Origin of the sequence: Subsaxibacter sp. CAU 1640, assembly GCF_023156585.1 — a bacterium.
In the GTDB taxonomy this organism is placed as follows: domain Bacteria; phylum Bacteroidota; class Bacteroidia; order Flavobacteriales; family Flavobacteriaceae; genus JBPOFM01.
In genome coordinates, this window is sequence record NZ_JALNMI010000003.1 from 230,686 (window position 1) to 288,356 (window position 57,671).

Here is a 57,671-nt window from a genome sequence, read left to right on the forward strand (position 1 = left end):
ATGGGATGTCAGATTTTCTAGTTGTTTCACAGCATCTAATCCATGTTCTGCAGTCTTTAATTGTACCTTTTGGCCGAGATCTTCCAGTACTTCCTCAAATAATACGCGATCATCTTCATCATCATCAACCAAAAGAAGAAATATATGTTGTGTGCTCATTTATTTAAAATTGCGACTCCTTCTTATGTCAAAAACAAAAATAAAATTTTTCGCATTCTCAAACAATAGAAATGTTAACTCAAATGATAATAAAACACCTTGAACATGAAGTTCTATACACGAACACTGCCCACGATATTTCGTCCTTCGCTATTGTTAGCATTTTTCATCAAACCACTTAAAATCACTGTATGCCCAGTCTGCACAATTTCAAACAAAACGTTCTACTCCTCTACCAAACGCATCAATAAACCTTCCGTTTTGTCAAAAGAAGGACGTGGTGCTTCAAGGTCCACAATTTTTCCCTGCGGATCTATCAAAATAAACCTAGGTATAGAGTTAATGGCATAAGCAGTCATAAAATCACTGTCAAAAGAATTGTCGGCAAACAATTGCACGCCGCCCAGTGCTTTATCGGCCACCATTTGTTTCCATTTGCCTTTCACATCTTCCTTATCAACTGAAATACTGACAAAGACAATGTTTTTGCCATGAAATCGTTTCTCCAAAGCTTTGAGATAAGGTACCTGCGAAATACAAGGCGCACACCAAGTTGCCCATACGTCAATATAAACATACTTCCCTTTAAAATCAGAAAGGCTAACGGTTTTACCATCAATACTTTCATAACTAAAGGATGGAGACATATCACCATTTTTGAGTCCTTTGGAACTCATAATTTCCGCATACTGTTTTTCAGCAGCCTCAATAAAAGGTTGGTGTTTGGTCACCCGTTTGATCAAATCGAGATAGTCCTTGGCTCGTTCTTTTTTGGAGGAGATTTTTGAATAAAAACCGTTCACCAAACTGATGGCAACGGGCTGTGAAGGTACTTTTCGCAATTCGGCCAACATGGCATCCACGGTGGGTGCGGCATCAATACGATCACTGTAGATGGAATTTACCAAATAGCGATAATAGGGCTGTTTTTGATAATCTTCAGCATGGTCCAACTTTACTTTTTGGAGGGGTTTATAAAAATCATCAGACGGTTGTACTTCTCCGCCAATATAAAATTTATAGCTATTGCAATAGTTCTGAATCGATAGCAAACGGTCGTACTCCAAAGATTTTTTTTCGGCACTCTCAAAAAAGGCCTCCACCTCATAGGTTGCCAAAGAGGCAAGATGTGTGCTCTTAACATTCTCAAGGTTTTTATGGTACTTGGCTTCATCCACCTTGTAAAAGGCCTGCAAGTCTTCGGTGAGTTTGGCATCTGCTACAGATTTGTTTGCCAAATAGTTATTGCGCTCTGCACCTTTTCCCTCAAATGTTAAGCTGTTCTCAAAATGATTGGCGTCAAAGGTGATGGTCAATTGGTCTTTGGGATAGAGATAGATATGTTGAGAATTTCGGCCATACATCAGTGTATAATAACCATCTTCAATTTTTGCGGACATCTTAAAATGACCATCAGCATCCAGTTCAGCAGAAACCAAGATTTGATTGTCCAAATGCATCACGGAAATTGTGGTGACGTTGGCATTTGTAACAGCGCCAGTAATAGCAACAGTTCCAGTGGAGGCAAATAGTGAACATGTAACAAAGATGCCAAATAAGAGAGTAATAATGTGTTTCATAAAAATTGATATAAACTCAAATATACATATTTAGCATAAATCATGGCTATAACGATGGCATTTGAATAGGTAACACCTCATTTCTCATTTCTCATTTCTCATATCTTCAAACTTCAAACTCCCAACTATTTCACTATCTTTGAATAAGCCCCTACAAAAAAAACAATGAAAAAGAAACTCCTAACATTCGGTATGATGTGCTGGCTATGCCTGGTATGCCAATATACCTATGCGCAGTTAGGCGACTTCAATTTTTCAGTGACCACAACAGATGAGACTTGTGCAGGGAATGGCTCAATCTCCATGACGGTATCAGGCACCACTCCTAATGCGACCATCGTATACCTCCTGTATCGATACCCCGACACAGGAACCCCCATAGCTCAAACTTCAGCGAATAGTTTCAACAATTTGAGTAGTGGTAATTATTTAGTGGTAGCACGACAAACCTTGGGCAACGAACAAAACACACAAAATGCGGATGCCACCATCAATGACCTGACGACCACACTTAATTTCGAAATCGCTCAAGCCTTTGCTGGCAATTGTGATGCAGCCGATTTGGTAGTGAATGTCTTGAATGGGAATGCGGCCTCCTACGAAATATTGTCGGGCCCTGTAACCGCACCAGAACAACCTTCCAATGTGTTTGAAGACATGCCACCCGGCACTTATGTGGTAAGGGTGTACGATGACTGCAATAATGCCTTAACGAAGACTTATACCATTCTATTGGAAAATTTTGAATTCAATCTTGGCATGGTCACACTCCCCTCTGTGTATGATAATTGCACCGAAGCCACCATTAGCAACACGCTCATTCCAGAAGAGGAAGAAGGTGTACTTGCCTATCCTATTAGTGTCGAGTATATCATTACGCCACCGGACGGCTCGCCTGTTATCAACTTGTCACATACCTATAACAGCGGACCAGAATCAGAATTGGTAGTGTCAGAATTGATTCAGTTATATGGGAATCAAGAGTTCTATGTCCAAGTGATAGCACAAGATGTTTGTGGTAATATTGAGTCGGTTGTAAATGAGGTAGACCCAAATCCAAATATCAATGCTTACACCTCTCCGGGAGAGTGTGGTGTTGATCTCAATGTGCAAATTACGCACTTTCTACCACCACTGACCTTTCAATTCACCCAATCACCCAGTGGCTTCGACCCAGAAGCTTACAATGGCAATCATCCTGGTCCATTTCCAGGTCCTGTGGTAGTGTTTCATAATGATACAATGGGAGTACCCTATGGTGAATATACATTGGTAGTAACCGATGCCTGTGGTAGAACGCGAACTCATAGCTTCGAATTGGAAGAAGAACCGATTGAGCCGGAAGTCTCTGCAACCAATGGTGGTTGCGATCCAGAGTTCGGAACACTGACAGCAAGCATCCCAGACCGAGATATCATGATGGCTACCTTCACCTCGGTACCTTCAGATTATCCTGGCACCGCGCCTGTGGATATTTCCGAGCATATAGATAATGGTACATTGATAGTCCAAAACCTACCGCAGGGATCTTATGAATTAGAATTGATAGACAATTGTGGCAATACCTATATAGAACAATTTACAATACCGGCATTTTCCGAACAACCTTTGAGTGTCACAACGACGCCAAATTGTACCACCGAAACAGGCACCTTAAGAATAGGTAGTCCTTATGGCAAATTGGTGTCAGTAATGATAATCACGGCACCTGCGGCTTTTGCGCAATCCTTGCCTTATGATTACAGTGCTAACATATTGCCAATTGGAGTGTTCTATGCGGGTGAGATGCCAGAAGGCACTTATACAATTGAATTGATAGACAATTGTGGAAATGAGTTTGAGATGACAACTACAGTGTCGAGTTATCAAAGCAACCCAACCATCTATGATCTGCAAAGAAACTGCGGGTCCTTTAATATCGGTATTGACGATCCTGACGAATCAGTTTGGGACCAAACCTACTGGTTTCAACGCTTTTTTCCAGATACGAATACTTGGGGACATCCGTATACAGGGGCAGGTTACACAGAGGGCACTATGCCAAACAGCACAAACGCCATTCAAATTCAAGACGAAGAAACCATCTTCAATATTTTTCTGACGGGTCAATTCAGACTTATAAAGGCATTCCAACCGTTCAATAATCCTACCCCAAACCAACGCTGTTATGATGTGTTTGCCGAATTTGAGGTGTCTTCGGAATTGGTCATTAATGATGTGTACAATCTCAACTGCGAAGGCGCAACCGGACCTTCCGATATTTTGGTGGATGTCACTGGTGTAGAACCATACAGCTTCTCCATCGTATCACCTATTACTATTGACAATGGTAATAACAACATATTTACCAATTTAAGCCCAGGCACCTATGAGATTAGGGTTGAGGATGTCTGCGGAAGTATTGCCACCACAATCGTCAACCTGGAAGACTTACTACCTGTTGTAAATATTTTTACACCTTCAGATATGGTCATGTGCAGTGAAGAGGGAAATACTCAAGCTACCTTTGATTTATCAGAACAAAATGAGGATATCCTCAATGGACAAAACCCGAATAATTATACCGTTACATACCACCTTAACCAACAAGATGCCGATACAGGAAACAATCCCCAACCGGAAATCTTTGGCAACAGTGTTAGCCCGCAAACCATTTACGCACGGGTTATTCATAATACACTAAACGTTTGTTATGCTACCACATCATTCCAACTTATTGTGGGGGACTACCCATTGTTAGGCCCGGATGAAACAACGAGTGTGTGCGATGGCACCATAGTAACACTATCCACCACGGCAGGTTATGATAGTTATGTATGGTCTACCGGCGCAACCACTCCATCCATCAATGTGGACACGGCTGGAAATTATACGGTAACCGTCTCAAACAACTACAGCGATTTTTCTTGTGAAGCTACACAAACGTTTACTGTACTGATGTCGGGCATCGCCACTATTGATAATGTGATAGTGGAAGACTTCCTACCTTATGGAAACGCTTTGACTGTACAAGCTTCAGGACCTGGAGATTATGAATATTCGATAGATGGCATCAATTACCAACCCGAAAATTTCTTCACTAATCTATCCGTTGGAGAATATACGGTATATGTAAGAGATAGAAATGAATGTGGTGTGGTAACAGAAACCGTTTACGTTATGGACTACATGAAATTTTTTACACCGAATGGTGATACCTTCAACGAACATTGGCAAGTACTGGGTTCAGAATACGAACCAAACATGGAAATCATCATTTTTGACCGTTACGGCAAACTTCTTACAGCGTTCAAAGGCGAAGATATAGGTTGGGATGGCACCTACAATGGCCACAATATGCCGACCAATGACTATTGGTTCGTCATTACACGTACCGACGGACGCACTTACACTGGTCATTTTACCCTAAAAAGATAGCCCAAACTTAAAAAGAGCTCCTTAAGGTCTCCTTAAGGTCTACCTAAGGTCTAGTTAAGGTCTACTTAAGGTCAGCCCGATTCATGTCTAAAAATTACGAATATTATAAAAAACACCCTTCAAAATTCAGACATATTAAAAAATAAATCATTCCTAAACAATCCATAAAAGCAATCCGAACTTAATTAGTAAATTCACCACCTTTTGCATCAGAAAACTATCGAATGCACGTTAATAAATCTGCTAACAATACCTCATCAACCATGACTAAAGTAGGAATCGACGCCATTAGCTATTATGTACCCGCTCTTTATCTTTCTATTTCAGACCTTGCGGCAGCTCGCAACATTGAATATGCAAAGCTCAACAAAGGCTTGGGGCTACATCGCATGGCAGTACCAGATGCCGATGAAGATGCGGCATCCTTCGCTGCAAACGCGTTGCTTAAACTCATTAATGAAAACAGTTTAGACCCAAAAACCATAGGAAGAATCTACCTCGGTACCGAAAGCGCTTTGGACGCAGCAAAGCCTACCAGCACCTATGCCGTGGAAGCGGTAGAAGCTGAATTAAAAGAAGTGTATGGAGAGCGTTGCTTTAAACATTGTGACATTCTAGATATGACATTTGCTTGCATAGGAGCTGTTGATGCTCTTCACAACTCCCTTGACTGGATTCGTGCTGGAAAAAACCGAAAAGCCATTGTCATTGCTTCAGATTATGCCAAATACGAACTCAACTCTACTGGTGAGTATACGCAAGGTGCAGGAGCCGTAGCTATGCTACTTTCCGAATCTCCATCCTTAATTTCCATTGGAGACACGTGGGGCGTAGCTTCTCAAAGCGTCGGCGATTTCTTTAAACCAAGGCGCCTATTTGACAAAGTAGAAGTATTTAAAAGCACTGCTGCCCTATTGGGCACTACACTTACTGATGATGAAGCTAAAAACCTGATGGAAAAAGACACTTCGTCTTTTTGGTCAGACGGTGAAGCGAAATTCAATATCTTCAAGGAAGAACCTGTCTTTGATGGTCCTTATTCTAATGAGTGCTACCAAGACCGTATCAAAGAGGCCTTTGAGCACTTTAGAACTCAAAAGAAGGTCAATGTGTTAAAAGATTGGCAGCATTTGCTATTTCACCTTCCCTACGCCTATCAAGGACGTAGAATGATTGTCAACAATTGGATATCTTGGCTAAAGGACAATAACTCCATTAATAAGCTCTATGAAATCATTGGACAACCGTCTTCACAAGCAGACAGCGAATGGATACGTAATGCCAGTAAAACAGAACTATATCGTGATTTCACATCACAAAAGATAGAATTAGGTGAGTGCGCTTCATCAGATATCGGAAATATGTACACCGCTTCCATATTTATGTCTCTTTTGAGTCTGTTGAATATGGCGTATGACAAAAACATACATATTGCAGGAAATACAATAGGCTTTTTCAGTTATGGAAGTGGCTCTAAATCAAAAGTGTTTGAAGGAATTGTAGAGGACAATTGGAAATCTGTCATAAAACCTTCAAAATTATTTGAATATCTTCATCAACGTCAATCTATTGATGTATCGACTTATGAAAATCTTCATAAGCGAAAACTAAAAAATTCGGTTTCAAACCAACAATATATATCATTGAGCAATATTGAGACCACACCATTAAAAAATGGCTATCGCTACTATAGTTTTCACAATTAGAGATTCCATTTCAATTCAGTAATACTACTAAATCGAGAGACATAAGTACACCTCTATCCATGATTTTTCGATATTAAGCTGCCTCTCGTTGCATATATCTCATAATTCGTTCCAATCGAAGGAAATAATCTTCAATATCGGTATGGTAATCATTAAGCAATTCGCAAATAGGTCTTCTATTTCTTTTGTGTGAGAAGGTACATATCAAAAATAAGAAAGCCATAAAGGCCAGCATAAAGGCCTGGGCGATAATACTCTTTTTACTTATCTTTCTTTTAGTCATCTTCTTTTTTGGGATATTGACGACATAAGCCTCATAACTATTGTAGCCTAAATAATGGCACAAAGATTCCACCACATAAGGCTTTAAACAGACCTCTTGATTTAAAAAAATTCGTTTGTAGTAATTTCGTAAACTCTTTTCTCCAAAAGGCTCATGGCTATCTTCTAAAATATAGTCAGAAAGATGTCGCGATAAATGTGTAGGCTTATCTGATGAAATGGTTTCTTGTGCTTTTTCAAAAGCTTGTTGTAACAAATTGCTGTGCATAATTATAGGATTTGAGAGATTAATATTTGCTTGCTTTATTGAGGAAAACCGTATGGAATTTAATTTCCACAAAATTTCCACGGTATTTCCCTCGCTTCCCAGTGATCGATACTAAATTTGTCATAAGAGTTTTGGGATAAGCCTTATATCGCGGTAAGGCACGCGAATTCAAAAACTTATAAGGAGTCAAGGTTTAAAGTTGTATAGCCCTGGGAAGTGATTATACTTCTTTAATACCGAGCTCCATACTTCCCAGAGAAGAGGCAACTCTTCATAAATAAGTTGGTTGTTTCTGACGCATCTTTTGGGCGATGGTCTCACCACACTACCAATGTTTAATCTTAATACTTACAAAATGAAAAAAATATCTGCAATAATCTTTACGGTTTTCCTCAATTTGGCATTATTTTCTTGTACCCCAACTGCATTACAAGATGATACCAATGAACCTCAAGCATGCTGTGGTGATGGAACAAATATTCCTCCACCTCCGCCATCAACTGGTGTTGGTGGATAAATTGAAAATACTTAGTACATTAGAGGAATGAAATTTAAAAACACTTCATTCCTCTATATTTTTTTCCTCCTAGTCTTAATTCTATTAGGTCAAAACATTGTTTTTGCTCAAAATCAAAATGAAAAAGATACGTTACTCTATTACTATAATTTGGCCGTTAAACCTAAAGAGGCAAATCACTTATCTAAAGCTTATAAGTTTTACAATAAAAAAGTCAAACGAGATTTAGAAGCCAAAGATACCCTAAGTGCCATTAGCGACTTAAGAATGATAGCAATCATTCAAAGTAGCTTAGGTTCCTATTACGAAAGTGAAAAATCGGTGATGAAAGCTATTAGGCTTATAAATTCACAAAAAAATAATGTTGATACAACAAACGCGATGACTGGCCTATATAATCAATTAGGATTGATTCATCGTTCTCTCTATAATTATGATCAAGCAATAAAATATTATCAAACTGCAATTGCCAAAAATCAAGTTCCTTCAACTAATTATGTAATTTTAAATAACATCGCAAATATATATATTGATAAGGAGGACTATGATTTAGCAGTAATAGAACTTCAAGATGTTTATTCAAATAGCATTAAGAATAGTGATACATTAAGAGAAGCCATTTCTCTAAACAATCTTGGGTATGCAAAAACAAAACTTAATAACCCTGAAGGATTAATAGACATTCGAAATGCCTTGAAAATGAGACAGAAAATGAATGAAATAACCGGTCTATATTCAAGTTACAAAACGCTAACCCAATATTTTCAAAGTGCGAATCAGAAAGATAGTGCATTGTTTTATGCCCGTAAAGCTTACAAAACAGCGAAAGCCATAAACAGTGCAAGTTTTCTAGAGGATGCGCTTTCTAACCTTATCAATGTTGAAGGAAATAATTTGGCAATCGAGTATAAAAATATTACAGACAGTATCGCCAAGGCAAAGCAATTACAAGAGAATAAGTTTGCTGAAATACAATATAGCTATTCTGAATATGAGAGAAAAGCCCAAGAAAGTCAACTCGCAGCATCAGAGCAACGAACCAAAACCCTTGTTTATCAATTCGCAGGACTTACAATATTGCTTATGAGTATTTTTCTTTATATCATATTAAGAAATCGACATAAAAAAGAAAAACTGATAAAGGTCTACGAAACTGAAACAAGAATATCCAAAAAGGTTCATGACGAAGTGGCAAACGATATTTTTAGAATCATGTCAAAACTTCAAACTTCAAAATCAAATGATGGTCACTTTCTTGATGAATTGGAAGATGTTTATGTTAAGACAAGAGACATTTCCAAAGAGAATAGTGACATATTACATTCGGATTTTAAATCGCAACTTGAAGATTTGTTGAACAGTTACCACGATGAGAATGTAAATATCATTACAAAAGGACTTAAAGATGTAGATTGGAAGTTGCTTTCAAATCAAAAAAAGGTTGCCATTTATAGAGTCCTCCAAGAATTGATGACCAATATGAAGAAACACAGTAAAGCCACTTTAGTTGTATTAAAATTTGAGCAAACCAAAAAACTTACTATCGCGTACAAGGATAATGGTATTGGCACCACCCTTCATAAAGGTAGTGGTTGTACAAATATGGAAAACCGTATTGCATCTGTTGACGGAATTATTAACTTTGAATCAGAGCCTGGAGCAGGCTTTAAAGCAACACTAACTGTCTAGATTCTATGTTCAAAAAAGTATTATTGTCTGATGATTTGGGTGGCATCAATGAAGGTGTATTTGCAACCTTGACCCAACTCGGCATTAAGGACATTCAGAAAGTACAATATTGTGACGATGCCTACATCAGAATCAAGAAAGCGGCTTTGGATGGCGTACCCTACGATCTTTTGATTACAGACCTTTCATTTGAACGCGATTACAGAGAGCAGAGTTTTAAGTCTGGTGATGAATTGATCGAAATCTTGAAAAAAGAATTTCCGAAACTTAAGATCATTGCTTTTTCAGTGGATGATCGGCTCCAGAAAATCAAAACTATCTTATACACTTACAAGGCCGATGGATATGTTGGCAAAGGGAGGAAAGGGCTGCAAGAACTGCTGGAAGCCATTGAGGCCATTGTTGCTGGCAAGACATACTTATCGCCACATTTGGAAAATGCACTAAACGCAAAAAATGACTTGGAGATTGATGATTATGAATTGGAAATTCTCAATCTGCTCTCACAAGGCAAATCACAAGAAGAAATCAGTCGATCTCTTAAGCAATTGAACATCACACCAAATAGCGTTAGTTCGATTGAAAAGAAAATCAATAAACTTCGTGTCCAATTTAAATCAAATAATGCCATACATCTCGTATCGACTGTCAAGGATTTGGGACTAATTTAACCACATATAAAACCACAATTAGAAAATATGAATTAATTTTTAAGGAATTTATATTTCATATTTCACTGTTAATCAATTGTTTATATTTTAAAGATGGTTTTTTTTTGGCAAATTGAGGATTTCCGTAAGGAAAAATACTTTGCTTATTCTAATATTGTAATTAATAAGCTGGTTAGCTTTGTTACGGGAGATTATATGAAAGGTGTATCGTTTTTGATACACCTTTCTCTTTTAACAAAAAACCTAAATAATTCTATAATGAATTATCTATAATATTCTGAACCACTTCTGGGTTCAAAAGAGTAGAAATGTCTCCAAGATTTGAAGTATCCTTCTCCGCAATCTTTCGCAAGATTCGTCTCATTATTTTTCCTGAACGTGTTTTTGGAAGTCCCTCTGTAAATTGAATTTTATCAAGTTTAGCAATAGCTCCTATACGGTCTGATATCAATTGGTTGATTTCCTTCTTTAAATTATCTTGATTTCTAGTTTCACCTGTATCTTTTAATGTCACATAACCATACAAGGCACTGCCTTTAATATCGTGTGGAAAACCTACAATCGCAGATTCTGCTACTGCAGGATGTTCATTAATGGCATCCTCAATAGGCGCAGTGCCCAAATTATGACCTGACACAATGATTACATCATCAACTCTTCCTGTTATTCTATAATAACCAACCTCGTCACGCAACGCTCCATCACCAGTAAAATACTTGTTTTCAAACGTTGAAAAATAAGTGTCCTTGTAACGCTGATGATTTCCCCAAATCGTTCTTGCCATACTAGGCCAAGGATATTTAATGCACAGACGCCCCTCTTTTTGGTTTCCTTTCAATTCTTCACCTGTTTCATCCATCAATGCGGGCTGTATTCCTATAAAAGGTAAAGTTGCGTATGTAGGCTTTGTGGGCGTTACAAATGGGATTGGAGAAATCATAATACCACCTGTTTCCGTCTGCCACCAAGTATCTACAATCGGACTACGTTTTTTTCCAACTGTTTCATTGTACCAGTGCCAAGCTTCTTCATTGATTGGCTCACCAACGGTACCCAAAACTTTCAGTGAAGACAAATCATACTTTTCAACCCATTCTGATCCTTGTTTTGCTAATGCCCTAATCGCTGTTGGAGCGGTGTAAAACTGGTTGACTTTATGCTTTTCCACAATTTGCCAAAAGCGTCCGTAATCTGGATATTGAGGAACACCTTCGAACATAATGGTTGTTGCACCATTAGAAAGAGGACCGTAAACAATATAGCTATGCCCAGTGATCCAACCAATATCTGCAGTACACCAATAGACATCATTTTCTCTATATTGAAAGATATTTTTAAATGTGTAGGCAGTATATACCATATACCCAGCAGTGCTGTGCACCATACCTTTAGGTTTTCCTGTGGAACCTGAAGTATATAGAATAAACAAAGTATCTTCAGAGGCCATTATCTCGGCAGGACAATTGGTTGAAGCATTATCTAGCAATGGTTGCAACCAAACATCACGTTCATCTTTCATATTGATGTCGCTATTGATTCGTTTGGCTACCAATACATTCTTTACATCTGGACACGACAACAAAGCTTCGTCAACTATTCCTTTCAAATCAATTGTTTTGGCACCACGATAGGAACCATCCGCCGTAATCACCATTTGACAATCGCAATCATTGATTCTGGTTGCCAATGCTGTCGATGAAAACCCTGCAAACACCACCGAATGAATTGCTCCAATGCGAGCACAAGCCAATACTGAAATTGCCAACTCTGGAATCATTGGAAGATAGATGCAAACCCTATCCCCTTTTTTAACCCCTTGACTCTTTAAAACATTCGCCATTCGACAAACTTGCTCATATAATTGCCGGTATGTGATGTGCTGTGATGCTTCATCAGGATTGTTGGGCTCGAATATGATGGCTGTTTTATCGCCACGAGTTGCCAAATGTCTATCAATGCAATTTTCTGTAATATTAAGCTTGGCTCCTTCAAACCATTTCACTTCAGGTTTGGAAAAATCCCAAGACAATACGTTGTCCCATTTTTTTCGCCATAGAAAATGTTCTTCTGCAATTTCTTCCCAGAAATTTTCCGGTTCGCGTATGGACTTTCGATACACTTGAAAATATTCTTCAAGCGTTTTTATATGATAATTACTCATTTATATAAGATTTATTCTAGCAATTTAAGATTTCTCTTTCGTATTAAGAAATCAATTATTTGTTTAAATTCAGATGGAGGAGTTTACCTTGAAACTCATTTTTCATCGATGAGAAGTACAAGATTTCAATATTTTGTAAATTTCTTTTGAAATAAACATTGAAAGTATATATTAGCGAGCTAAACTATCCCGCTTATGTTTAAAAAGCTGTACTGCCTCGCTCTTGTGATAAGTATTTCTTTGCCTTTATTTTCTCAAAAAAATGTAGAGCCAACAGAAACTGAAAAAACAAACGCCTCAAAACTTAAAGCTTTATATCCTGATGATCACGTTGCCTTGCAAAATTACAGCGACGTCATCACTTTCGATTTGGATAAAAGAGAACAGAAAGTCACGGTTGAACAATTTACCGAACAAGATTACATCAATATGGATTCAAGGGCAGATATCCAGATGTATTCATTTTATGATGGCGAATCGACGATAGGTGTTTTTGACATCAACTATAAAAATGGAAAGCCTACTTCATTTTATCTCAAAGATGAAGCGTATAAAAGCTCTGACCTTTTTCATAATGATGCTCGGGTGAAGTATACGCACGTAGATTTTCCTCTGAAAGGCTATCGCTATCTAACGGAACTGCGAAAGCATTATAAGGACATTAAATATTTTACCAAGTTATATTTCAATAGCGAATATCCAACGGTAAAAAGAACAATATCCATCGAAATACCAGAATGGTTGGATGTTGAGCTCAAAGAGATGAATTTTGAGGGATATTCCATCAAAAAAAATGTCACTACTGATAGTAAAAGCAAAGCCAAGACATTCACTTTTACAATGGAAAATGTACCTGCCATGTTCGACGAAAGCAACGCGCCAGGCCCAACTTACATCTATCCACATATTTTGATTTTGGCTAAATCATACACATACAATGATGCAGTACAGCCTATTTTCAATTCAACTCAAGATTTGTACAATTGGTATAAATCTTTGGTAGACGAATTGGAAAATGACAATTCTGCCTTCAAGGACAAGGTTACAGAATTGACGTCTAGCGCCAAATCGGATGAAGAAAAAATCAAAAACATTTATTACTGGGTTCAAGACAATATTCGATACATCGCTTTTGAAGATGGTATTGCAGGCTTTAAACCTGATGAAGCCTCAAATGTTTACAACAAAAAATATGGCGACTGTAAAGGGATGGCCAATTTAACCAAACAAATGCTAGTCGAAGCTGGTTTTGATGCACGCTTGACTTGGATTGGGACCAAACACATTGCATATGACTACTCCACACCAAACCTTTCGGTTGATAATCATATGATTTGCACGCTGTTTAAAGATGGACAAGCTATCTTTTTGGATGGTACAGAAAAATTCAATGCCTATGGAGAGTATGCCGATCGTATCCAAGGAAAACAAGTGATGATTGAAGATGGTGACAAGTTTATCTTGAAAAATGTACCAACACACGATGCGCAATTCAACAAAGAAAATATCAATTACACTCTAAAATTGAGTGAAGAATCAATTTCAGGAAAGGTTGACAAGACTTATAGAGGTGAAAGCCGTTCGAGTTTATTGTATTATTTCAACACTTTGAAAAATGACAAGAAAGACGAATTTTTGGAGTATTACCTAAATAAAGGCAATAGTAACATAAAAGTTTCTGGCATCAACACTACCGATTTGTTGGATAGAGATGCCAACATCGATATCTCTTATGACATCAACATCAAAAACGCTGTGTCTTCTTTTGATGATTTGATTTATGTAGATTTGGATATTGACAAGGAACTTTCTGGTTACGAACTTGAAAAGCGAAAAACAGATTATATGTTCAGTTCCAAAAAGGATTTAGAGTCAAATCTACGGTTAGAAATTCCTATTGGTTATAAAGTATCTCATTTGCCTGAAAACATTTCAGTAAAAAGTAAAAATTATGATATGTCTGTGGCCTTTTCAAAAGAAGGGAATGCCATTGTGTACAAGAAACGATTCAAGATCAAAAATGCACAGATTGAAACCGCTGATTTTGAAGAATGGAATGGTTTTATCAAAAAACTGAATACACTTTACAACGAACAAATTATCCTCACTAAAGAATAACCAATGAAGATCAAATTACTATTAGTTTTAGCTCTTGCCTATTCAAGCGTAATGATGGCACAGAGCAAGGAAGAACTTGCTGCAAAAGAGTTTTTTTGGGGTGCAAATGATTCCTATAAAGATAAAAATGACATTCCTGACAAGTGGAAAAACGAATCGGCTGTTGTTATTTACAAAAATGAAAATTATGATTTTCATAAGTTTGGAAAGAATGTGACTTACACTTCTTCTGTAAGAAAGCGTATCAAACTACTCGACAAAGCTTCTGTCGAAGAGTTTTCAGAGTTTACATATACCAAACGCTTTCGTTCCAATAAAGGGCGTTATAGCTGGAGAGAGAAAGGAAATAACTTCGTAGGCATCAAAATTGTGAAACCCGATGGCACAGAAACGGAGTTGGACGTAGAAAATGAAGCTGTTGAAGTAGATGGCGAAACGAAGGTGGCCATTTCAAATCTTGAAGTTGGCGATATCATTGATTATTACTTTTACCGATTAGAGCCTTTTAAAAGCACTTATGCTTTTGGTTTTGACCCCGTAGAAGTTAGTTTAGGAGAGGAATATCCGATAATGGATTTTAAATTGTTTTTTGAAACAGAAAATGATTTTTTCATCAACTTTAATTCCTACAATGGGGCTCCAGAATTAAAACAAGTGGAAACCGAAAAAAGAAGTATCAGACGCTATGAGTTGATTGCTTCAGATATTCCAAAGAACGAATATCCTCGATGGTTTTATCCTTTGGTAGAATTGCCTTCTTATAAATTTCAGGTGTATTTTGCACGTTCTGGTACATTTGAGGACAGAGCGATGGCATTTTTACCAGAAAAAGAAGATATTATCAAAAAATCTGTTTCAAAGGAAGAAGTTCTGAATCTTTACGATACTAGGTTTAAACCAGATGGTGATATTGGTGACATCAAAGATTTCTTTAAGGGGAAAGATTACACTTCCAAAGAGAAAAAAGTAGCAGATGCGTATTACTATATGCGCCATTATTATTTAACTCGTTTCATCGAGGCATTTTACGCACAAGAAGCCAAAATCAGTTATAATCCATTTATGTATTATGGTATAAATCCTGTGTTTATTCAAAATCAAAAACAATTCATTCGCCATTTTACAGAATTTTTAAAACGTGAAAAGATCGATTATGAAATTGTCATTGCAAAAAAGCGTTTCGATGGTGGTATTGAAGATTTATTGATTGAGAAAAATATCAATGTCCTTGTAAAAGTATTGACGCCTAATCCAATGTATGCGGCATTTTTTGGTGTTCACACCAGCATCGATGAGTATTCAGCTCAAATTGAAGGAACGGATGCATACTTATTGTCAGCCACCAAAAGTAAAATTGACGTTATTAAAGACGGAAAACTACCTGCCTCCAATCATAACGATAATGAAACCAAAAAGAATATTGAAGTGTCGCTTAATGAAGATTTCAGTAAAATGAACTTCAAAGTCGTGAATAGTTTTAAAGGTTTTGAAAAGGAAGCACAGTTGAGTGAACGTTTGCTTTATAGCGATTATGTTAATGAAGATTATGAAAAATACGAAACAGAATCGCTGTTGGATTTGATCAAAAACAAGAAAGAAAAAGCAAGGTTCAAAAAAGAAATGGATGCGCTAAATGAAAAACTGCACGAGAAACAATTGGAACGTTTCAAGAATAATGCTCAAAGCGAATATAATGTGAAAGAGGCAGAAGATTACAGCTACAGCATCGATGCTACAGGCCGTTATGGATTGGAAACTTATTTCACATTTACTGAAAGCTTTAATGCTCAAAATGATAATTTAGTGAAGAAAGCAGGTCCTAATTACATAGTTGAAATTGGAAAACTAATTGGAGGACAAATAGATTTAACGGAAAAAGAGCGCAAAAGAACAGAGAACATCTATATGGATTATCCGAGAAGCTACAATTATGAGATACGCTTCAGCATCCCAAAAGGATATTCCGTGTCAGGTCTTGATAAATTGAACAAATCGGTAGACAATTCAACTGGTTCATTTAAGAGCACAGCAACTGTTGAAGGTGATGAGTTGGTTATCAACACCTCAAAAAAATACAAACACAACTATGAGCCAAATAAAAATTGGCCGCTGATGATTGCATTTCTAGACGAAGCCAATCAGTTTACCAACGAAAAGATTTTATTGAAGAAAGAATAGTCTATCTTAAACGAGTACAAAAAAAGCCATCTGTTCTTACTGAAAAGATGGCTTTTTTTATGCTTTCAAACGATTAATATATCCTTTGAACTCTGTAATAACTTTTGGCGCTAAAATCAACGTGGCAGTCATCGTGGGAATCGCCATTAATGCAAAAGTGCCATCAATGAGATTAAGCATCATCGGTAAAGGTGTAATGACTGCCATCACAATGCTTGCAATGTATAAATAATTGTAGTAATGCTTATTTTTTGCTCCAAATAGAAATGACATACATTTTGAGCCATAGTAAGAATACGTAAATAAAGAGGAAATACTAAATGTGGCAATACAGATAAGCAACAGATATTTTCCATAGCCTGGCATTGCGTCATTGAATGCTGTGGCTGTTAAACTAACACCATTGACATCCGTTGTTTTCCAAACACCTGTCACCAAAATTGCCAAAGCTGTCAGAGTGCAAACAATCAACGTATCAATGGCAGGACCCAACATTGCAACCAATCCTTCGCGAATCGGTTCATCAGTTTTTGAAGCTCCGTGCGCCATCGGAGCTGTACCAATACCTGCTTCATTGCTAAAGGCTCCTCTTCTTATGCCAAGCAAAATCAAACCGCCTAAGGTTCCCCCTAAAAAGGCATCCCCTTTGAAAAAATTTGCCGAGAAAGCATCCGTAAACATTAATTTCAAATAATATGGAACCTCTTCGATATAAATCCCGAGAATTATCAAGACCAAAATAAAATAAAGGATGACCATTGCAGGCACCAGTTTTTCAGCCGTTTTGCTGATACGATTTAGACCTCCCAAGATAACAATGGACGTGAGAACTATCAATACAATACCAATGGCGAGATTTGTCCAATCATTGACTTCGACACCATTAGGTTCAAGTAAAATGAAATTAATGGCTTGTTTCAATTGATTCACATTAAAAACAGGTAAAGCGCCAATCAAACCAGCAATGCTAAAGAAAATTGCCAACGGTTTCCAATGTTTCCCTAAACCTTCCATAATGAAATACATCGGACCACCTTGAATTTTGCCATCGCTATCTTTTCCTCTATAAAGTACTGCCAAAGTACAGGTGAAAAACTTCGTTGACATTCCAATAATTCCACTCACCCACATCCAAAACATAGCTCCGGGTCCACCAATATGAATTGCGACGGCTACGCCAGCAATATTACCCATCCCGATGGTGGACGACAATGCCGTCATCAGTGCCTGAAAATGACTGATTTCTCCTGGATCGTTAGGATCATTGTACTTTCCTCTTAAAACTTGAATGGCGTGAGCAATGAATCGGAAAGGTAAAAAACGGCTCAATAAAAGTAAATACAAGCCACCTCCAATCAATAAAATCAATAAGGGCAAACCCCAAGCATAATCGGAATAGAGTTTTAGTATGTCATCAAGAGTTTTCAAGAAATTGGTGTTCCAAAGGATTAAAGATATTGTTTTCCATTTATAAACTTTAAGATTGAAACTCAAAAAATAAGTAATGATTGCAAAAGTTATTAATTTTGAATTTTAACATTATATTTACAATTACAACTACTGTCATTGAAACCTAAATCTACAAGATTATACTTTCTGGACGCCGTTAGGGCCTTTGCCATCTTGATGATGTTACAAGGTCATTTTGTAGATACATTGCTTAATCCGCTTTACAGGGACAATTCTTATACTGCATATACAGTTTGGGCTTATTTTAGAGGAATTACTGCTCCCACATTCTTTACCATTTCCGGTTTGGTTGTACTATATCTGATGCTTAAAGCCAATGAAAAAGGTGATGATAGCATACGGGTCAAAAAAGGATTGACGAGAGGTTTGATGTTAATTGGCATTGGTTATTTGTTGCGTATTCCATTCTTTTCGTGGTTTAAAGGTCAATTTGACACTTATTTTTTGGTGATTGATGTGCTTCAATGTATAGGGCTCTCATTATTAATGTTGATAGGGCTATATTTTTTGGCACAAAAAAACAGTAAAGTTTTATCCATTTTACTGCTTGTGACGAGTTTTATTATTTTTCTATGTGAGCCGTTGTATCGAGATTTATCCTTACCGAATGTACCATTAGTTTTTTCCAACTATTTGTCCAAAGCAAATGGTTCTGTATTCACCATTATTCCTTGGTTTGGATATGTGGCTTTTGGTGGATTTCTGGCTACAATGTTTTTTCGATATTCACAAAAAAAGAACTTCCGAAAAATTATGATTGGATTGTTTTTTGGTTTGGGGATTCTGCTTCTCACCTATTCAACTGAAGCTTTACATATAATATATCATATAACTCATATTGAACTATTTGAACGTTCAGCAAACTATAACTATTTATTTTTAAGACTTGGAAATGTATTCTTGTATTTTGGTTTTTTCTATTTGCTGGAAAATTATCTAAAACAATCCATCATTACCAAAATTGGTGAAAAAACACTCAATATATATGTAGTGCATTTTATTATCATCTACGGAAGTTTTACAGGTATTGGCTTGAAGCATTTTTGGTACAAGTCTTTGGAGCCCTGGGAAGCCGTTTTCGGCGCCATTGCATTTATGATCGTTGTCTGCTTGATTGTGTTTTATATGGGAAAAACAAATGCTTTCATATATACGCATTTAAGACGTCTTTTACATTTGGTTATTAAACCCAAGAAATCCGGAACAGATTACGACAATCTTTCAGAAGACGATTTTACCTAATAAGAAGCCAGAAAATGCTCGACATTGCTTTTAATACGTTCTTCTATATTTGAGACATCTGCTTTAACAAACTTCTCTCCCATTATATTCTCATAGAGCTCTATGTAACGCTCGCTAACAGTTTCAATATAATCATCTGACATTTCTGGCACTGTTTGACCTTCCAGACCTTGAAAATTATTGGCTATCAACCATTGACGCACAAATTCTTTTGACAGTTGCTTTTGCGCCTCTCCTTTGTTTTGTCTTTCCTGATATCCTTTTTCATAGAAATATCGTGACGAATCTGGTGTGTGGATTTCATCAATCAAGACAATCTTTCCATCTTTTGTTTTGCCAAATTCATATTTTGTATCGACTAATATAAGTCCTCTGCTAGCTGCAATTTCAGTTCCTCTTTGAAATAACTTATGAGTATAATCTTCCAAAATTTCATAATCCTCTTTGGAAACAATGCCTCTCTTCAGAATATCTTCTTTAGAAATATCCTCATCGTGATCGCCTTTTTCAGCTTTGGTTGCAGGAGTAATTATTGGTGAAGGAAACTTGTCATTTTCCTTCATTCCTTCTGGCATACTGACACCGCACAATGTTCGTTTACCAGCTTTATACTCTCGCGCTGCGTGCCCTGACAAATAACCTCTTATGACCATTTCCACCTTAAAAGGTTCGCACAAATGACCGACCGCCACATTAGGATCTGGAGTGGCTATCAACCAGTTCGGTACCAAATCTTCTGTTTGTGACATAAATTTTGTAGCAATCTGATTAAGAATTTGACCTTTGTACGGAATACCTTTAGGCATCACTACATCAAAAGCACTCAAACGATCCGTAGCAACCATCACCAATAAGTCATCATTGATGTTATAGACTTCCCTCACTTTTCCTTTGTAAAGATGTTTTTGACCTGGAAAATTGAAATTGGTGTCTATGATGGTTTTCATTGTTAAAAAGAATTGAAGTTGTTTTAAGAATACAAAAATAAGGTTAGTTGGCAATAGTTTAAAATAAAAAAGAGCAGTAATTACCGCTCTTTTCGTGTTTTTTAGTTTTTAGAATCTGATGTTATAAGTAACCCCAACACCTAATACTTGGATTGTTATGTCGTTATCTGCAAACGTGTTTTGGTAATACGCATAGAAATTCCAATCATCGTTGTGGTAACCCAGTTGAGGATTCAGATAAAGACCTCCATCAAGATTGTCCACGCCAGTTAAGAAGCCATAACCAAAATCTGCTCCTACAAACAAACCTTTTGGCTGAAAATAGTATCTCGCAAAGGCTGCAGCAGGCACGACACCAAAATCATCCACTCCATCTTTACCAAAGAAATTGCTGTATCCTGTAGTAAGACCAATACCAAAGTTAGGCGTTACAAGGTGCTGCCCTTTCAATTCTAATCCGAAAGAGAATGATGATGCATCATCCACATCTCCCATGGGAACTCCAGCATTCAAGCCGAGTTTCAACCAAGAATTTTCCGAAGTTACGTTATCATTTACTTTAACTTCCTGTGCAAATGTTACACCTGCAACCAGCAAAGCAATCATTAAAACTAGTTTTTTCATTTTTTTTATGTTTAAAATTATTAAGCTGTCAGCTGACAAAATGTATACCAATTGAAACACATTTTTTAAGAATTTGCGAGCTCAATTTTCAACTAGTTGATTTTAAAAATGATAGTTTATAATGTCATACTAGTTCTCAATGTCAGTAAGAATATGACATTATCGACTATTGGCAAAATTATTCTCTATTCTCAATACCTTTATACGCTTCAATGATCTTTCTGACCAATTTATGACGAATGACATCTTTTTCGTCTAACATAATGATGCCTACTCCTTCTACATTCTTCAGAATCAACAAAGCTTCTTTAAGACCCGAAATGGTGCGACGAGGCAAATCTACCTGTCCAGGATCGCCTGTCAGTAAAAACTTGGCATTTCTACCCATACGTGTCAAGAACATTTTCATCTGATTGTGAGTGGTATTCTGACCTTCATCCAAGATCACAAAGGCGTTGTCCAAAGTTCGCCCACGCATAAATGCCAATGGTGCAATCTGAATTGTTCCATTTTCAATAAATGTTGCCAATTTTTCAGCAGGAATCATATCGCGCAGCGCATCATATAGTGGTTGCATATACGGATCTAGTTTTTCCTTTAAATCTCCTGGTAAGAAACCTAAATTTTCTCCGGCTTCAACAGCAGGACGCGTTAAAATGATACGCTTAACTTCTTTGTTTTTCAAGGCCTGTACTGCCAAGGCGACACCTGTATAAGTTTTCCCTGTTCCTGCAGGACCTATGGCAAACACCATATCATTTTTGCGCATACTTTCCACCAATCGTCGTTGATTGAGCGTTTGAGCCTTGATGAGCTTACCACCTACACCGTGCACAATGACTTCTCCACTTTGATCGGACGTTGTATAATCTTCAGTGCTGTCACTTGTAAGGACACGTTCAATCATATTTTCATCAAGTTTGTTGTATTTGCCGTAGTGCGCTGTGAGCATTTCCATACGACGGTCAAATTCTTCGAGAAGATCTTCATCGCCATAAGCTTTAATCTTGTTACCTCTGGCGACAATTTTTAGTTTGGGAAAGTACTTTTTTAGGAGTTCGATATTTGCATTTTGCTCACCGAAAAATTCTTTTGGAGCTATTTCTTCCAGTTCAATTATAAGTTCATTCAAAAGCTGTCCGATTTATTAAATTATCTGTTTTGTTTTATTAGTTTTGTGGTGCTGATTCAGCGACCAACTTTTAACCTGTTTATACAAATCTAACGGAAAAAATCAAACGTCGTTGTCTTCTTTTATTTAAAAATCAAATATTTTTCAACAATAGGAGTTTATAAAATTAACGACCAACAATTCTAAAAAAACCGCATTCATCAATCTATGGCAATCATTACATTAACGACTGATTTTGGTGAAAAAGACCACTATGCTGGCGCCATAAAAGGTGCCATTTATAGTGAATCAGAAGATTTTAAAATTGTTGATATCTCGCACTCCGTTCAGCCATTCAATATTCTTGAAGCGGCTTACATCATACAAAATGCTTACAATAGTTTTCCGAAAGGAACCATTCATATTATTGGTATTGATTCTGAACTCAATCCGGAAAACAAACACATTGCCGTAAAACTTGATGACCATTACTTTATTTGTGCCAATAACGGCATTATGAGTATGATATGTGCCGAAATCGCTGCCGAAAAGATTGTGGAAATCAATATACACGACAAAGTAGCAACGAATTTTCCCGTCTTAGATATTTTTGCGAAAGTGGCCTGTCATATCGCTCGTGGTGGTACTCTCGAAGTGGTTGGCAAAGTGATAGACCACATTAAACCCATAAGGAATATGCATCCTTTTGTGAATGATGAGAAAAATCAAATCATAGGAAATGTGATTTATATTGATAATTATGGTAATGTCATCACCAATATCAGTCGGAAGTTTTTTGAATCGATTCAGAAAGGACGCTCTTATGAAATTTTCGCAAGAAGCTATAAATTTAAGGAGATTTTTAAAAAATATAGTGATATTGTTAATTTTGACACGCCTATTGAAAACCGGAATGACGAAGGCAAGGCATTGGTATTGTTCAATTCCTCTGACTATCTTGAGATTGCCATTTACAAAAGTGATAATTCAACGGTAGGAAGTGCTTCTACGTTGATGGGCTTGCAATTAAGAGATACTGTAACGGTAAATTTCAGCAAATAGGAAGTGCGCAGTAAGCATTTTTTAGACGGAAAAGTAAAAAAAATATGTTAGTAAGAATTGTAAAAATGAGTTTTGAACCTTCTAAAATAGAGAAGTTTCTTGCTAATTTTGACGCCAAGAAAAACCATATCAGAAATTTTGAAGGTTGCGAGTTTTTGGAACTGTATAGAGACCAACAACAAACCAATATCTTTTTTACCTATAGCTATTGGGACGACGCAACTGATTTGGAAAATTATAGGCAATCTGATTTGTTCAAAGATGTTTGGGCAGAGACCAAAATCTTGTTCAATGACAAACCAGAAGCTTGGAGTGTGGATAAGGTGGTCAGTTTAAAGTAAACTGTGGTCAGTGGTCAGTGGTCAGTGGTCAGTGGTCAGTGGTCAGTGGTCAGTGGTCAGTGGTCAGTTAAAAATAAAAAGCATTCGTGTATTTGTGGCAAAATGCACAATCGAAAATCGTAAATAAAGATAAATGCTCGCCATTTTAAAAAAAGAAATCAATACATTTTTCGCCTCACCAATTGGCTATTTGGTGATTGCCGTATTCTTATTGCTGAATGGCTTGTTTCTTTGGATGTTCAAAGGCGAATTCAATATCTTGGACAATGGTTTTGCTGATTTGTCGGCCTTCTTTTTATTATCGCCTTGGATTTTGATTTTCTTGATTCCTGCTGTAACGATGCGCAGTTTTTCCGACGAAAAAAAGCAAGGCACATTGGAACTGTTGCTTACCAAGCCTATTTCAACCTTAAAAATTGTTCTGGGTAAATACTTTGGCGCGTTTATTCTTATCATCATTGCATTGCTTCCTACATTGCTTTATGTTCTTACCATTTCAAAACTGGGAGCTACTGAAGGTAGTTTTGATATAGGAAGCGTGTTGGGCTCCTATTTTGGACTCTTATTTCTGGTGGCAGCCTACACAGCAATTGGAGTTTTCTCATCAACATTGTCCGACAATCAGATTGTGGCATTTATTATTGCTGTGTTCATTTGCTTTTTCTTCTACTTTGGTTTTGAAGGGCTTTCCAATTATAAAATCTTTGGAGATGCTCTATATCTTGAAAAACTAGGTATGGAGTATCATTTCAAAAGTATGAGTAGAGGTGTTTTGGACACGCGCGATTTATTGTATTTCATCAGTATCAGTATATTTTTTATTCTTTTAACCAAACTAAATATCCAAAAGAAGTAAAATGATTCCATCAGTAACGCTTATCGTTTTTTTATTGATTGTTTTTATACTTGTGTTTCTTTTTGTCAACACCATTGACAAACGAAAGTGGCTGACCTTCATCATCAGCGTCATTGCGACTCCTTTTGTTTATTTCTACGGATTTTATCCCATGGTGAACATTTTCAGCAGCTATCACCACGAAAAGTATTTTGATTCCAGCAGCTGGAAAGACAATCCATCTTTGCGTTATGAAATGAGCGATGATTTGGTGGAATCCAAGGAATTGATTGGTCGCTCAAAGGGAGATGTCAAGTTTTTGTTGGGCAATTACGAATGGTTAAGCTGGAATGATTCCATCCACGGAAAAGATGCCAATTATTGGAATTATGGTTTAGGCATTGAGCCAGGAGCTATGAACGACCAGAAGGATAATATGCTTATCGTGTTCAAAAATAATAAAGTTGTGGACGTTGAACTTTACCAAGCGCCAATTTTAGAATTAGAGCCAACTGGTTCTGAACAAAACGAGGATGCTGAAGAATAAATCAAATATAAAGCATATTATTATCCTTCTTATCATTCTCATTGTTGTGAATGTTATCGGAAGTAAGGTTTACAAGCGTTTTGACCTCACACAAGATAAACGGTATACCTTATCAGAATCAGCGCTCAATACGGTTAAAGATGTTGATTCACCATTGATTATTGATGTATTTCTTGAGGGTGAATTTCCTTCGGAATACAGACGTTTGCAGACAGAAACACGTCAATTGCTTGAAGAGTTCTCAATCTATAATCCAGAAGTAATATTCAGTTTTATCGACCCATTGGAAGATGAAAAAACAAGAGATTCCAACATTCAACAATTGATTGAACGTGGTTTGGAACCTTTGCAATTATCCGTCAAGGAAAGTGGCAAATCATCGCAAGCTCTTGTGTTTCCCTGGGCTTTGGCAAGTTACCACGACCAAACCGTTAAAATTCCTTTGATTAAAAATTTGATTGGCGCCACAGCTGATGAAACAGTGACCAATTCCATACAAAATCTGGAATATGCTTTTGCCGAAGGATTCAAGAAATTGGTGACACCAAAAGATAAAAAGATTGCCATTCTTAAAGGAAATGGCGAACTCGGTGATGGTTATATCTATAATTTTGTTACCAGCATTCGCGAGCATTATTATCTGGCACCTTTTACGTTGGATAGCGTTGCGAACAATCCTCAAGCCACTTTAAAGGCGATCAATGATTTTGACCTCATCATTGTAGCAAAACCAACAGTTCCTTTTTCTGAAGAAGAAAAAATGGTATTGGATCAATATACGATGAATGGTGGCAAAAGTTTATGGCTGACAGAATCTGTAATTATAGACAAAGACAGCCTGTATAACGATGCAGGACGTGCCGTGGCTGTGATGAGAGATTTGAATTTGAATGATGTATTCTTCAAATATGGCGTCAGAATCAATCCTGTGATGGTGAATGACCTCTACTCTGCTCCTATTTGGTTGGCAATGGGTGAAGGCAGTCAGGCACAATTTCAACCTTTGCAATGGCAATATTCTCCGTTGGCTTCTGCAAATCCAAACCATCCGGTTACGAACAACATCAATTTAGTAAAATTTGATTTTGCAAGTCAGATAGACACTTTGAAGAATTCTGTCAATAAAACCATTTTACTTCGAAGCTCCGATTTGACCAAACTTGAAGGTGTTCCAAAAGAAATTAGTTTGGATATGGTAACACAAGAACCGAATCCTGAAACATACAACAAAGGTCCGCAACCACTTGCTGTGCTATTGGAAGGTGAATTTACGTCCGCTTATAACAATCGAATTAAGCCTTTTGAACTTAAAGATGTAAAAAACACAAGTGTTCCTACCAAAATGATCGTAATCGCTGATGGTGACGTTATCAAAAATGATTTGGTAAAAGGCGTGCCGCAGGAATTGGGCTTCGACCGTTGGTCTGGTAGGAAGTTTGGCAATAAGGAATTCTTGGAAAATGCCGTCAATTATCTTTTGAACGATGATGGACTTATAAACATTCGAAACAAGGAAGTGGTCATTCCATTTTTGGACAACCAAAAAGTTGAGGGTGAAAAAACCAAATGGCAAATCATCAACATTGGATTGCCATTGGTGTTTTTGGCACTATTCGGACTCGTATTTAACTATTTCCGCAAGAAGCGATATACCTAACAGTTGTTAATAAGTTTTGTTTTAGAAAACAAGCTGTTTGGGATATATTTGTAATACTAATTAATCAGAGCAAATTAAACGCATATAGATGAAATTTATAGTATCAAGTACGTATTTATTAAAGCAATTACAAGTTCTTGGTGGTGTCATCAACAATTCTAACACACTACCTATTTTAGATAATTTTTTGTTTGAATTAAAAGATTCAAAATTAACTGTGTCTGCAAGCGATTTGGAAACTACTATGTCTTCAGTTGTAGATGTAGAGAGCGATACAGAAGGAAGCATTGCTTTGCCAGCACGTTTGTTGCTCGATACCCTAAAAACATTTCCGGAGCAACCCTTGACGTTTGTGGTTGAAGACAACCATACTGTTGAAATCAGCTCCAATCACGGAAAATATGCGTTGGCTTATGCAGATGCCAATGAGTTTCCTAAAGCTGTATCATTGGAAGACCCTAGCACAACTACTATTGCTGGTGATATTTTGGCAACTGCTATCAGTAAAACTATTTTTGCTGCAGGCAATGATGATTTACGTCCTGTGATGAGTGGTGTCTATTTTCAATTTTCTACAGAAGGATTGATTTTTGTTGCAACTGATGCTCACAAATTAGTGAAATATGCACGAGAAGATGTGAAAGCCAATCAAACAGCGCAATTCATTATGCCTAAAAAGCCTTTGAATCTTTTAAAAGGGATCTTGGCTGGAAGCGATGAGCCTGTAACTATTGAATACAATGACAACAATGCCAAATTCACTTTTGAGAATTCTGTGTTGGTTTGCCGATTGATTGATGGGAAGTATCCTAATTATGAAGCTGTTATTCCGAAAGAGAATCCGAATAAATTGGTTATCGACAGAACACAGTTTTTAAACTCTGTACGTCGTGTGAGCATTTTCTCCAATAAAACAACGCATCAAATACGTTTGAAAATTGCTGGAGCAGAATTGAATATTTCTGCTGAAGATATTGACTACTCAAACAAAGCTGAAGAGCGTTTGACCTGCGATTATCAAGGTGATGATATGCAGATAGGTTTCAACTCGCGTTTCTTGACAGAAATGCTTACCAATCTTAATGCTGACGACGTGCAGCTTGAAATGAGCTTGCCCAACAGAGCTGGTATTTTGACACCAACCGACGGATTGGACGAAGGTGAGAAAGTCACGATGTTGGTAATGCCTGTGATGCTCAACAACTAAAAAATTTAAAAATCAATTGAATATAAAAACGCCCGCAAATACTTGCGGGCGTTTTTCCTTTATCCTATTTAAAACTAAAACCACTAACTAATAAAACTAAAAGATAAAGGATATGTTGGTGTTTCGCCATTGCTCGCTTTAACGGCATTGATGATAGGCCATACAACGGCTACAATGCCTAATATGATGAATCCTAATATGCCGAGTCCAAAAAGTAAAATCAATGGAAAGCAAATGATGAAATATACGATAAGACTCAACTGAAAATTGATAATGTTCTTACCGTGTGTATCCATTTGGTACACTCGCTCCTTTTGGGTAGCCCAAATAATAAGCGGTACCAATAAACTTCCAAAGCCTGTAACCAAAGTTATTAATTGGCTTAAGTGCGTAATAACGATTAATTGTCTGTCTTCTCTCATGATCTTGATGGTTTAATTGATTGATGTACTTATAGGACGTTGATTTTCCTAAAATGTTACAACCTACCAGCAAGTTAGTATTACAATTTATTTCGTTGTATTCCTAAAGACAAGATTAGTCTTAATCGTTTTAACTTTTGATTTGTTTGCAGACTTACTCTTAATGCGCTCCAAGAGAAGATCGACAGAAGCCTTTCCAATATCCATAGCGTGCTGTGAAATGGTGGAGAGTTTTGGCTCTGTGAATGGCAATACATTTTCATCTGAAAAACCGATGATGGACAAATCCTTTGGTACATCGATACCTTTCTTCAATGCTTTGTGAAGTGCGACTACCCCTGTAGTGTTATCAATGGAGAGAATGCCATCTACCTTTGGGTGTTTCTTGAACATCTCTTCTATGGGATGTTCAATATCATCGTCTTTGCCAATGTTAATGACAATGGGCTTGCTTTTATATTTTGGAGCTTCCTCCAAGGCTTTTAAGTAGCCATTGACACGAAGTTTTCCGACGCTTAATTCTTCAATATTGCTCAATAGGACTATTTGTTTTCTGCCTTCGTCCAACAGATGTTCTGTGGCTTCATAGGCTGCACCAAAATCATCAATGATGACCTTATCGCAATCTACATTATCGGCTACCCTATCGAACATAACCACTGGAATGCCTTGCTGCACCACACTTTCTATATGCTGTGACTGATTTTTGATTTGTGTTTCTTCAGCAATTGATAAAATGAAACCATCTACACTACCGTTGCCCAAGACTTCTAAACTCTGAAGCTCCTTTGCATAGGATTCGTGGCTAATGCAGATGATGATGTCATAGCCTTTTTTTGTGGCCTCCTCCTCTATGCCATACAACACCTTTGCAAAGAAGTGGTTGAGGATGTTTGGGATGATGACACCCAAGGTCTTGGTCTTGTTACTCTTAAGGCTCAACGCCACCTTATTTGGCTGATAGTTGAGCTGCTTCGCCAATACCTTAACACGCTCTATGGTTTCTTTGCTAATCTCTTCGCTTTCGTGGAGTGCCTTTGACACTGTAGATACAGAGACGTTGAGTTGTTCGGCTAGTTGTTTGAGTGTGACCATAGTGATTAGCGTAGCTTAAAGCGCCATATAAAAATACATTGTTTATTTATAATACAAAATGGTTGTGTGAAATTTTTATAAGGTTTTTAGTGAAACGTATGGCTGTTAGAACGTGGAACATTATAGTTTGCAGCAGAATTAGACTGGTTAGCGTATAGTTAGATTATTGAGGAATGGATTTCTAATCTGCTAGATCTGATTTCCACTTTGATGGAACGCCTTTCCACTGGATTGGAAGAGGCTTCCACTGGATGGAAATGGAGTTAAATTAGAGGGAGGCACGGATTGCAAATCCGCCCCATCGGGTTTTTGATTAAATCACCATATATTATTAAGTATCAAACCATTAAAAAATTCGCAGGTGCTCCAGAGTAAACCGTAGAAGCCCCAGAGTAAATCGTAGCACCCCCAGAGTAACCCGTAGAAGCCCTATCACAACAAGTAGGACCCCCAGAGCAATCCGTACACAGTCCATTGTAACTCCCAGACCATAGATTGTAACCCGTAGAAGCCCCATCGTCATGCCCAGTCGCGTCAGAGTAAAAGGTTCGATTCACAGAGTAACCATCATCTCTCCCAGAGCAACACTATGATAGGCCATAGCAAGCATAAGTTCATAAATCGTAAAAGGCAGCAGACGTAGAGTGAATTTAAGAAAAACTCATTTCGTCTTTGTCGGCATTCCCAATGCAAAGTCTAACGAGTCTAACAAATCTAACATTCTAACACGTCTAACAATTCCGATAATTCTCAATCATCTCAACATTAAGAAAAAAACAAAAAGGGATAAAGAAGAATGCTGATGATGAGGCTTTTGGGGGGATTTTTTTTGGAGTTGGTTACGGAGCCTCTGCGTAATATTACGGAGGCTCTGCGTAAGGTTACGGACGCTCTGCGTAACGTTACGGAGCTTGTGCGTACGGTTACGACGCGAGTGCGTAAGGCTACGAAGGTTCTGCGTACGATTACGATGCGAGTGCGTAAGATGACGGAGGGATTGCGTAGAGTTATGGGGCTTGTGCGTAAGGATAAGGAGGTAGTGCGTAAGAATGGGGAGGGTTTGGGTGGAATTTACTGTTGTGGGCACATGATACAATCGTGCGCCAGCAGGGGGCAATGACGGTTAACTAGATCCTCCACTTTCGTGGCGATAAAAAAACCCCAACTCTTTTCCAAGAGCTGGGTTTTTTAATTTAACTTACTTTAGAATCAAACTACAGATGCCTTAAAGGTTATCAACATAAAATCCGTTAGGAATAAGCTGCGTTCCGAACTGACGGATAAAATCGCCAGTGGTACTATAGATAAAAGCTGCACCATTAGAGACATAGTCTTTGGCATCGGCTAGGTAAATGGTGCCATCGTGTACCTTAAACCCGTATAGCGTGACAAGTCCGTCAGCACCTGGCTGAATGAACGCTGTGGTTGGCAAGGTCGTGTCGGTAATGCCCATGGCATACACATTGCCATTCAATGTATAATAGAGTGTACCATTATCGATTTCCAGATTGCCAGGATGTTCACCAGCTGCGAAGTCGGTAGTAGTGGTCACCGCGTTTGTATTAAGGTTAATGGTTTGCAGTTTGCCAAGCGTTTCATCGCCTGTCCAATCTGGTTTTCCAGAACTAATGACATAGAGTGTGCCATTGTGCGCTACCATGCCATCAGGTACATCACCCACGGGAATCGTGGTGGTAAGGCTGGATGTCGCTGTATTGATGACGCTTACGGTATTGCCGTGACCGTAACCACCCTTGTGCGCCACGTAAAGTGTACCGTTATGTATCAGTAGTTTTTCTGGACCTTCCGCAACGGCGATGGTGCTCTCTACTGTATGGTTGGCAAGGTTCAACACCGCAATATAATCATCAGCCGTGTCGAACGGGTCGCCCCAGTTGGATATAAACGCCTTGTCTCCGTTAAAGACCATATATCTTGGGTTCAAGATTTGATTAGTGATTGTCGTGATATGTTCGAACGAATAACGGTCTACCACCTCAATACTGCTGGAGTTGCTCACAACAATGTAAGCTTCCTCATCGTGAAATGCCATACTCTGTGCCACATCGCCAAGGCCTGAACCATTGACCGCAAAGAATATGTTATGATAAGATTCTTCATCACTATCTACAAAAGATACCGAGGCATTATTGCCGTTAAAACTGCCTTCATTGAGAATAAATAGCCCTTGGTCATAGGTTCCTAAAGGTTCTTGAGGTGCATCATCCCTATCGTCACTGGTACAGGACTGGAATAGTGTTGCAATGGCTATTGCCACAAGGGTTGCGTAATGGGTGTGTTTCATCATTGTTTAAAATTTAAGTTGCATATAGATATTAAAATTTCTTCCGGGCATCGGTCTGTTGAGAACGCTTTCATACGATTCGTCCCAAAGATTCAGCACCTGTGCGCCGAGTTTATAGGTATTGTCTTTTCCAAGATTGTATTCAGCCCCAAGATTGGCCACCATATAACTATCGAGAATGTGCTCTGTGGCGTGGTCTGTGGTGGTAAACACTTCGTCTGTATTCAGATATTGATAATAAGCCGTGAGTTTTTTAAACTGATAACCCACAGATGCGGTCCATTTATAAAACGGCACGTAGATGAGTTGGCGGCCCGTGTCCTTGTTTTCAGAAACCGTATAGACAAAGGTTGCCGCACCTGTAACCGTATGTTTTCCGAAAGATTTCTGAACATTAAGGATGGACTCCACACCATAAATCTCGACGTTGTTTGTATTCTGCGGACGTGAGATACCTGAAGCGTCAGGTACCCATTGTAGCAAATTGGTCACACTGTTATAATAGCCAGTAACCGTCAAGCGATTCTGTTGCCATTGGAAAACATTTGTGAGCTCCGCTTGGTAGGAGTCTTCCGGTTGTAAGTTTGGATTGCCGAGTCCTTGCCAATACAAATCATTATAGGTAGGAATGCGAAAATTCTTTGAAGCGTTCAGTTTGAGTTGGTACCACGAATTCAATGTAGCACTCATCCCAATGGAATACAACAACGGATTTCCGAATCGGTCATTTGTTTCTTGTCGTAGACCGATTTCATACAAGAATTTTTCCGAAAGGATATGTTTGAAATTGACAATGCCAGCCGTGAGATTCCGTGTTTCCGAAGCGATGTCAGAGCCTTTACCATCATTATGTGTATAGTTGGCACCAACCGACAACAACATTTTGTTGGTCAAAGCGTAATCCAAAGCATACTTAAGAAAAAAGCTTTCGACCTTCCCAAAGGAATAGCGTTCGCTGGCAATATTTCCGTAGAAACGATACTCCTCTGTAGTGCTTGCCACCTTTAGATTTGTATTGAATTTTTTATAGCGACCATCCCATTCCAAAAGTGCACGTGTGTTAAAATCGGTGTATTTGGTTTTGAGGGCATTTGGTGTTGGCACCGAGAAGTTGCGACGACCATCGTAGACATTTGCCAAGACTTTAAGCGTGTCCTTCTTATTCAGTTTCGTAGCCGCACCAAAACTGACGTTTGTATTGTGAAATTGGCCGTTGACGTTATGACGGTCGGTGTCAGGGTACGGATAATCATTATCTGACGCATTTCTGGCAATGCCGATGAAACTACTGAACGTTTTTGTCGCAAACTGCGTTTGGTAATCGAGTCCGTAGGTATTGTATTCGCCATAATTTGCGAACAAGGCATTCTGCCAACCCGTTCCAAAGGAGAAATCGTTCACCAAGTTAATAGTGCCACCGATGGCACCGCTGCCGTCTGCAATGCTCGAACCGCCAGTTTGTACCTCAATGCGGTTGTAACCTCGTGTGTTGATGGTGTTAAAATCTGTTTGTCCGGTGGTTTGCGAATTGATATTGATACCGTTCCAAAGTACAGCGGTTTGTGCAGCCGTTGTACCTCTGAAGGATGGCGACGACACCATACCGAGGCCATTTTCCTTAAAATACACAGGACTGTTGAAGTTGAGGAAATTGGTGAGCGAAGCTTGATTTTGTTTCAAGACGCTGTCTTTGAGCACCACCACATTTTTAGTATAGGTGGAATCTTTAAGCTGGTATGCCACGATGTGCACTTCGCCCAAGACCGTCAAAGAATCCGTCTGTGCGTAGCTGGTAACAATGATGCCAAAGCATCCCAAAATGAAAGCACTAATCTGTCTCATAACTCCAGAGCCTTTTACCCGAAAGCCCAAATGTGTTTGTTATGCTTTTGGCAGGTCTCCTGGCTTGTTTAATGTTATCATACCTTCCCAGTAAAAAACCAGTGGTCATTGCAGTGGATAACATCTCAAATGAGGTGCCCAAATGTGTTGGGCATAAACTTACAGTTGCGGGAACAGCTCAAGATTTGTGAATAAAACGAACATTAAAGTGATACTGTTTACTGACCACTGCGACTGTTCACTGAATACACGCACTTGATTCCCTTTTAATTGTTCTGATTGACATCAGATACAAACCAAATGCGGGGCAAAGGTAGGGAATTTTTGGTGAAGGAAAATGAATGTTTAATGTTTCAGTAATTAGAAGTAAAAAAAATCAATGTGTCACTAATTACCATCCGAAATTCCCAAGGTATTGAAAAGACTGGCGATGGCTTGTAATTGTTTCGTTTGAATATCAATTGCTTTAAGACTCGCCTCAATCAAGCTTTGCTCTCGTGATGCAACAAGGAAAAGCGAACTTTCTCCCAATTGAAACTTTCGTTCTTCAGCAGATACCAAAGTTCGGTAATCTTCTACAACGTTGGTTGCCAGTAGTGTTTGACTTTCTAGAGACGCAATCTCGGCATCAATCTGCTCAAGTTTATTTCTTAAACTCAATCTTGTGGTCGCCAAATCCCAATTGGCATCCTGAAGTTTGATGTTTGCCAACTTAAGATCGCCACGTTCTTTCCTCAAAAACAGTGGAATATAGATATTTAATGAGGATTTATAATTGGCCGTGTTGAAGGTATCCAATTGGTCTACATCTTGAGAGAGAAAATTATACTGCAAATCAATTTTAGGCAACAGCTTGTTTTTATACAGAAACCTATCGACTTCCAAACTTTGGATTTTGGCATCAAGGCTGTTCAGTTTTGGGTGATTTTCCAAATTGCTTTCTACCATTTCGAGTGTTTCGATAGACAATGAATTCTGCAAAGACAGACTACTCGGAAGTTCTGGCACGATATTGTCTTCTAGTATAAGCGGAACGTCATTCAACCACAAATAATTACTAACATTCAAAGCCGTTTTTCTTCTTTTTAAGGTTGCAGCCTCTAGGCTTAACTGTCTATTTTGATAGGTGATTCTTGCCTCTATACTATCTATTGCAGCTTTTTCACCTTCCTCAACACTACGTTTTGTACCCTCAAAACGAACCAACGCATTTTCTAAAAACTGTTTATATAGTTGCTCTTGATTATAGGCTTCGACCCATTGAAAATAAGCCAAACTCGCTTGATACAGCACATCATTCACCAGCAAATTACGTTCTGCCTGTGTTTGATTTACGAAAAAACGTGCTTTCTTTAAAGTTGCCATACGCTCATTCATAAAGAGTCCTTGCGCCAAAGATAATGACACACCAGCGCTGTAAAGTCCATCGGGCGGCACAGTTAGGCTAGGGTCTAGATAAGCACCAGTATTTTCTTCAAAGGTTCCCTTAAACTCAATACCATACCAAGTAGGTATCTTAAAAGTGGTGTTTAAGAGGTCATAATATTCCGTGTTTTTGAATTTTTTACGACTGTAATCAACCTCAACTTTAGGGTCAAAACCACCTCTAGCCCTTAACAGAGTAGCTTCACCTTCAGAAAGACGCAGGTTTGCCTGTTTCACCAGCGGATGGTGCTGCTTTACATAGCCCAGATACTCCTCAAAGGTCATAATGCTATCCTGTAAGCTATTGGTTTGACCTTTGACGCAATGTGCATAGGTCAAAAACAACCATATAATGATATTTGTATAGAATCTTACCATTTATTTCTTCTCTGTTGTAGTGGTACCCGTATTCTCCGGTGCATAATAATTAGGCGGAAACCCGTTAAGTTGTCGCCATATCTCATAAAAAATAGGCACATCGTTGAGCAATGCCATTGTGAAGGCACCACCACCTACCCTCACGTTCTGCGGCCAAGGCTCGGCTTCTGGGTCTGGAGCAATCAAGACCCTAAACTTTCCGTTATTGCTGATAAAGGTCTCAACGGCCACAATTTTTCCTCCAAACGTTCCAAATGAAGAGTTGGGCCAACCGCTGAACACGACAGATGGCCAACCATCAAACTGAATACGCACTTTTTCGCCAACGTGCATCAATGGCAAGTCTATAGGTGACACGTATGTCTCTACCGCCAATTCATAGTCAGACGGCATAATATTCACCAAACGCTCCCCTTCCTTAATGGTTTCACCGATACCAGCTTTGATGGCCTTATTGATATAACCATTTTGTGGGGCCAAAATATAATTCATACTACTACGCATTTTGTAGTTTGTAGACTGATTTTCCAATTTTTGAACTTGTGCCATTGCTTCAAACTGACTTGATTCCGCCGTATATCTATCACTACTTGCCTTGGCAATTTTATCGGCATATTCGGCACTCAACCTGCTTATTTCAACCTGTGCATTAATGACATCGTTCTGACTGGCCAAATATTTGTTTTCTTGCGAAATGAGTTTGGCTTCGGTTTCTTGAAGTTTAAGTCGTTTCTCCTCAACGTCGGTCACCGCTTTAAGACCTTCTTCTTGAAGCGTTTGTGTTCTATTAAATTGACGTTCTGCAATCGCTTTATTGGTTTTTGCAGCTTCCAAATCGATACTGTCGCTCTTCGTTTTTAAGCGAGCTTGCCTCAATTTATTTTCTGCCTGTTGAAGTTTCAATACACGTTCTCTATCCAAGGCTGCAATTTGACTATTCAGCGCATTTATTTTACCAGAATATGATTCTACTGAACGAGTTTTTGCATCACGTTGTGCCACTGTACGGTCAACCAATAACGGGTCTTGGTACTCGGTTTTGATTTCAGAAATGTACAGGATGGTATCACCTTTTTTAACATAATCGCCTTCCCTCACGTACCATTTTTCAACTCGACCAGGAATTTGCGATTGTATAGTTTGCGGTCTTTGGTCTAAAGATAACGTAGTTACATAACCACGACCAGACACGTTTTGCGTCCAAGGCAAGATTAGAATTATAAGCACCAGAATACCGAAACCGAAGATAAATCGGTTAAATATCTTATAATGTTTGTTCTTAAAAGCCTTTGGAAATGATTTAAAATCACCCAAAGAGACTTTTTTGTTAAGTTGATTATGGGAAATATTAAGCATTTGGCATATTTGTTAAATATCCGTTATTCAATTTCAATATTTTGCTGCATCGCTGTTTCCACAAATGATTTCTCGACGCCACAATAATGGTCCACGGATGCTTTGAATCTGTAAGATAAGCCACAATTTTCTCGGCATCTTGAGTTTCAAAATTTTCTAAAGGATCTTTCAACAGCAACAATCGAGGTCTATGCACAATGGCACGCGCAATAACAATACGCTTTGAAACTGTATATGGTATTTTCTGTCCTTCGGAATGAAGAATGGTGTTGAGCCCATTGGGTTGTTTTTTTATAAAAGGTAATAAGCCAAGACTCTCTACCGTTTCATTGATAACATCCTGCGAAATCGATGTGTCACCCAAAGTGATGTTCTCTAGAATACTACCTTCAAATGGCGATTGTTCTGGCAATACTTGCCCTACGTGACAGCGATATTTGTTAGGCCAAATACCTTTTATGGAATTATTGTTGATATAAAGCGAGCCTCCACTTGGAGATTCAAGTCCAGAAAGCAATTTTAGTAATGTTGTTTTGCCAGAGCCAGAAGGACCATCCAGGAGTACACATTCTTTTTTATCAATAGAAAAACTGATGTCTTTTAAAATTGCAAAACCATCTCTAGTGGTAAACTCGATGTTCTCCAATTCAATCTTCAAAATATCTTTAGTTTCAAAAGGATTGATGCCCTCTTGTGCTTCCAATTCCTTGTCAACAACCTGACCCAATTTTTCTAACGAGGTGAGTACATCATACACTGTTTCCAAACCAGTAATCAATTTTTCAACGGAATTGATAATCAATAGAATGATGATTTCTGCGGCGACAAATTGTCCAATATTCATTTGCTGATTCAATACCAACAAACCACCAATAACCAAAAGTCCAGCAGTTACAAGCACTTTGAAGCCTATCATTTGAATAAACTGAAGCAACAGCACCCTAAAGTGTCCCTCGCGAGCATCGAGATAATCGGCAGTTAGCTCATCATTTTTATGCATAGCCAATTGGGTTTTGCCAGATAATTTGAAACTTTCCAGTGATCGCGCCACTTCCTGTAGCCAATGTGCCACTTTATATTTCTTCTGTGATTCCTCGAGACTTGTATTCAAACCTTTTTTGGCAGTGAAGCGGTAAACTATATATATCAACAGCACCAATAGCATTCCGTAAAGGATGAAAAAGGGATGGTAAAAGGATAGCAGCACTAGACCAAATACAATCTGTAAAATGGCCGCAGGAAAATCAATCAGGATTTTTGACAACCCTTTTTGGACCGTTAAGGTATCAAAAAAACGATTTGCCAATTCTGGAGGATAATAATCGTAAAGTTCACTCGATTTGATTTTAGGAAATCGATAAGCAAACTCGAATGAGGAACGTGTGAAAATCTTCTGCTGTACATTCTCAAGAATACGCACTTGCATAATCTGAAGACCACCCTGAAACACCACACCTAGCGTCACTAAAATTACCAATACAATCCATGATGTTGACACTTCAGCACCTTGCAAAAGATTGATAATGGCCTGAATACCTAAAGGAAGTGATAATGCCACAAGTCCTGCGAAAATCGCATAATAAATAATTTGTCTAATATCTCGCTTGTCGAGTTGCAATAACCCGATGAAGCGTTGTACTGGTGTCATTTTTTCCTTCATTGGCTAGTGACATTAAGGGTTTGAAGCACCAAATTTTTACAGAATTCACTCGGTTCAACTGACTCATTACAATCAGTGATGGTATGGAAATGTTTTTTAAGAAAATGCTGGTGCAATGCACTTTCAACAACAGTGCTTGCCAGAGAAGCAGGAAATGGATATTCTGGTCTTACGGCTAGGATTGCTTCTTTTAATCTGGTGATTACCCTTTTATAGATTGCGAAAAAGCCATCCTTGTTATCATCGTCGACCTCCTTGGTAAGAAATGATTTTGAATATTCATTTATCATAATGTTAAACAGTCTACCTTCATCGATATGGGTAAAGCTGTCGTCGGCCTGAATAGTCTGGGATACAATAGAAATGATGGTTTCCAGTTTTTTTTCAGCATTAGAAATGCTGTAAGTATGCAGTACCACTTGGTAATCTATCCAGGCCCAATACCACGATGTCAAATAAATCAAAAGTTTGTGCTTATTTTCAAAATATCGATATACTGACGCTTCGGTAGAGTTTATTTTATCACTTAATTTTTTGAAGGTGAAAGATTCAAATCCTATTTCATCCATTAAAAGGATACTGTTTTCCACTATACGTTTTCCCAGTTCTGAAGATTCAGGATCCTTTATATAGAGCTTGTCATTGACTCTAATCTGAAAATTTTGAAATAATTCTTGCATCGAACATACATTTGCACACAAATATAATAGTAATACTATCTTAAATAAATAGTTATAACATTACTTTAACGAATGAAGGAGAAGAAAATCATTCATTTGCATGTCATCCATTTCTCAATAACCACCAAAAATCAACAAGTTTGATTATTGAACCGTCTTTCTCTTTTTAGCCAAAGACGCTAATATACCACCAGCCAATGCAGCTGCGATAAAGCCAAGAGACAACCATTCCGGAAATTTGTAATGATGCACCAAAATCAGTTTGACACCCACAAAGGTTAATATGGCAACCAAGCTATACTTAAGGTAACTGAAACGATCTAACATATTGGCAAGGAAGAAGTACATAGAGCGCAAACCCAAAATGGCAAAGATGTTTGAACTGAACACCAAAAACGGATCGGAAGTGATGGCAAGGATGGCTGGTACACTATCCAAGGCAAAGAGAATATCAGTAAACTCAATAACAATCAATGCTATGAACAACGGCGTGGCCGCCTTGATGTGTTTTAATCTCACGAAAAACTTTTGACCATCCATATGTGTGGTGACTGGCATCACTTTACGAAGACTTCTATATACAAAGGATTTCTTCGGATTAAAAGCTTCTTCCTTTGAAAACAACATTTTAAGTGCTGTGTAAATCAAAAATGTACCAAATATATAGGTAGTGAAAGTGAACTTCTTGATCAGAATTACTCCGAAGAAAATCATCAATGCCCTGAAGACGATGGCACCGAGAATGCCCCAAAACAAGACCCGGTGCTGGTATTTTTGAGGAATTTGGAAGGACGCAAAAATCACAGCAATGACGAAAATATTGTCGATACTCAACGACAATTCTATTAAGTAACCTGTGATGTATTTGAGGGTTGCCTCACGAGGAGTTAGCTCATCGAGGTTGTCAATAAGTCCGTTGCTGTAAAGCCAATAAATGACACCAGAGAATATAAAGGACATCCCTACCCAAACGCTCGTCCAGATGCTGGCTTCCTTGACACTGATGACGTGTGGGTTTTTATTGAAAACTCCCAAATCGAGAGCCAAAAACAAAACAATTGCCAAGAGAAAAACTGCCCAAACCACCATACAAATTGCTGCTTATAATTTGGTATCGAAATTACGGCATCAGGAGGGATAAAAAAAATAAATTAACAGAGCAACTGCACAATTAGCATCCAATAGAAATCAAAGTTCTTCCGCCAATCCGACCAACAGTCCATCAGCAGAACGGATATAACATAAACGATACACATTTTCATAATTGACCACTTCATCAACAACACGAGCGCCAAGTTTTTCAAGCTTGCCAAGCATATGATCCAGATTTTCGACCGTAAACATCAATCGCAGATAGCCGAGCGCATTTACTGGTGCAAGACGATGATCGGACACCACTTTTGGTTTCAAAAATTGGGACAGTTCTAGCCTACTATGACCATCAGGAGTTACCATCATTGCGATTTCCACCTTTTGACCTTTTAATCCCGTGACACGACCAGCCCACTCCCCTTCAATCATTTGTCGATCTTCAAGGGATAGACCAATTTCTTTGAAAAATGCTATGGCATCGTCGAGAGATTCAACAACGATGCCCATATTGTGCATAATGACTCCTTTTTTTGTTGTCATATTTATTACGATTTTAAATAGTATAGTAATGGATTATGCATCCGGAATTTCAGGCTCTACCAATCTTTTTAGTTTCTCCAATGATTCTTGCCAGCCCAGATAACACATCTCGGTAGGAATGGCTTCAGGGATCCCTTCTTGAACAATGTTAAGTTCTGTACCGCATGAAACTTTTTTTAGTCGGACTGTAGTGGTCATTGTTCCAGGAAGGTTTGGGTCATCGAATTTATCGGTATAACGAATCAATTCGGCATTTTTGATGTCTACAAACTCACCTCCAAAGGAATGGCTATTGCCTGTGGAAAAATTAGTGAAAGACATCTTGAAAGCACCTTTTTCCTTAAAATCAAAATGGTGCACGGTGCAAAGGAAGCCAAATGGAGGCAACCAAGAAGCATATGCCGTAGCATCAGAAAATGCCCTAAACACCTTTTCTGGTGTGGCCGTAAGGACGCGGTGTAATGTGACTGTGTTGTTTGCCATAATTTCTAAATTTTAATTCTGTTCTGTTCTAACTTATAATAGTTTTTGAACTATTGTTCTTTCACAAAGTTCGGGAGAAAAGAATTAACTATTAGGGTGTTAATACGGCTATATGAGGGGGTGATTATGCCAGTTTTTCATTCCAGTTTGAAGATGAACTCCTCTACCTCTGCCCCTCTTGCATGGGCAAAGCCCTTATCGCTACCTACTTTCACAAAACCGCACTTTTCCAACACTTTTTGGGAACCATAATTGTCAAACACCGTACGTCCATATAAGGGTCTTATTGTTTCTTGAAGCAAAAATTGTTGCAGTGCTCCTGTAGCAATGCCCTGACCCCAAAAAGTGCGGTCGATCCAATAGGTCACTTCAGCATCACCGAACATCACAAATTTGGCAATACTACCCACAATGGTATCTCCAAGAAAAATGGTTTGGTTGTTGACTGTTTTATCAGTTAATAATGCAGTGTATTTGGTGATGTATGCTTGTTTATCCGTTGGATCTTTAGGCATAAATGCTGCGAGATAACCAGCTTCCTTATCTGCCTGAAACTCAAAAAGAATATCTAAATGTTGTAGTTTGGTTGGTTTTAGGTGGATGGTGGGCATATTTGAAAATTTAAATAATAGTAGATTTTCTTTCGACCCTATAAAACTCTAGCCACTGTAAAGGTTCTGATAACAGATGTCTGTTAAATTCTAAATGGATTACTCTTCTTCTTTTTCCGTTAGATGTTCTGCTAGAAGCGTGTAATGTCAATGGTTTCATCAACATAACCCCGCCTCTTTCTACCTTACATACTACGTCATTTTCAATGTTCCAATCTCTGGAATCCGAACGAATTATCCCTTTTAAATGAGATTTTGGAATTACCTTTAAGGCTCCGTTATTCTTATCAGTGTTATCTAAATGAATCCGCATAGTGACGGTATCTTCCAAAATTTCAATAGGCGGTTGTACTCCATATTGACCTTTCTTGTATGTCCAATTTGAATACCCATTAATTTCGGCTTTTTTATCAACAGAAATACTCAAATCTTGATGATATGCCACAAACCAATTCGAATGATTTGGCTTGTCAAAATAGATGGCTTTTGTTAAAAAATAGTCAGATTCAAAAAGTTCATTAAGTAGATAAATTAAGTTTTTATTAAACAGTAGACTTGTTAATTCGGGTATGTTGTTAATTAATTGCCTTATTGCAAACAAATCTTTTGTACTGACAAGACCATCGCCATTGATTTCAGCGTTTTCAAGACATGCTGAAATTTGGGTTATTTCTTCATCGGAATATAAGTAGGGAATCAGCACATAACCCTGTTCATTAAGTTCATTTTTATAATTGCTATAGCGCATAGTAAATCTAAACATTGTTTTCTACACACTAAAATACCTATTAATCCTAATTCCAATTGCTTTTAATGATATTTTTTGAGGAAGAGTTATAGGTGAAACTGCATCATCTCTTATGCCAAACAAATCCACTCGTACGCCTTAAGCAACCACTCGGACGCAAAGAGCATACGCAAGCACCCAGAACCTAAACGCACGGACGCCAAACTCAACCGCACGGAAGCAAAGAGCATACGCACGCATGTAAAACAATAAAGGGCACCATAGTTAATGATACCCTCTATTTCTAACACGAAAGGCTGGTTAGTTTTTGACTAATCTGATACTTTGGCTTCCGGTTACGGTAGAAATTTTTGCGATATAAACACCTTTAGGAAACGCTTTTGAATCTATTGATGCGTCTAGAGAATTTGGAATCAGTGTGGCCACTTGTTTACCCAACACATCATAAACCGTAATACTTTCAATCAGGTTGCTATTGGATACAATGTTCCAATGATTGTTAGTTGGGTTCGGATAAATTTTGAATTTTGATTCTGACGCCTCATCAACTGACAAGTTCATATTAGGTCCTACCACAATGCTTCCAAGAGCGTCATACGCAGCATCAAATGACGGGTCAGAATTGATATTAACGCCCACAACTTCAAATCCATACTGAATGTGCTGACCTGCCGTAGATTGCGAAGCATCCAAAGCAATGGTAAAGTCTCCTACGCTCATGTCATACGTATAGGCCGTAAATGAGCTATAGTCGGCTGCAAATACTTTGATAAATGCCGTAGAAACAAAAGGAACAGATAAACCTGTACTATTTAAAGTATTGCTGATGACTTCACCGTTAAATGTAAAGGATGTTGCTGCCAAGTTATCATCTTGAATGTAAAAAGTAGCATCCATCACTTTATTTCCTTCAAGAACTCCTGAAGTCTGCCAATATGGATCGGTATCTCCAATTCTATTGGGTTTTAAAGTTAACGTGTTGGCACCCGTATCGACAATCGCAATCAAATCTGCAACGCCCCAAGCACTACCAAACTGGTAAGCACCGCCGTCTACAGGTTTATTGGATACGTTCATAAACCCTCCCCAACCAGGCGGAGTGGTTGTTCCAGCAGTACTGGAAGCGTCAAAATTAATTACAGTTTGAGCTGTAATCAATTGCAATCCCATCATAAAAATGGCCATTAAAAAGTAATTTTTCTTCATACAGAACTATTAAAAGGTTAATACTACTTAATCTTTGAACACTTTGACGTAATCCACCACAAATTTTTGTGGAAAAATGTTGTCATCTACCTCTGGCCCACCAAAATTGCCGCCTACAGCCATATTTAGTATGACATAAAATGGTTGGTCAAACGGCCAGGTGTTTTCGTTTTTTTCTTTTGGTGAAAAGGTATAGACTAAAGTATTATCTATATAAAAGGCTATGGCATCTTTGGTCCATCGACATTTGTACAGATGAAAGCCATCTTCTATATCCTTAACGGTGGTGATTTTTGTATTGACAGACTTACCGTGACTGTCTTGTGTATGTAATGTGGTATGGATTTCGTGCGGTGCCTTCCCTACATACTCCATAATGTCGATTTCACCACTTTTTGGCCATCCAACTTCAGAAATATTACTACCCAGCATCCAGATGGCGGGCCAAATGCCTTGACCTGTGGATAGCTTGGCACGCACTTCAATAGTTCCATATTGAAATTCAAATTTTCCTTTTGTGGTAATACGCCCAGATTCATACAATGAGTCTTTAGTGGCTGTGATGACTAAATGACCATCTTTGACCGCTACATTCTTCTTTGTGTAATGTTGGCGTTCGTTATTGCCCCATCCACAAATGTGAGGACAACCATTACCGAGTTCGTAATTCCAGTTTTCTTCATTCAATTCAGAACCGTTGAACTGTTCCTCAAAAATGAGTTGCTGCGCATTGGACATCCAACCACACAACATCAATATAAAAAATACTCTTGCCTTTATCATTTTAAAGTGAATTGAGACGTTAAACTTGCAGTAGAATCACCACCGACAAATACAGTAAAATCTCCAGGCTCTACCACAAACTTACCATCATTGTCATAAAAACCTAATTCTTTATCAGTGAGCATCAACGTGATGTTCTTTGTTTCATTTGGATTGAGTTCTACCAATTCAAATCCTTTTAATTCTCTTACAGGACGTGTGATGCTTGCAAACTCGTCGCGCAAATACAATTGCGCCACTTCCTTACCTTTTACCTTACCTGTATTCTTCAAATCAAAAGACACCTTCACTTGATGGTCTGCTATTTTTTCAACCTTAAGATTAGTATATGCAAATGTAGTGTAGCTCAATCCATAACCGAACGGATACAATGGCTCATTGCTCACATCTGTATAGTGCGACCAAAATACCTCGCCTGGCGAAGGCAAGTTAGGTCTGCCAGTACTTTTGTGGTTGTAATAAATAGGCACTTGCCCTACGTTTTTAGGAAAGGTCATTGGCAATTTTCCACTCGGATTATAATCACCGTACAACACTTGTGCAATGGCATTACCACTTTGGGTACCCAAATGCCACGCTTCCACTATCGCAGGAACGTGTTCATCTGCCCAGTTGATGGTCAACGGACGACCATTATTGAGTACCAACACGATGTTTTTGTTTGCTTTATAAACCTCTTCCAATAACTCCTGTTGTACACCTGTAAGATTTAAATCGGTTCGGCTACGTCCTTCACCAGTATGCAGACCGTGTTCGCCAAGCACCATCACTACCACATCAGCATTTTTTGCTGTGGCAATGGCTTTAGGAAATCCGCTTTTATCGGTAGCGTTGATGGTCAACTCTTTCGGAAACAACGTTTCACCTGTTACCACATCAGCACCTTTGGCATAGGTAATAGTATTGCCAGTATAGGCTTTCAAACCTTCGAGTAGTGATACTGCTGTGTTGTCATCTGCCCCGATACGCCAGCTACCCAACGGACTGGTTTTATCATTTGCCAAAGCACCTATAACGGCAATTTTTTGTCCTTTTTTCTTCAACGGTAAAACATTGTTGTCATTCTTCAACAATACAATCGATTTTTTAGCCATATCAAGCACCGCATCATTGATACGCCTGCTGCCAGTCACTTGTTTTTCTGTTTCTTCGTTGCAATATTTGTATGGGTCGTCAAACAATCCCAATTCAAACTTTACTTTTAGAATACGCTTAACGGCATCATCAATCAAAGATTCCTTGACTTTACCTGATTTTACCAAATTGACCAATTCATTGACATAAGCATACGATTCCATATCCATATCAGACCCAGCCAGTACAGCCAATTCAGCTGCTTGGTTTCGGTTTTTGGCTTGTCTGTGAGCAATCATTTCATTGATGGAACCCCAATCTGACACGACAAATCCATCAAAATCCCATTGTTTTTTTAGAACGTCTCTTTGAAGATAAGCATTACCCGTTGCCGGAAGACCATTCAATTCGTTGAAAGAGTTCATAAACGTTCTTGCACCAGCCTCAACAGAAGCTTTAAATGGAGGAAAAATGATATTGTTTAATGTTGATGTTCCTACATCGACTGTATTATAATCTCTACCAGCTTCAGAAAAACCATAGCCAGCAAAATGCTTTGCACAAGCCGCAATGGTATTGGCTGCTGATAAATCATCGCCTTGAAAACCTTCTACTCTAGCTACAGCAATTCTGGAACCCAAATAAGGGTCCTCGCCCGCTCCTTCCATAATACGTCCCCAACGTGCATCGCGAGAAATATCGACCATAGGTGCAAATGTCCAATTGATTCCGGCCGCAGCAGCTTCTTCAGCAGCTACTTGCGCTGATAATTTAATAGCTTCTAAATCCCAACTTGCAGCTTCTGCAAGAGGAATCGGGCTAACTGTTTTATAACCGTGAACTACGTCAAACCCGATTATCAAAGGAATTCCTAAACGTGTTTCTTCAACGGCGATTTTCTGTACTGCTTTGACATCCTTTACACCTCGAACATTGAGCATAGAGCCTACCAATCCTTTTTTGAGGTGATCATATTTTTTCGCAGCATCTCCATTGGATGGTACAGGACCAGTTAGGTCCCAGAAACCATTGTATTGATTCATCTGTCCAATCTTCTCCTCCAGAGTCATTTTACTCAACAAATCATTGACTTTGGCATCAATATCATCAATTTTCTCAACCCTTGGATCTTCTTGCAATTGAATAGTTGCATTGGCATCCTGACAGGACACCAATGCAATATTCAGACTAAAAAAAATAAATATGAATATGAGTTTTTTCATCTATTGATATACTCTTACATAATCAATTTCCATTGTAGACTCTGTGAAAGCAGGATCAACAGTTCCACCAAGGCTTCCACCCATAGCAATATTCAATATCAAAAAGAAATCATTGTTGAAAGGAGTTGTTGCATTATTAGGAACCGTATGGAACACCGTATCATCAACAAGCAACGTTATCATATCTGGAGTCCATTCTACAGTATAAAGATGAAATTCAGTTGTAGCTGTTGGATTCGGTGTTGTGTTTGCATTACCACCACCAGGTGATACACCAGGATAATGTAAAGCACCCAAAGTAGTTTGCTTATCTTGTCCTGTTTGCTCCATTATATCAATTTCACCACAACCAGGCCAAGGGTTGACATCATAATCTGCTCCCAACATCCATATAGCTGGCCATGTACCGATACCTGCAGGAAGTTTAGCCCTAGCTTCTACTCGACCATAGGTGAACTCATACAGATTTTCAGATTTCAATCTTGCAGAGGTATAGCCACTACCTTCAGCTTTTGCAGTAATTTTGAGATGACCGTCTTCAACTATTACATTATTTGCGCTGTTCGTGTAAGTCTGTAATTCACCATTGCCCCAACCGCCTGCACCTAAATCATAGGTCCAATTATTAGAATCTGGAGCTCCGGCTGTATCAAATTCATCTGACCAAACCAAGTTATTGTAGATAGATGTAAATTCCTCATCAGCTGGCTCTTCAGAAGTAATAATGAACCACCAGTTGAATTCCGCATTCCCATCAGTAGTAGTTAACAACAACTCGTTAGGAACCGATCTATTAAATATTTGATACTGATGATTACCGCCTGTATAATATCCCATGAACGCAGTGCCAGACAAAACAATTGTTTCAACACCTCCTGGAGCTGTAATTTGCCAGTTGGCATTATAGTCATTTAAAGGATAATTTAAAACATCAGCTCCTTGCAACTCGCAAGCTGGGCAAGCACCATTCAACTGTTGAATCAAACCATCGCGACCAAATACTGTTCCTGCAGGATTATTTGTTGGGTCGTCATTCGTATTATCTGTTATATGCGTAAATGTCCTGTCGATATTAAAGACATAACGATCATCATACATACCTGTACCAGCCTTTTCTTCAGGACCAGCACCATACCATTCTACAGGAATGGTTCCAGCTACTGGACCAAGCCCGAAGTGACCTTGTGCTTCAGATTTAATGCGCCATGTTCTACTTCCATCTCCTACCAACTTATCTAATAAATCTTGAGGTGGAGAATAGTTAACCTGCACCTCTACTTCGACAGTAGTAGATGAAGATACACCACCCGTACCAAAAGCCAATACAGTTACTTGATAAGTGTTCACTCCTTGGTCAGAAAATAAGATTGTTGCTTGTCCATTCGTCGCATCCTCTTGAAATCCAGTTGCTATGAATCGGAAGGAAGAAGCATTGTCTGCATTAGCCTGAAAATTCACTGTTCCGCTGCCATCACCAAAAGGATTATCAGCATCTTGGCCAACAATATCATATGTGACAACTATATTAGTAGGTGCCACGACATTCCCGAATGACGGATCATCTTCTTGACAACTTCCGAAAGCTACCAATAATAGTAATAAGGCTATATAATTATTTAATTTTTTCATAATCTCTCTTTTTCAATTATAATTTCACCAATTTAAACTGCCAGAATACACCGGCTCCTGCTTCAATGTATACATCCATATTATTAGTATCTACCAAAGTAACATTATAGGTGATGCTTAATGGTACAGCTACATTTGGCAGTTCTCCTTGATTATTTGCTTTAGGAATTCCTATAAAAGCACCTGTACCGTTTAATGTTACCGTACCTGCTCCTGCATCATATGTGTATGTGGCAGCATTGGAACCATCATGTGGTGCTACTGGAGCACCACAGGCGTCGCTGCCACCTTGCCATGGTTCTATCCAAGAAGCGGTCCCTAAATCGTTCATAAAACTACCATCAGCACCAAAAATGTATAAATCATCATAATAACAATCTCTCAATGCCACACAAGCAGTATCGCAATTCCACCAGCCTATATCACCAACAGCAGGACCAACACCCAACGATCCAGCTATTTCCGCCATTTTCCAAGTTCCGGTAATTGGTGAAGAAGGAGCACTGGTTCGAATCATTCTATACTGCCAGAACACACCTGCTCCTGCCTCTATATAGACACTAATGGTATTATCATCAATAACAGTTACATTGTAAGTAATTGAACTAGGAACTGCTACGTTTGGCAATTCGCCTTGGTTATTTGCTTTAGGTAATCCTAAAAAGGCTCCCGTACCATTTAAGGTAACAGTATTAGCACCAGCATTATAAGTGTAAGTTGCAGATGCTGAACCGTCATACGGAGGCGCTGGAGGTCCGCAAGCATCGCTTCCACCTTGCCATGGCTCAATCCAAGAGTCTGCACCTAAATCATTGGTAAAGCTTCCATCAGAACCAAAAATATACAAGTCATCATAATAACATGCCCTTGTAGTGACGCATCCTGCATCACAATTCCACCAACTCGTATCACCAACTGCTGGACCAACACCTAAAGCACCTGCTTCTGGAGCCATTTGCCATGTTCCCACTAAACTAAACGCAGTCGAAGGTGCTCGGTAGAAATATAAATTATCGACAAAAATTGTTCCACCAGCGGGATCCCCATCAAATTTAAATTGAATGATATCAGCAAAGTTTACCAATGGATTTTGATCTGTAAAAAACGATAAAGGAATGTCAAAAGACGTCCATTGTTGTGCAGTTAAATCTAAATCGTAAGCCGTTTCGTTCGGTCCAGAACTGATAGGAGAAATTTTGGCATCATTGTCATCTGCAGTCCAGATATCAACATGTAGATATTCCATAGCGGAAACATCTGTTGAGCTACCCAATTGAATTCCTTGATAATTTAAATTACCATATTGAATAATTTGACTAGTACCAACCGTTATTTCATTGAAAGTAGTGCTTTGTCCCCAATTTGGGTAGAAATCTGTGCCCGTCAAGTTATCATAAGCATTACTATAAACTGAAATAACATTTTCAGCTGCCCTTGATGGTGGTGTTGGTGCAGCTGCCAACGGTTGCAAAATAGCGGTGACTTCAAAATCTTCGGTATATGAAAGCGTTTCAATGGCACCACTGAAAGCCGTTACTGTAATAGTATAAATGCCAGCTTCTTGATAGACAAATGAAACTGTTTCTTCATTATTACCTTGAACGACTTCACTTCCAGCCTCTCCAAAATCAACTTCATAATAAATAGCCAAATCAGCAGAAGCAGTCACATTTACTTGTTTTGATATGGTTGGGTCGTTCTCAATTGTAACCATCAAATTTTGTGGTGGCTCAAAGGAAACAACCAAAGGCTGTGTAACTGTTGTAGATAATCCATTTAACCCATATGCCGTGATTGTGATATCATAGCTTCCCTCTGCGTAAGTATGGGTTACACTCGATCCTGGATTGATATCTTCGGCGCCTTCAGATCCATCACCAAACATCAAGTCAAATTTCGTGACACCTTCACCTAGAGGAGTCAGTGTAACCAACCCAGTATTGTCACTAGTAATACGTGCAGCAGCAGACACATTCGTAGGTGCTGCTATACCATCGACATCTAGCGTATTGTCGTCTTCGGAACAAGCAATTACCATGAAGACCATGATAATTGCGCTCATTAAGTACTTAATTTTTTTCATATGCATTTTTTTTAATATCCATCATTTTGTGGCCAACGATTACCGGCCAATTCAATTTCTATTCTAGGTATTGGGAAGAGCACATTTCTACCAGTAAAACCTGGTATTGAACTCGTTTGACCTGTTCTAACTTGATCGAAGAAGCGATGTCCCTCGCCTGCCAATTCCAGGCGTCTCTCATTCCATATATCTTGTGTTAAGGCGGAACCAGAAGATGTGATATCATGATTCGTATCTCCAAAAGCACGACGTCTCACCCTATTCAAATACGCTTGAGCTGTGCCATCTCCCAACCCACCTCGACTGTAGGCTTCGGCAGCCATCAATAGTACGTCTGAAAAACGTATGGCTCTGTAATTATTACTATGGTTGATGTTTTGATCTGGCAATACGGCTTCCGCATAAGGCAAGTATTTGTGATTGAAATACCCAGTATGCTCATTTCCTTCGGTAATGGTAACATCAGGTCTTGAAGCCATAAAAGCATTAACATCAAAAATGGTAGGCTCTCTTCTTGTATCTCCATCTTCATAAGCATCATAAAGCTCCTGAACCGGTACATTAAAGCTGAAACCATAGGCATAAGGTGAATAATTACCGCCTAGCCATCTCACTCCCATAAAACCTGCGGCTACATTTCCTTCAACGCATTGAAAACAACCAAAGCTTGCTCCTTCCTGTCCTCCCGAATATTGTACTTCAAAAACCGACTCTATATTGTTTTCATTTGAATTCAAGAAAATTGTTGAATAATCGCTAACGAGATCATATGGTCCTTCATTAATCACTCTATCAAGCACTGTTACCGCCTCTGGAAATTTGTCTTGATATAAATAAATTTTTCCAAGCAATGCTAGGGCAGCACCTTTTGTTACTCGACCATTTTGGTCTTGTTGCCAAGGCAAATCATCAATGATGCTGTTCAAGTCTTGTTCCAATTGAGCATAAACTTGTGCTTTTGGGGTTCTATCTATTGATTGCGATTCTTCAATAGAAATACGACCATCCAAATACATTGGCACATCTCCAAAGAATTTTACCAATTCAAAATAATAGTATGAACGCAAGAAAAGGTTCTCGGCAAGCAATTGATCTTTACCACTAAAATCAGTTTTATCCTTAAATTCAATAATGTAATTTGCTCTACTAATTCCAGCATACATCCATTGAAATACGCTACGCAATGCGCCATTATCCGCGGTATGCGTCATATCATCAATTTGTTGCCAATCCAAAACGTCTGTAGCATCTCCACCACCGCAGAGCGTATTATCTGATGCGATTTCGCCAAGAACATTGCTCAAATAAGTGGTCGAAAGTAAATCATATACCCCAACCAACGCGTTCTGGTAATCTGATTCTGAATTAAAATAGTTCTCACTGTTTTCTTGGCCCTCTGGCAATATTTCCAAGTAATCGTCGCATGCATAGCAAATCATGAGTACCATTACTATTGTTATTTGTTTCAAAGTTATTTTCATGTTTATATTATTAGAATGAAACATTGATTCCTGTTGTAAATGTTCTTGTGTTTGGATACTGACCCAAATCAACTCCTGATGCTACAGGATTCGCATTTGATACATCTGGATTGTAACCTCTATACTTGGTAAATGTGTAAAGATTGTTTACAGCCGCATAGATTCTAAATTGATCTAATCCAATACGTTCCAAAAATTTCTCTGGAATTGAATACCCTAACTGAACATTCTGTATTCTTAAATAAGAACCATCCTCTACATAAAAAGATGACCATAATTGATTATTAGACGCTAAACTTGATGCTCGAGGCACTTCATTCGAAGTACCTTCACCAGTCCATCTATTTAAGTAGAAATCAGGTTTATTACTGTAAGTCAAAAAACGCTCATAACTTCTAGCAACATCATTACCTATAGAGGCGTATAATGATGTTCCAAAATCAAACTGATAGAAATTCAGATTGAGGTTAAAGCCCATTGTCACATCTGGTATTGGATTTCCAATAACTGTTAGATCGTCACTGCTTCCATATTCAATGACACCATCTCCATCAACATCGACATATCTCAAATCACCTGGTTGTGCATTTGGCTGCACCGCGTGGGCATCAATCTCTGCTTGGTTCTGGAAAACTCCATTAGTTTGTAGACCATAGAATACACCTATCGGTAATCCAGTCTGGAATCTTGAAGTTGCTTGATTTAAATTAAACAACCCTCCTGAAATAAATCCAGCTGCATTATTAACGCTTAATGCCTTATTTTTTACGGTTGTCAGGTTGTATCCTAAATTTATACTAAAATTATCAGTAAACTGATGGTCAAAATTCAAACTGAAATCAAACCCCTTATTTTCTATGGTACCGGCATTAACAAATGGTGGTGAACTTCCACCTGCCGATGCTCCCAAAAGAGCCGACACATCTGGAACCAATAGTAAATCTTCTGTTTTCTTACGATAATAATCCAAAGTCAAACTCAACTTTCGATCAAATAGCGATATGTCAAAACCAACATTGGTTTGATAATTTGTCTCCCATTTTAAATCTGGATTGGCTAAAGCTCCAATGGCATTTCCATTAACAATTAAGTCATCAAAAGGGTAGGTTGCCTCACCTGTAGTTCCTTGCAGCAATCCTAACCATCTGTAATCTCCAATCTTATCATTTCCTGTTATACCCCAACTACCTCTAATTTTCAAAGAATTGATTAGATCGACATTAAAGAAATCTTCATTGGAAATTACCCAACCTCCTGAAAATGAAGGAAAATTACCAATACGATTATTTGGGCCAAACTTGGTTGAAGCATCTCTTCTTATCATTGCAGAGAATAGATACTTACTTTTATAATCGTATTGTAACCTACCAAAAAGTGAATACCATCTGTTTTCATTTCTACCATCACTTACATTTACTAAACTTGAAGTGACAACACCGTCAACAATTTGAATGATGGAGTTGGAATTACCTAAATATGCATTGTCCCAAGTCTCTGGACCGCTGTTTAAGGGACCTGAACCAAAGAATCCTTTGTAAGTTTCACTTCTGATTGAAGTTCCCAATAAAACGTTGAAATTGTGATCACCAAAGGACTTTTTGTAATCTAGAAAGTTCTCAAATATGAAATCAAATGTATGTTGTCTATTTTCTGAAACTGTCCCATATACATCTCTTGTACCATCGTCATTTCTGTCCAAATCGAACATTGTTGGATCATTAGTATCCAAACTTACATTGTTGTTAACCTTACCAGGACCATAATATGAAAGAGGCGAAAAAGATCTTCCGCCATAATCTGAATAATTGAAGTTAAATCTACTGGTAAATTTCAAATCATTGATTACATCATATTCTAATTCCACTTTTCCAGTAAAACGATCAGCAAAACCTTCGTTATAAGTATTATTGATTAAGGCAAAAGGATTAATAATTTCACTGCCTTGCTCTACCCCAATGTACTCAAATCCCCTTGAGACACCCGTTCCATCCGTACCATCATAAATAGCCGTAAGAGGAGAAGCATTTAATGCATAATAAAGAACAGACCCTCTATTTCCTTCAGGGATTCCTTGACTTCTAATATTGGTATATAACAAGAATGTATTCAACTTCAATTTTTCAGTCAAATTGATCCCCAAATTATTTTTAACTGTCCATCTTTGGTAATTTGATTTATCACTAGCTATAATACCATCTTGTGTAAAATAACTAGCGCTAATGCCATACGTCACTTTTTCAGATCCTCCTGTCGCACTCAAACTATGACTTACCAAGGGAGCACGTTCAAACAACTCATCTTGCCAATCTGTATTAGTGTCCAAAAGTTGGAGGTTTGGATAAGGTATAGCATTTCCATCTGCGGCTTGTATTTCATTAACATAAGCCGCATATTCATAATTGTCCATAAGATCTATGGTGTTTTCAGCTTCCTGAAAGGAAAAAAAGGAATTATAAGAGAATTTAGTTTTTCTATCTTTCCTACCACTTTTAGTGGTAATGAGAATAACTCCATTAGCACCTTGCACACCATATATAGCTGTACTAGCATCTTTTATGATGTCCATCTTCTCAATGTCATTAGGGTCGATGATACTTAAATCAGTCCCGATATTTACACCATCTACAATAACCAAAGGTGAATTATCGCCATTGGTAGTAATACCCCTAATTCTAATGTTTAAGGAGGCACCGGGTGAACCAGAATTTGATGTCACCTGCACACCCGAAGCATTTCCTCGAAGAGCATCTTCGATTCGCCCTGGGTTTGTTTGGGTAATTCGTTCTGCTTCGATACTAGAAAAAGCACCTGAAACTAACTCCTTTCTTTGAGTACCATAACCGATTACGACAACTTCATCGAGTGCTTCGGAATCTTCCACCAAGACTACGTTAATAGGATTACCATTCTTTACGGTAACCTCTTGATCAACATAACCTAAATACGAATACACCAAAACAGAATTGATGGGAACATCTGTTATAGTATAATTACCGTCAAAATCGGTGGTAACACCTCGATTGGTGCCCTTAATTAAAATGTTTACTCCAAGCAGTGGTTGGTCAGAGACATTTTCTTTTACAGTACCGCTCACTGTCACATTCTGTCCGAAAGTAACACAAGAAATAAGCAATACTAGTACGCGTAAAATTTTTGCTGTCATATTTAATTGAATCTGTTTTTACAAACATATGAGATTACATTACGATATGCACAAAATGCGACACTACAAAAAATATACATCATAAAAAAGATAACGAATTTTTGAGATTTTATCAATTAATTAGCGAAAACACTGCTTTAACAAAGTATTAAGAATTTTGTTACTACATCGAAATAGTATTGAAGTTTTTCGCGTTGTAGTGGTAATGTATGGGTAAAAACACAGAATGTAGTGTGGCTACATTTCCAAGATGTAATTTGTTAAGCTATAATCGTGAGGTAAATCCATCTTTTTTCGCAAACGATATCGTTTTACTTCGACACTTTTAGGAGAAATATTCAACAGTGGTGCTATCTCTTTGGATGACAGATTTAATCGAAGATAAGCACATAATTTCAAGTCATTTGGAGTGAGTAAAGGATGTTTGGACTTGATCTTTTTCAAGAAATCTTTATCAGCATTATTGAAAGCCTCTTGAAAGAACTTCCAGTCGTCTGTATTGTTGAGGTTTTTGTCAATAATCTTGATAACTGGCTTAAGGGTTTTGGATTCGTTAGTATTTTTAAGTTCTTCCTTAAGCGTATTTAAGAATTCATTCTTTTTAATCAAGCTCATTGTTGAGATGGCCAACTCCCGGTTTTTATTGTCAATATCCTGCTGAAGTTTTTCGTTTTCGACTTGCATCAATTGCTGTTCGCTTTCCAATTGTTTTAACTCCAATTCACGCTTATTCTTTTGGAGTAGCTTCTCTTTCTGTTTTTTATAATAATTTCTATACAGATTATGCATAAAAATTGAAAAGAGAATGACGCCCAAAACATAAATAAACACCATCAAATTAGTGATATACCAAGGTTTTTCAATCTTAAATTGATACGAAGACATATTTGAAGTCATCGTGTTCCCAACACGTGCTCTAACATTGAAGGTGTAGTCACCATACGGAAGATTTTTGAACAAGACGGAAGAATTGGTTGTCCAATCACTCCACTGGTCATAATAGCCTTTCAATTGATACTGATATTCAGCCACTAGATATTTATCGTATTCTGGTACGCTAAAAAAGAACTCGAAATTGTTCTGTTCGTTTTCAAACTCAATCGATTTTTCTTTATCAATCAACTTACTATTTCCATCTATGGCATAATTGGAGATTTGGTTGATACTGATATCATATGATTTTTGATTGAGTTTGTCCAAATCCATAATTACATAACCAGATGATGTTCCAAACAAATATTTATTCGCTTCCAGATAAGAAACAGTTTCATAACCCACCATTTCTTTTCTCAATGACTGCGGGAATGCAATTGATGTGATATTTGGCACATTACTCAATTTTCCAGGGGATAGATAATTCAAGTTTTTATCTGTAAATCCCCAAAGTTTGCTATGATGTGGGTCTGGAATCAATTTCCCTGAAGTGTATCCGTTAGGCTGAAACATTTTACTCAAAATAGAATCTTTTGAAAATGAATGTTTCACGCTATCATATACAAATACACCTTGCTCATAGGCGTACAAAATGTCGCCATTATATTTTATCAAACTAGAATTGAAGCCTTTTTGTTGCTCATCGTCTTTTTTTACGGAACGTACCTCTTTCAATTCATCATTAACATCTAACTCAAAGACACCTTTATATTCGTGGCTAAATAAAATCGTATTTTTGTTAAGCACCTCAAAATACTTGGTAGAGATATCAAATCCTTCCAGTTTATTTTTAAAAGTCCAAGACCCATTCTCTCTTTTCAACACATTGATTCCAATATAGTTACCTTGCAATAGAATATCAGGATTATTGGGATATGTTTTGATGTTCCAAGTACCTGGAGTGTTTGCAATCAATTTGGCATTGCCGTTTTCAACAATGAATGTTCCTATATTATGTCCGCAGAAAAGTGTATCATCAATTTCCACCAGGCACCACACCTGCCCTTTTGTACCTTCAACAAATGTAAATTCATCTTCCGATAGTTGTTTATAGAACAATCCTTGATTGGTACCCAAAAACAACTGATTTCTATAAATAATCGATGTGTAAACCGTTCCCAATTTTCCTTCTTCATCATTGTAAATACTGAATGGTGAAGATGTATTGATTACGTTTATCCCATTATCTAGACCCAGCCAAATATTGTTTTCTTTATCCTCAAAAAGAGATAAAACGGTATTGTTGCCCAAACCTTTGGTCTGATCTATGGAATACTTTAATTCTCCATTTTTATTTAAGTAAACCATACCGTTGGAAATGGTGCCAAGGATGAAGTCTCCATTTTTAAGTTGAATACTATTATAAACACTCAAACTGGATATGAACTCCGATGCAGGCACTTGCCATTTTGACAAGGTATTTGATTTCCAAATGAAGAAACCCTTCTCTTGGGTCTCCAGAAGTAAATTTCCATCGCGATTGAAAATGTTAACGAGAATATTCTGTCTAATAATTTCATCATCACAAATAAGTTTCGGCGTGCCATTTTCAACCTTAAAAACACCCTCATCAACACTTTGATAATAAATGCTCCCATTAACCTTGAACATTTTTGTGATTGTATGTTTAGAATTGATGGTTTTATAAGTATCATTCTTTGAATCGAAAA

At 38.1% G+C, this 57,671-nt stretch carries 43 protein-coding genes and 1 riboswitch (2 of these 44 only partly in view); of the genes, 14 read left to right on the forward strand and 29 right to left on the reverse strand.

Translation table 11 applies throughout. From position 1 onward, the window contains the following. Together M0G43_RS08590 and M0G43_RS08595 are read right to left on the reverse strand one after the other, a co-directional pair. A protein-coding gene (locus M0G43_RS08590; RefSeq protein ID WP_248025072.1) for a response regulator crosses the window boundary here: on the reverse strand, window positions 1-159 show its beginning. It extends 276 nt beyond the left edge of the window; the window shows 159 of its 435 coding nt (coding positions 1-159); its start codon is at window positions 157-159; its stop codon lies beyond the left edge, outside the window. Between the two features lie 224 nt (window positions 160-383). After that, a complete protein-coding gene (locus M0G43_RS08595) occupies window positions 384-1,739 on the reverse strand; it encodes a TlpA family protein disulfide reductase (RefSeq protein ID WP_248025073.1) in 1,356 nt (451 codons plus the stop codon). 165 nt (window positions 1,740-1,904) lie between these two features. Between M0G43_RS08595 and M0G43_RS08600 the strand changes: the two genes are divergently transcribed. Both M0G43_RS08600 and M0G43_RS08605 read left to right on the forward strand, forming a co-directional pair. Continuing rightward, window positions 1,905-5,156, forward strand: coding sequence for a T9SS type B sorting domain-containing protein (locus M0G43_RS08600; protein WP_248025074.1), 3,252 nt, complete (start codon window positions 1,905-1,907; stop codon window positions 5,154-5,156). 263 nt (window positions 5,157-5,419) lie between these two features. Then, window positions 5,420-6,862 (forward strand): hydroxymethylglutaryl-CoA synthase family protein, encoded by a 1,443-nt coding sequence (locus tag M0G43_RS08605; protein ID WP_248025075.1) that lies wholly within the window; start codon window positions 5,420-5,422, stop codon window positions 6,860-6,862. Between the two features lie 73 nt (window positions 6,863-6,935). On the opposite strand, the gene M0G43_RS08610 is transcribed toward M0G43_RS08605, so the two are convergent. Further along, complete coding sequence (locus M0G43_RS08610; RefSeq protein ID WP_248025076.1) at window positions 6,936-7,412, reverse strand: hypothetical protein; 477 nt, start codon at window positions 7,410-7,412, stop codon at window positions 6,936-6,938. A 286-nt stretch (window positions 7,413-7,698) separates the two neighbouring features. On the opposite strand from M0G43_RS08610, the gene M0G43_RS08615 reads away from it, so the two are divergent. From M0G43_RS08615 to M0G43_RS08625, 3 genes are read left to right on the forward strand one after another with little or no spacing between them, the layout of a single operon-like run. Further along, entirely contained in the window at window positions 7,699-7,929 is a 231-nt protein-coding gene (locus M0G43_RS08615) for a hypothetical protein (protein WP_248025077.1), read from the forward strand. Between the two features lie 27 nt (window positions 7,930-7,956). Further along, window positions 7,957-9,618, forward strand: a complete 1,662-nt coding sequence (locus M0G43_RS08620) for a tetratricopeptide repeat protein (protein WP_248025078.1) — start codon at window positions 7,957-7,959, stop codon at window positions 9,616-9,618. Window positions 9,619-9,623: 5 nt separating this feature from the next. Next, window positions 9,624-10,289, forward strand: a complete 666-nt coding sequence (locus M0G43_RS08625) for a response regulator transcription factor (RefSeq protein ID WP_248025080.1) — start codon at window positions 9,624-9,626, stop codon at window positions 10,287-10,289. A gap of 253 nt (window positions 10,290-10,542) precedes the next feature. Here the strand turns inward: M0G43_RS08625 and acs are convergent, their stop codons facing one another. Continuing rightward, the gene (acs, locus tag M0G43_RS08630; protein WP_248025081.1) at window positions 10,543-12,450 is read right to left on the reverse strand and encodes an acetate--CoA ligase; all 1,908 of its coding nucleotides are present in this window, start codon (window positions 12,448-12,450) and stop codon (window positions 10,543-10,545) included. 195 nt (window positions 12,451-12,645) lie between these two features. Between acs and M0G43_RS08635 the strand changes: the two genes are divergently transcribed. Both M0G43_RS08635 and M0G43_RS08640 read left to right on the forward strand, forming a co-directional pair. After that, window positions 12,646-14,568, forward strand: coding sequence for a transglutaminase-like domain-containing protein (locus tag M0G43_RS08635; protein ID WP_248025082.1), 1,923 nt, complete (start codon window positions 12,646-12,648; stop codon window positions 14,566-14,568). A gap of 3 nt (window positions 14,569-14,571) precedes the next feature. Next, window positions 14,572-16,746, forward strand: a complete 2,175-nt coding sequence (locus M0G43_RS08640) for a DUF3857 domain-containing protein (protein ID WP_248025083.1) — start codon at window positions 14,572-14,574, stop codon at window positions 16,744-16,746. Between the two features lie 57 nt (window positions 16,747-16,803). Here the strand turns inward: M0G43_RS08640 and M0G43_RS08645 are convergent, their stop codons facing one another. Continuing rightward, a complete protein-coding gene (locus tag M0G43_RS08645; RefSeq protein ID WP_248025084.1) occupies window positions 16,804-18,174 on the reverse strand; it encodes an alanine/glycine:cation symporter family protein in 1,371 nt (456 codons plus the stop codon). A gap of 138 nt (window positions 18,175-18,312) precedes the next feature. Between M0G43_RS08645 and M0G43_RS08650 the strand changes: the two genes are divergently transcribed. After that, window positions 18,313-19,458: a heparan-alpha-glucosaminide N-acetyltransferase domain-containing protein gene (locus M0G43_RS08650; RefSeq protein ID WP_248025085.1), complete on the forward strand. Its 1,146-nt coding sequence runs from the start codon at window positions 18,313-18,315 to the stop codon at window positions 19,456-19,458. Here the strand turns inward: M0G43_RS08650 and M0G43_RS08655 are convergent. The 3 genes from M0G43_RS08655 to M0G43_RS08665 all read right to left on the reverse strand — a co-directional run bounded on the left by M0G43_RS08655 (window position 19,455) and on the right by M0G43_RS08665 (window position 22,161). Next, on the reverse strand, window positions 19,455-20,405 hold the full coding sequence (locus M0G43_RS08655; RefSeq protein ID WP_248025086.1) for a phosphoribosylaminoimidazolesuccinocarboxamide synthase: 951 nt from the start codon (window positions 20,403-20,405) through the stop codon (window positions 19,455-19,457). The genes M0G43_RS08650 and M0G43_RS08655 overlap by 4 nt on opposite strands. A gap of 108 nt (window positions 20,406-20,513) precedes the next feature. Further along, on the reverse strand, window positions 20,514-21,029 hold the full coding sequence (locus M0G43_RS08660; RefSeq protein WP_248025087.1) for a hypothetical protein: 516 nt from the start codon (window positions 21,027-21,029) through the stop codon (window positions 20,514-20,516). A 178-nt stretch (window positions 21,030-21,207) separates the two neighbouring features. Then, window positions 21,208-22,161, reverse strand: a complete 954-nt coding sequence (locus tag M0G43_RS08665; protein WP_248025089.1) for a PhoH family protein — start codon at window positions 22,159-22,161, stop codon at window positions 21,208-21,210. 207 nt (window positions 22,162-22,368) lie between these two features. Here M0G43_RS08665 and M0G43_RS08670 point away from each other — a divergent pair, with 207 nt between their 5' ends. The 6 genes from M0G43_RS08670 (at window position 22,369) to dnaN (ending at window position 27,789) form a co-directional block, all read left to right on the forward strand. Continuing rightward, window positions 22,369-23,202 carry an S-adenosyl-l-methionine hydroxide adenosyltransferase family protein gene (locus M0G43_RS08670; protein WP_248025090.1) on the forward strand — a complete coding sequence of 278 codons (834 nt, stop codon included), beginning with the start codon at window positions 22,369-22,371 and terminating at the stop codon, window positions 23,200-23,202. A gap of 44 nt (window positions 23,203-23,246) precedes the next feature. Continuing rightward, on the forward strand, window positions 23,247-23,543 hold the full coding sequence (locus M0G43_RS08675) for a putative quinol monooxygenase (protein WP_248025091.1): 297 nt from the start codon (window positions 23,247-23,249) through the stop codon (window positions 23,541-23,543). A 133-nt stretch (window positions 23,544-23,676) separates the two neighbouring features. Further along, window positions 23,677-24,399, forward strand: a complete 723-nt coding sequence (gene gldF, locus M0G43_RS08680) for a gliding motility-associated ABC transporter permease subunit GldF (RefSeq protein WP_248025093.1) — start codon at window positions 23,677-23,679, stop codon at window positions 24,397-24,399. A 1-nt stretch (window position 24,400) separates the two neighbouring features. Continuing rightward, window positions 24,401-24,925, forward strand: coding sequence for a hypothetical protein (locus tag M0G43_RS08685; RefSeq protein ID WP_248025095.1), 525 nt, complete (start codon window positions 24,401-24,403; stop codon window positions 24,923-24,925). Then, window positions 24,912-26,582 (forward strand): gliding motility-associated ABC transporter substrate-binding protein GldG, encoded by a 1,671-nt coding sequence (gene gldG / locus M0G43_RS08690; RefSeq protein ID WP_248025097.1) that lies wholly within the window; start codon window positions 24,912-24,914, stop codon window positions 26,580-26,582. The genes M0G43_RS08685 and gldG overlap by 14 nt, the downstream gene beginning before the upstream one ends. Before the next feature lie 88 nt (window positions 26,583-26,670). After that, the gene (gene dnaN / locus M0G43_RS08695) at window positions 26,671-27,789 is read left to right on the forward strand and encodes a DNA polymerase III subunit beta (protein ID WP_248025099.1); all 1,119 of its coding nucleotides are present in this window, start codon (window positions 26,671-26,673) and stop codon (window positions 27,787-27,789) included. 83 nt (window positions 27,790-27,872) lie between these two features. Here the strand turns inward: dnaN and M0G43_RS08700 are convergent, their stop codons facing one another. From M0G43_RS08700 to M0G43_RS08800, 21 genes are all read right to left on the reverse strand, one after another. After that, window positions 27,873-28,211 (reverse strand): DUF4870 domain-containing protein, encoded by a 339-nt coding sequence (locus M0G43_RS08700; RefSeq protein ID WP_248025101.1) that lies wholly within the window; start codon window positions 28,209-28,211, stop codon window positions 27,873-27,875. An 87-nt stretch (window positions 28,212-28,298) separates the two neighbouring features. Next, on the reverse strand, window positions 28,299-29,306 hold the full coding sequence (locus tag M0G43_RS08705; RefSeq protein WP_248025102.1) for a LacI family DNA-binding transcriptional regulator: 1,008 nt from the start codon (window positions 29,304-29,306) through the stop codon (window positions 28,299-28,301). A gap of 1,225 nt (window positions 29,307-30,531) precedes the next feature. After that, entirely contained in the window at window positions 30,532-31,614 is a 1,083-nt protein-coding gene (locus tag M0G43_RS08710) for a YncE family protein (protein WP_248025103.1), read from the reverse strand. A gap of 3 nt (window positions 31,615-31,617) precedes the next feature. Then, window positions 31,618-33,453, reverse strand: a complete 1,836-nt coding sequence (locus M0G43_RS08715) for a TonB-dependent receptor plug domain-containing protein (protein WP_248025104.1) — start codon at window positions 33,451-33,453, stop codon at window positions 31,618-31,620. Window positions 33,454-33,484: 31 nt separating this feature from the next. Beyond that, window positions 33,485-33,769, reverse strand: a riboswitch (cobalamin riboswitch). 71 nt (window positions 33,770-33,840) lie between these two features. Further along, a complete protein-coding gene (locus M0G43_RS08720) occupies window positions 33,841-35,256 on the reverse strand; it encodes a TolC family protein (protein WP_248025105.1) in 1,416 nt (471 codons plus the stop codon). Then, complete coding sequence (locus M0G43_RS08725; protein ID WP_248025106.1) at window positions 35,257-36,612, reverse strand: HlyD family secretion protein; 1,356 nt, start codon at window positions 36,610-36,612, stop codon at window positions 35,257-35,259. Then, the gene (locus tag M0G43_RS08730; protein ID WP_248025107.1) at window positions 36,605-38,272 is read right to left on the reverse strand and encodes a peptidase domain-containing ABC transporter; all 1,668 of its coding nucleotides are present in this window, start codon (window positions 38,270-38,272) and stop codon (window positions 36,605-36,607) included. Before M0G43_RS08730 ends, M0G43_RS08725 begins: the two co-directional genes overlap by 8 nt. After that, on the reverse strand, window positions 38,269-38,952 hold the full coding sequence (locus tag M0G43_RS08735) for a TetR/AcrR family transcriptional regulator (protein WP_248025109.1): 684 nt from the start codon (window positions 38,950-38,952) through the stop codon (window positions 38,269-38,271). Before M0G43_RS08735 ends, M0G43_RS08730 begins: the two co-directional genes overlap by 4 nt. A 144-nt stretch (window positions 38,953-39,096) precedes the next feature. Next, entirely contained in the window at window positions 39,097-40,041 is a 945-nt protein-coding gene (locus M0G43_RS08740) for a TerC family protein (protein ID WP_248025111.1), read from the reverse strand. A gap of 99 nt (window positions 40,042-40,140) precedes the next feature. Beyond that, a complete protein-coding gene (locus M0G43_RS08745) occupies window positions 40,141-40,584 on the reverse strand; it encodes a VOC family protein (RefSeq protein ID WP_248025113.1) in 444 nt (147 codons plus the stop codon). Between the two features lie 33 nt (window positions 40,585-40,617). Continuing rightward, window positions 40,618-41,067 (reverse strand): SRPBCC family protein, encoded by a 450-nt coding sequence (locus M0G43_RS08750; RefSeq protein ID WP_248025114.1) that lies wholly within the window; start codon window positions 41,065-41,067, stop codon window positions 40,618-40,620. Window positions 41,068-41,204: 137 nt separating this feature from the next. Then, window positions 41,205-41,678, reverse strand: coding sequence for a GNAT family N-acetyltransferase (locus tag M0G43_RS08755; protein WP_248025115.1), 474 nt, complete (start codon window positions 41,676-41,678; stop codon window positions 41,205-41,207). A gap of 10 nt (window positions 41,679-41,688) precedes the next feature. Continuing rightward, window positions 41,689-42,441, reverse strand: a complete 753-nt coding sequence (locus M0G43_RS08760; RefSeq protein ID WP_248025116.1) for a phytanoyl-CoA dioxygenase family protein — start codon at window positions 42,439-42,441, stop codon at window positions 41,689-41,691. 285 nt (window positions 42,442-42,726) lie between these two features. Next, window positions 42,727-43,632, reverse strand: a complete 906-nt coding sequence (locus tag M0G43_RS08765) for a T9SS type A sorting domain-containing protein (protein ID WP_248025117.1) — start codon at window positions 43,630-43,632, stop codon at window positions 42,727-42,729. Between the two features lie 27 nt (window positions 43,633-43,659). Beyond that, window positions 43,660-44,415, reverse strand: a complete 756-nt coding sequence (locus tag M0G43_RS08770; RefSeq protein ID WP_248025118.1) for a family 16 glycosylhydrolase — start codon at window positions 44,413-44,415, stop codon at window positions 43,660-43,662. Then, entirely contained in the window at window positions 44,412-46,712 is a 2,301-nt protein-coding gene (bglX, locus tag M0G43_RS08775; RefSeq protein ID WP_248025119.1) for a beta-glucosidase BglX, read from the reverse strand. The genes M0G43_RS08770 and bglX overlap by 4 nt, the downstream gene beginning before the upstream one ends. Continuing rightward, window positions 46,713-48,341: a family 16 glycosylhydrolase gene (locus M0G43_RS08780; RefSeq protein ID WP_248025120.1), complete on the reverse strand. Its 1,629-nt coding sequence runs from the start codon at window positions 48,339-48,341 to the stop codon at window positions 46,713-46,715. A gap of 16 nt (window positions 48,342-48,357) precedes the next feature. Next, window positions 48,358-50,424 (reverse strand): PKD domain-containing protein, encoded by a 2,067-nt coding sequence (locus M0G43_RS08785; RefSeq protein WP_248025122.1) that lies wholly within the window; start codon window positions 50,422-50,424, stop codon window positions 48,358-48,360. Window positions 50,425-50,435: 11 nt separating this feature from the next. Further along, window positions 50,436-51,872 carry a RagB/SusD family nutrient uptake outer membrane protein gene (locus M0G43_RS08790; protein WP_248025124.1) on the reverse strand — a complete coding sequence of 479 codons (1,437 nt, stop codon included), beginning with the start codon at window positions 51,870-51,872 and terminating at the stop codon, window positions 50,436-50,438. A 43-nt stretch (window positions 51,873-51,915) separates the two neighbouring features. Further along, window positions 51,916-55,068: a SusC/RagA family TonB-linked outer membrane protein gene (locus tag M0G43_RS08795; protein WP_248025126.1), complete on the reverse strand. Its 3,153-nt coding sequence runs from the start codon at window positions 55,066-55,068 to the stop codon at window positions 51,916-51,918. 237 nt (window positions 55,069-55,305) lie between these two features. Continuing rightward, window positions 55,306-57,671: the 3' portion of a triple tyrosine motif-containing protein gene (locus M0G43_RS08800; protein ID WP_248025128.1), read on the reverse strand. 400 nt of this gene lie beyond the right edge of the window; 2,366 of the gene's 2,766 nt are visible here — the last part of the coding sequence; its start codon lies beyond the right edge, outside the window; its stop codon occupies window positions 55,306-55,308.

What these genes read in the sequence shown, in the direction of transcription:
- M0G43_RS08755 (WP_248025115.1), bottom strand. Translation starts at nt 41,678, where the DNA reads ATGCCCACCATCCACCTAAAACCAACCAAACTACAACATTTAGATATT.
- M0G43_RS08795 (WP_248025126.1), bottom strand. Translation starts at nt 55,068, where the DNA reads ATGACAGCAAAAATTTTACGCGTACTAGTATTGCTTATTTCTTGTGTT.
- M0G43_RS08760 (WP_248025116.1), bottom strand. Translation starts at nt 42,441, where the DNA reads ATGTTTAGATTTACTATGCGCTATAGCAATTATAAAAATGAACTTAAT.
- M0G43_RS08715 (WP_248025104.1), bottom strand. Translation starts at nt 33,453, where the DNA reads ATGAGACAGATTAGTGCTTTCATTTTGGGATGCTTTGGCATCATTGTT.
- M0G43_RS08745 (WP_248025113.1), bottom strand. Translation starts at nt 40,584, where the DNA reads ATGACAACAAAAAAAGGAGTCATTATGCACAATATGGGCATCGTTGTT.
- M0G43_RS08605 (WP_248025075.1), top strand. Translation starts at nt 5,420, where the DNA reads ATGACTAAAGTAGGAATCGACGCCATTAGCTATTATGTACCCGCTCTT.
- M0G43_RS08770 (WP_248025118.1), bottom strand. Translation starts at nt 44,415, where the DNA reads ATGATAAAGGCAAGAGTATTTTTTATATTGATGTTGTGTGGTTGGATG.
- M0G43_RS08740 (WP_248025111.1), bottom strand. Translation starts at nt 40,041, where the DNA reads ATGGTGGTTTGGGCAGTTTTTCTCTTGGCAATTGTTTTGTTTTTGGCT.
- M0G43_RS08675 (WP_248025091.1), top strand. Translation starts at nt 23,247, where the DNA reads ATGTTAGTAAGAATTGTAAAAATGAGTTTTGAACCTTCTAAAATAGAG.
- M0G43_RS08610 (WP_248025076.1), bottom strand. Translation starts at nt 7,412, where the DNA reads ATGCACAGCAATTTGTTACAACAAGCTTTTGAAAAAGCACAAGAAACC.
- M0G43_RS08790 (WP_248025124.1), bottom strand. Translation starts at nt 51,872, where the DNA reads ATGGTACTCATGATTTGCTATGCATGCGACGATTACTTGGAAATATTG.
- M0G43_RS08720 (WP_248025105.1), bottom strand. Translation starts at nt 35,256, where the DNA reads ATGGTAAGATTCTATACAAATATCATTATATGGTTGTTTTTGACCTAT.
- gldG (WP_248025097.1), top strand. Translation starts at nt 24,912, where the DNA reads ATGCTGAAGAATAAATCAAATATAAAGCATATTATTATCCTTCTTATC.
- M0G43_RS08640 (WP_248025083.1), top strand. Translation starts at nt 14,572, where the DNA reads ATGAAGATCAAATTACTATTAGTTTTAGCTCTTGCCTATTCAAGCGTA.
- M0G43_RS08670 (WP_248025090.1), top strand. Translation starts at nt 22,369, where the DNA reads ATGGCAATCATTACATTAACGACTGATTTTGGTGAAAAAGACCACTAT.
- acs (WP_248025081.1), bottom strand. Translation starts at nt 12,450, where the DNA reads ATGAGTAATTATCATATAAAAACGCTTGAAGAATATTTTCAAGTGTAT.
- M0G43_RS08780 (WP_248025120.1), bottom strand. Translation starts at nt 48,341, where the DNA reads ATGAAAAAATTAAATAATTATATAGCCTTATTACTATTATTGGTAGCT.
- M0G43_RS08710 (WP_248025103.1), bottom strand. Translation starts at nt 31,614, where the DNA reads ATGATGAAACACACCCATTACGCAACCCTTGTGGCAATAGCCATTGCA.
- M0G43_RS08735 (WP_248025109.1), bottom strand. Translation starts at nt 38,952, where the DNA reads ATGCAAGAATTATTTCAAAATTTTCAGATTAGAGTCAATGACAAGCTC.
- M0G43_RS08700 (WP_248025101.1), bottom strand. Translation starts at nt 28,211, where the DNA reads ATGAGAGAAGACAGACAATTAATCGTTATTACGCACTTAAGCCAATTA.
- M0G43_RS08705 (WP_248025102.1), bottom strand. Translation starts at nt 29,306, where the DNA reads ATGGTCACACTCAAACAACTAGCCGAACAACTCAACGTCTCTGTATCT.
- gldF (WP_248025093.1), top strand. Translation starts at nt 23,677, where the DNA reads ATGCTCGCCATTTTAAAAAAAGAAATCAATACATTTTTCGCCTCACCA.
- M0G43_RS08595 (WP_248025073.1), bottom strand. Translation starts at nt 1,739, where the DNA reads ATGAAACACATTATTACTCTCTTATTTGGCATCTTTGTTACATGTTCA.
- M0G43_RS08685 (WP_248025095.1), top strand. Translation starts at nt 24,401, where the DNA reads ATGATTCCATCAGTAACGCTTATCGTTTTTTTATTGATTGTTTTTATA.
- M0G43_RS08635 (WP_248025082.1), top strand. Translation starts at nt 12,646, where the DNA reads ATGTTTAAAAAGCTGTACTGCCTCGCTCTTGTGATAAGTATTTCTTTG.
- M0G43_RS08660 (WP_248025087.1), bottom strand. Translation starts at nt 21,029, where the DNA reads ATGAAAAAACTAGTTTTAATGATTGCTTTGCTGGTTGCAGGTGTAACA.
- dnaN (WP_248025099.1), top strand. Translation starts at nt 26,671, where the DNA reads ATGAAATTTATAGTATCAAGTACGTATTTATTAAAGCAATTACAAGTT.
- M0G43_RS08655 (WP_248025086.1), bottom strand. Translation starts at nt 20,405, where the DNA reads ATGAAAACCATCATAGACACCAATTTCAATTTTCCAGGTCAAAAACAT.
- bglX (WP_248025119.1), bottom strand. Translation starts at nt 46,712, where the DNA reads ATGAAAAAACTCATATTCATATTTATTTTTTTTAGTCTGAATATTGCA.
- M0G43_RS08730 (WP_248025107.1), bottom strand. Translation starts at nt 38,272, where the DNA reads ATGAAGGAAAAAATGACACCAGTACAACGCTTCATCGGGTTATTGCAA.
- M0G43_RS08620 (WP_248025078.1), top strand. Translation starts at nt 7,957, where the DNA reads ATGAAATTTAAAAACACTTCATTCCTCTATATTTTTTTCCTCCTAGTC.
- M0G43_RS08625 (WP_248025080.1), top strand. Translation starts at nt 9,624, where the DNA reads ATGTTCAAAAAAGTATTATTGTCTGATGATTTGGGTGGCATCAATGAA.
- M0G43_RS08725 (WP_248025106.1), bottom strand. Translation starts at nt 36,612, where the DNA reads ATGCTTAATATTTCCCATAATCAACTTAACAAAAAAGTCTCTTTGGGT.
- M0G43_RS08765 (WP_248025117.1), bottom strand. Translation starts at nt 43,632, where the DNA reads ATGAAGAAAAATTACTTTTTAATGGCCATTTTTATGATGGGATTGCAA.
- M0G43_RS08785 (WP_248025122.1), bottom strand. Translation starts at nt 50,424, where the DNA reads ATGAAAAAAATTAAGTACTTAATGAGCGCAATTATCATGGTCTTCATG.
- M0G43_RS08600 (WP_248025074.1), top strand. Translation starts at nt 1,905, where the DNA reads ATGAAAAAGAAACTCCTAACATTCGGTATGATGTGCTGGCTATGCCTG.
- M0G43_RS08750 (WP_248025114.1), bottom strand. Translation starts at nt 41,067, where the DNA reads ATGGCAAACAACACAGTCACATTACACCGCGTCCTTACGGCCACACCA.